At 72.8% G+C, this 46,630-nt stretch carries 39 protein-coding genes and 1 pseudogene; 24 read left to right on the top strand and 16 right to left on the bottom strand.

Annotation, left to right across the window (positions count from 1 at the left end; translation table 11 throughout):
- Both ACFVU9_RS34025 and ACFVU9_RS34030 read left to right on the top strand, forming a co-directional pair.
- Positions 1-704: IucA/IucC family C-terminal-domain containing protein (locus ACFVU9_RS34025; RefSeq protein WP_387600072.1), on the top strand; the 704-nt coding region annotated here is incomplete at its 5' end.
- A 153-nt stretch (positions 705-857) separates the two neighbouring features.
- Positions 858-1,295 (top strand): ArsR/SmtB family transcription factor, encoded by a 438-nt coding sequence (locus tag ACFVU9_RS34030; protein WP_380507244.1) that lies wholly within the window; start codon positions 858-860, stop codon positions 1,293-1,295.
- Here the strand turns inward: ACFVU9_RS34030 and ACFVU9_RS34035 are convergent.
- Genes ACFVU9_RS34035 through ACFVU9_RS34045 form a run of 3 tightly spaced genes read right to left on the bottom strand, consistent with a single transcriptional unit; the run spans position 1,256 to position 4,819 of the window.
- Positions 1,256-2,389 (bottom strand): bifunctional 2-methylcitrate synthase/citrate synthase, encoded by a 1,134-nt coding sequence (locus ACFVU9_RS34035; RefSeq protein WP_387600075.1) that lies wholly within the window; start codon positions 2,387-2,389, stop codon positions 1,256-1,258. The two genes, ACFVU9_RS34030 and ACFVU9_RS34035, sit on opposite strands and share 40 nt — an antisense overlap.
- Positions 2,390-2,408: 19 nt before the next feature.
- A complete protein-coding gene (prpB, locus tag ACFVU9_RS34040) occupies positions 2,409-3,314 on the bottom strand; it encodes a methylisocitrate lyase (RefSeq protein WP_387600078.1) in 906 nt (301 codons plus the stop codon).
- Positions 3,314-4,819, bottom strand: coding sequence for an MmgE/PrpD family protein (locus ACFVU9_RS34045; protein ID WP_387600081.1), 1,506 nt, complete (start codon positions 4,817-4,819; stop codon positions 3,314-3,316). Before ACFVU9_RS34045 ends, prpB begins: the two co-directional genes overlap by 1 nt.
- Before the next feature lie 208 nt (positions 4,820-5,027).
- Here ACFVU9_RS34045 and ACFVU9_RS34050 point away from each other — a divergent pair, with 208 nt between their 5' ends.
- A complete protein-coding gene (locus tag ACFVU9_RS34050) occupies positions 5,028-6,458 on the top strand; it encodes a short-chain fatty acyl-CoA regulator family protein (RefSeq protein WP_387600084.1) in 1,431 nt (476 codons plus the stop codon).
- 239 nt (positions 6,459-6,697) lie between these two features.
- On the opposite strand, the gene ACFVU9_RS34055 is transcribed toward ACFVU9_RS34050, so the two are convergent.
- Positions 6,698-7,096 (bottom strand): hypothetical protein, encoded by a 399-nt coding sequence (locus ACFVU9_RS34055; RefSeq protein ID WP_387600087.1) that lies wholly within the window; start codon positions 7,094-7,096, stop codon positions 6,698-6,700.
- Positions 7,097-7,191: 95 nt separating this feature from the next.
- Here ACFVU9_RS34055 and rpmB point away from each other — a divergent pair, with 95 nt between their 5' ends.
- The 5 genes from rpmB (at position 7,192) to ACFVU9_RS34080 (ending at position 9,860) form a co-directional block, all read left to right on the top strand.
- On the top strand, positions 7,192-7,428 hold the full coding sequence (gene rpmB, locus ACFVU9_RS34060; protein ID WP_380440794.1) for a 50S ribosomal protein L28: 237 nt from the start codon (positions 7,192-7,194) through the stop codon (positions 7,426-7,428).
- Positions 7,428-7,733 (top strand): 30S ribosomal protein S14, encoded by a 306-nt coding sequence (gene rpsN, locus ACFVU9_RS34065; RefSeq protein ID WP_380440792.1) that lies wholly within the window; start codon positions 7,428-7,430, stop codon positions 7,731-7,733. The genes rpmB and rpsN overlap by 1 nt, the downstream gene beginning before the upstream one ends.
- Before the next feature lie 146 nt (positions 7,734-7,879).
- Complete coding sequence (gene rpsR, locus ACFVU9_RS34070; protein WP_380440906.1) at positions 7,880-8,113, top strand: 30S ribosomal protein S18; 234 nt, start codon at positions 7,880-7,882, stop codon at positions 8,111-8,113.
- Positions 8,110-9,348, top strand: coding sequence for a GTP-binding protein (locus ACFVU9_RS34075; protein WP_387600091.1), 1,239 nt, complete (start codon positions 8,110-8,112; stop codon positions 9,346-9,348). Before rpsR ends, ACFVU9_RS34075 begins: the two co-directional genes overlap by 4 nt.
- Before the next feature lie 152 nt (positions 9,349-9,500).
- Positions 9,501-9,860 carry a hypothetical protein gene (locus ACFVU9_RS34080; protein WP_380440788.1) on the top strand — a complete coding sequence of 120 codons (360 nt, stop codon included), beginning with the start codon at positions 9,501-9,503 and terminating at the stop codon, positions 9,858-9,860.
- Positions 9,861-10,030: 170 nt separating this feature from the next.
- On the opposite strand, the gene ACFVU9_RS34085 is transcribed toward ACFVU9_RS34080, so the two are convergent.
- On the bottom strand, positions 10,031-14,125 hold the full coding sequence (locus ACFVU9_RS34085; protein ID WP_387600094.1) for an AAA family ATPase: 4,095 nt from the start codon (positions 14,123-14,125) through the stop codon (positions 10,031-10,033).
- A gap of 274 nt (positions 14,126-14,399) precedes the next feature.
- Positions 14,400-14,588 carry a hypothetical protein gene (locus ACFVU9_RS34090; RefSeq protein ID WP_380440784.1) on the bottom strand — a complete coding sequence of 63 codons (189 nt, stop codon included), beginning with the start codon at positions 14,586-14,588 and terminating at the stop codon, positions 14,400-14,402.
- A 50-nt stretch (positions 14,589-14,638) separates the two neighbouring features.
- On the opposite strand from ACFVU9_RS34090, the gene ACFVU9_RS34095 reads away from it, so the two are divergent.
- Complete coding sequence (locus ACFVU9_RS34095; RefSeq protein WP_387600097.1) at positions 14,639-15,016, top strand: winged helix-turn-helix transcriptional regulator; 378 nt, start codon at positions 14,639-14,641, stop codon at positions 15,014-15,016.
- Positions 15,017-15,048: 32 nt separating this feature from the next.
- Here the strand turns inward: ACFVU9_RS34095 and ACFVU9_RS34100 are convergent, their stop codons facing one another.
- The gene (locus ACFVU9_RS34100) at positions 15,049-16,113 is read right to left on the bottom strand and encodes an aldo/keto reductase (RefSeq protein ID WP_387600100.1); all 1,065 of its coding nucleotides are present in this window, start codon (positions 16,111-16,113) and stop codon (positions 15,049-15,051) included.
- Positions 16,114-16,230: 117 nt separating this feature from the next.
- On the opposite strand from ACFVU9_RS34100, the gene ACFVU9_RS34105 reads away from it, so the two are divergent.
- From ACFVU9_RS34105 to ACFVU9_RS34130, 6 genes are all read left to right on the top strand, one after another.
- Positions 16,231-17,064 (top strand): helix-turn-helix transcriptional regulator, encoded by an 834-nt coding sequence (locus ACFVU9_RS34105; protein ID WP_387600103.1) that lies wholly within the window; start codon positions 16,231-16,233, stop codon positions 17,062-17,064.
- Positions 17,065-17,490: 426 nt separating this feature from the next.
- Entirely contained in the window at positions 17,491-18,861 is a 1,371-nt protein-coding gene (locus ACFVU9_RS34110) for an MFS transporter (protein WP_387600106.1), read from the top strand.
- A 45-nt stretch (positions 18,862-18,906) separates the two neighbouring features.
- A complete protein-coding gene (gene asnB / locus ACFVU9_RS34115) occupies positions 18,907-20,739 on the top strand; it encodes an asparagine synthase (glutamine-hydrolyzing) (protein ID WP_387600109.1) in 1,833 nt (610 codons plus the stop codon).
- A 74-nt stretch (positions 20,740-20,813) separates the two neighbouring features.
- Complete coding sequence (locus tag ACFVU9_RS34120; RefSeq protein ID WP_387600112.1) at positions 20,814-22,085, top strand: cytochrome P450; 1,272 nt, start codon at positions 20,814-20,816, stop codon at positions 22,083-22,085.
- Between the two features lie 115 nt (positions 22,086-22,200).
- A complete protein-coding gene (locus tag ACFVU9_RS34125) occupies positions 22,201-23,157 on the top strand; it encodes an L-tyrosine/L-tryptophan isonitrile synthase family protein (protein WP_387600115.1) in 957 nt (318 codons plus the stop codon).
- A 382-nt stretch (positions 23,158-23,539) separates the two neighbouring features.
- Positions 23,540-24,472 carry a hypothetical protein gene (locus tag ACFVU9_RS34130; RefSeq protein WP_387600118.1) on the top strand — a complete coding sequence of 311 codons (933 nt, stop codon included), beginning with the start codon at positions 23,540-23,542 and terminating at the stop codon, positions 24,470-24,472.
- 66 nt (positions 24,473-24,538) lie between these two features.
- Here ACFVU9_RS34130 and ACFVU9_RS34135 read toward each other — a convergent pair whose 3' ends face one another.
- The gene (locus tag ACFVU9_RS34135) at positions 24,539-25,693 is read right to left on the bottom strand and encodes an MFS transporter (protein WP_387600121.1); all 1,155 of its coding nucleotides are present in this window, start codon (positions 25,691-25,693) and stop codon (positions 24,539-24,541) included.
- A gap of 136 nt (positions 25,694-25,829) precedes the next feature.
- Between ACFVU9_RS34135 and ACFVU9_RS34140 the strand changes: the two genes are divergently transcribed.
- The 3 genes from ACFVU9_RS34140 to ACFVU9_RS34150 all read left to right on the top strand — a co-directional run bounded on the left by ACFVU9_RS34140 (position 25,830) and on the right by ACFVU9_RS34150 (position 29,594).
- A complete protein-coding gene (locus ACFVU9_RS34140; RefSeq protein ID WP_387600124.1) occupies positions 25,830-26,627 on the top strand; it encodes an AraC family transcriptional regulator in 798 nt (265 codons plus the stop codon).
- Positions 26,628-26,781: 154 nt separating this feature from the next.
- Positions 26,782-27,390, top strand: coding sequence for a TetR family transcriptional regulator (locus ACFVU9_RS34145; protein ID WP_387600127.1), 609 nt, complete (start codon positions 26,782-26,784; stop codon positions 27,388-27,390).
- A gap of 104 nt (positions 27,391-27,494) precedes the next feature.
- Complete coding sequence (locus ACFVU9_RS34150) at positions 27,495-29,594, top strand: SpoIIE family protein phosphatase (RefSeq protein WP_387600130.1); 2,100 nt, start codon at positions 27,495-27,497, stop codon at positions 29,592-29,594.
- 56 nt (positions 29,595-29,650) lie between these two features.
- Here the strand turns inward: ACFVU9_RS34150 and ACFVU9_RS34155 are convergent, their stop codons facing one another.
- The 6 genes from ACFVU9_RS34155 to ACFVU9_RS34180 all read right to left on the bottom strand — a co-directional run bounded on the left by ACFVU9_RS34155 (position 29,651) and on the right by ACFVU9_RS34180 (position 37,035).
- Entirely contained in the window at positions 29,651-30,910 is a 1,260-nt protein-coding gene (locus tag ACFVU9_RS34155; protein WP_387600133.1) for a family 1 glycosylhydrolase, read from the bottom strand.
- A 235-nt stretch (positions 30,911-31,145) separates the two neighbouring features.
- Positions 31,146-32,006: a ketose-bisphosphate aldolase gene (locus ACFVU9_RS34160; RefSeq protein WP_387600136.1), complete on the bottom strand. Its 861-nt coding sequence runs from the start codon at positions 32,004-32,006 to the stop codon at positions 31,146-31,148.
- Positions 31,997-33,001, bottom strand: coding sequence for a 1-phosphofructokinase family hexose kinase (locus ACFVU9_RS34165; protein ID WP_387600139.1), 1,005 nt, complete (start codon positions 32,999-33,001; stop codon positions 31,997-31,999). The genes ACFVU9_RS34160 and ACFVU9_RS34165 overlap by 10 nt, the downstream gene beginning before the upstream one ends.
- Positions 32,998-33,927 carry an ROK family protein gene (locus ACFVU9_RS34170; RefSeq protein ID WP_380448837.1) on the bottom strand — a complete coding sequence of 310 codons (930 nt, stop codon included), beginning with the start codon at positions 33,925-33,927 and terminating at the stop codon, positions 32,998-33,000. The genes ACFVU9_RS34165 and ACFVU9_RS34170 overlap by 4 nt, the downstream gene beginning before the upstream one ends.
- Positions 33,924-34,838: an SIS domain-containing protein gene (locus tag ACFVU9_RS34175; protein WP_387600142.1), complete on the bottom strand. Its 915-nt coding sequence runs from the start codon at positions 34,836-34,838 to the stop codon at positions 33,924-33,926. The genes ACFVU9_RS34170 and ACFVU9_RS34175 overlap by 4 nt, the downstream gene beginning before the upstream one ends.
- Positions 34,839-35,043: 205 nt before the next feature.
- The gene (locus ACFVU9_RS34180) at positions 35,044-37,035 is read right to left on the bottom strand and encodes a ricin-type beta-trefoil lectin domain protein (RefSeq protein WP_387600145.1); all 1,992 of its coding nucleotides are present in this window, start codon (positions 37,033-37,035) and stop codon (positions 35,044-35,046) included.
- A 317-nt stretch (positions 37,036-37,352) separates the two neighbouring features.
- Here ACFVU9_RS34180 and ACFVU9_RS34185 point away from each other — a divergent pair, with 317 nt between their 5' ends.
- The 4 genes from ACFVU9_RS34185 to ACFVU9_RS34200 all read left to right on the top strand — a co-directional run bounded on the left by ACFVU9_RS34185 (position 37,353) and on the right by ACFVU9_RS34200 (position 41,311).
- Entirely contained in the window at positions 37,353-38,612 is a 1,260-nt protein-coding gene (locus ACFVU9_RS34185; RefSeq protein ID WP_387600148.1) for an extracellular solute-binding protein, read from the top strand.
- 44 nt (positions 38,613-38,656) lie between these two features.
- Positions 38,657-39,595, top strand: coding sequence for a carbohydrate ABC transporter permease (locus ACFVU9_RS34190; protein WP_387600151.1), 939 nt, complete (start codon positions 38,657-38,659; stop codon positions 39,593-39,595).
- Entirely contained in the window at positions 39,592-40,437 is an 846-nt protein-coding gene (locus ACFVU9_RS34195; RefSeq protein ID WP_380448867.1) for a carbohydrate ABC transporter permease, read from the top strand. Before ACFVU9_RS34190 ends, ACFVU9_RS34195 begins: the two co-directional genes overlap by 4 nt.
- Before the next feature lie 94 nt (positions 40,438-40,531).
- Positions 40,532-41,311: a DeoR/GlpR family DNA-binding transcription regulator gene (locus ACFVU9_RS34200; protein WP_380448870.1), complete on the top strand. Its 780-nt coding sequence runs from the start codon at positions 40,532-40,534 to the stop codon at positions 41,309-41,311.
- A gap of 72 nt (positions 41,312-41,383) precedes the next feature.
- Here ACFVU9_RS34200 and ACFVU9_RS34205 read toward each other — a convergent pair whose 3' ends face one another.
- Positions 41,384-43,060, bottom strand: a complete 1,677-nt coding sequence (locus ACFVU9_RS34205; protein ID WP_387600155.1) for a beta-1,3-glucanase family protein — start codon at positions 43,058-43,060, stop codon at positions 41,384-41,386.
- Between the two features lie 273 nt (positions 43,061-43,333).
- On the opposite strand from ACFVU9_RS34205, the gene ACFVU9_RS34210 reads away from it, so the two are divergent.
- Positions 43,334-44,155 (top strand): helix-turn-helix domain-containing protein, encoded by an 822-nt coding sequence (locus tag ACFVU9_RS34210; RefSeq protein ID WP_387600158.1) that lies wholly within the window; start codon positions 43,334-43,336, stop codon positions 44,153-44,155.
- Positions 44,156-44,323: 168 nt separating this feature from the next.
- Positions 44,324-45,691: a hypothetical protein gene (locus tag ACFVU9_RS34215; RefSeq protein WP_387600161.1), complete on the top strand. Its 1,368-nt coding sequence runs from the start codon at positions 44,324-44,326 to the stop codon at positions 45,689-45,691.
- 128 nt (positions 45,692-45,819) lie between these two features.
- On the opposite strand, the pseudogene ACFVU9_RS34220 reads toward ACFVU9_RS34215, so the two are convergent.
- Positions 45,820-46,630 (bottom strand): annotated as a pseudogene (locus ACFVU9_RS34220) (hypothetical protein); the annotation flags it as partial.

Raw genomic sequence — 46,630 nt, forward strand, 5'->3', positions numbered from 1 at the left:
ACCCCCACCCGGCCGGCCCGCCCGGCCAGCCGTGGCGTCCGATGGACGAACTCCTCGACCAACCGGGCGTGTTGGGGGAGCGGGTGACCTCCGTCCGCGGTTACCTCGCGGCGGCGGGCGGGCAGTCGCCCGACGCGGTCGAGGAGCGGGTGGCCGCCTCGGTGACCCATCTCGGCCTCGTCGCCCGCTTCGTCTCACCGGCATTCGGCGTCGCCGTCCTCGACGGGGCGCTGCTCGCGTACGGTCTGCGGGAGACGGGCTGGCAGCCCGCGCTCGGCGGCCTGTTCCCGCTGTCGCTGCCGTGCCGCGAGCCGGAGCACGTGACCGGTCCGGCCGAGCTCGCCGTCCGGCTGGCCGCAGAGGTGCTCGACGGTCCGGTCCGTGAGCTGGTCCAGGCGGTCGCCGCGTTCTCGGTGTCGCCGCGGATCCTGTGGGGCAACGTCGCGTCGGCGGTCAACGGTGCCGCCGCGGCCATCGCCCGGTCCACCCCGGAACTGGCCGGGCAGGCACGAGAATTCGCCGCTCGTCTGCTGGAACAGCCGCCCCTGCGTGGGGCCGGCACACTGGCCCCGGACGGCACCGGCTTCCGCCGCCGCAGCTGCTGCCTCATCTACCGCGCCGCGCCGGACCACGCCGGCGCACTGTGCGGCGACTGCGTCCTCACCGTGCCGCCCGGTACCAGGCCGTCCACGACGTCCTCCTGAGTCGAGCGCTCTCCGTCGGCCCGCCGGTACGAACCGTCCCGGCGGGCCGATTTCGGCGGTCCGGTATGTCATGAGCCCCTCCAGTGGGGCAGCCTCGTCCTGGACATCTGCAGAACTAGGCAGATGCAGGCATGAAGGGTGGTGAGCGGGGCCATGTGCCCACGTGCAGTCGACGGTGCACCGCGACCCGCGATCGACGAACTCGCCGTGCACCGCGCGGTGCTGGGGATCGGGGACCGCGAGCGGGTGGCGGCCGCGGCGGCCCGCTTCGCGTTGCTGGGCGATCCGGGCAGACTCTCGCTGCTCCTCGCCATGCACCGGGCCGGCCCGATCCCGGTCTCCGACCTCGCACGCGCGGCCGGTATGAGCGCCACCGCGGTCTCCCAGGCACTCCGCCTGCTGCGCGATTCCGGCGTGGTGGCCGCGGCCCGGGAGGGCCGGTTGGTGCGCTACCGCCTGTGTGACGACGCCGTAGGGAGGATGCTCGACCTCCTCGACGTGGCCCCGGAGGCGGCACCGCCGGATGCCGTGCCCGTACCGGTGGCGGTGTGTCAGGAGGCCGGTACCGGTCGCTGTCCCGGTCCGTCGTAGGACGCGAGCGGGCGGATCAGGGCGTTGTGGGCGAGCTGTTCGGTGATGTGGGCGGTCCAGCCGGTGATGCGGCTCATGACGAAGATGGGTGTGAAGGCGGGGGTGTCGAAGCCCATCAGGTGGTAGGCGAGGCCGGCCGGGTAATCGAGGTTGGGGTGGATGCCCTTGCGTTCCAGCACCGCCTCGCGCAGGGCGGTGTGGAGGTCGGCGAGGCGGTGGGCGGCCGGGTCGGTGGAGCCGGCCACCAGGTCGTCGAGCGCGGCCTGCATGATCGGGACGCGGGAGTCGCCGTGCTTGTAGACGCGGTGGCCGAAACCCATGATCTTCCGCTTCTCCGCCAGCGCGCCGTCGAGCCAGCGTGCGGCGAGGGCCGGGTCGCCGATCTCCTCCAGCATGCGCATCACCGCCTCGTTGGCGCCGCCGTGCAGCGGGCCCTTGAGCGCGCCGATCGCGGCGGTGACGGCACTGTAGAGATCGGAGAGGGTGGACGTGACGACCCGGGCGGTGAACGTGGAGGCGTTGAAGCTGTGCTCGGCGTAGAGCACCAGGGAGATCTCGAAGCAGCGGACCACCTCCGGCGCGGGGACGCTGCCGAAGCACATGTGGAAGAAGTTCTCCGCATAGCCGAGGTCCGGGTCCGGCGCGATCGGCGCCAGACCGCGGCGCCGGCGCTGGTCCGCGGCGACGACGGTGGGCAGTCTCGCCAGCAGCGTCAGGGACTTGGTGAGGGTGGAGGCCGGACGCCCGTCCTCCTCGGTGGGGTCCTCGGCTCCGAAGAAGCTCACGGCGGTGCGCAGCACATCCATGGGGTGGCAGGTCTCGGGCAGCTTGGCGAGCAGTTCGGACGTGGTGCGGTCGAGCGGGCGCAGGGCGCGTTCGCGGGCCCGGAACTCGCCCAGCTGCGCCTCGTCGGGCAGGTCGCCGTGCCACAGAAGGTAGGCGACCTCCTCGAAGGTGCGGCGGGCGGCGAGGTCCTGGACGGGGTAGCCGCGGTAGGTGAGGGAGTTGGTCTCCTGGATGACGGTGGAGATCTCCGTGGTGTCGACGACGACACCGGCGAGGCCCCGGTGGATAGCGGGCGCGGTGGCGGGCATGGCTGCTCTCCGATACGGGTCAGATGCCGGGCGGGAGGGTGAAGTCGAAGACGGCGGAGTCGAAGGCTGCGTAGTCGGCGTACCCGAGGAGCTCGTAGAGCCGGGAGCGGGTCTGCATGCGTGGGAGGAGGGAGGCCTGGGTGCCCTCGGTGGCGAGCGTCCGCAGCCCGTCCTCCATCGCGCCCATGGCGAGGCGCAGCAGGGTGACGGGGTAGAGCGCGATGTCGTAGCCGAGGTCCTGGAGGGTGCGGGCGTCGAGGAGCGGGCCCTTGCCGAACTCGGTCATGTTGGCGAGGAGGGGGACGTCGACGGCCTTGCGGAAGGCCTCGAACTCGGCCTCGCCGGCGAGGGCTTCGGGGAAGATCGCGTCGGCTCCGGCGTCGACGTAGGCCTTGGCGCGGTCGATGGCGGCGGGCAGTCCTTCGACGGCGCGGGCGTCGGTGCGGGCCATGAGGAGGAAGTCGGGGTCGCGGCGGGCGTCGACGGCGGCGCGCAGGCGGCGGACCATGTCCTCGCGCGGCACGACGGACTTGCCGTCGAGGTGGCCGCAGCGTTTGGGGTTGACCTGGTCCTCCAGGTGCAGGCCGGCGAGGCCGGCGTCCTCCATGAGCTGGACGGTGCGGGCGGCGTTCATCGGCTCGCCGAAGCCGGTGTCGGCGTCGACGAGGACGGGGAGGTCGGTGGCTCGGGTGGTCTGCTGGGCGCGGGCCGCGACCTCGGTGGCGGTGGTGAGGCCGATGTCGGGCAGGCCGAGGTCGGCGGCGAGGACGGCGCCGGAGAGGTACGCGGCCTCGAAGCCGAGGTCCTGGATGAGTCGGGCGGAGAGCGGGTTGAGCGCGCCGGGCATCGTCAACAGCCGTCCGGTGGCGAGGCGTTCGCGCAGGGCGCGGCGGCGCTGGGCGGGGGTGGTGCGGGTGTGGAACATCAGAACAGGCCCTTCGGCAGGGTCGCGTCGAACTCGCGGACGGTGCCGGTGTCGACGGCGGGGAACAGCTCGTCCAGGTCGGAGGCCTTGAGCTCGGGGAGGTCGACGGCGGCGTTCAGGAAGCGGTCCTGGCCGGCGGGGGTGACGACGCCCTCGGTGAGCGTGCGGAACTTGCGTTCGTAGGCGGGACGGTCGAAGGGGCGGGCGCCGGCCGGGTGGGCGTCGGCGACGGCGAGTTCGTCCTCGATGACGGTGCCGTCGTCCAGGGTGATGACCACCCGCCCGCCGAAGGCCCGCCGCTGCGGGTCGGGGTCGTGGTAGCGGCGGGTCCACTCCGGCGCCTCCACCGTCGTGATCTTCCGCCACAGTGCGACGGTCTCCGGGCGGCGGGCCCGCTCGGGGGCGTAGGAGCGCTCGTGGTGCCAGGCGCCGTCCTCCAGGGCGACGGCGAGGATGTACGGGACGGAGTGGTCGAGGGTCTCGCGGCTGGCGCGTGGGTCGTACTTCTGCGGGTCGCCCGCGCCGGAGCCGATGACGTGGTGGGTGTGGTGGCTGGTGTGCAGGACGACCGAGCGGACGCGGTCGAGCGGCCCGGTCCGCTCGCGGACGCGTCGGGCCAGGTCGATGACCGCCTGCGCCTGGTACTCGGCCGAGTGCTCCTTGGTGTAGGTGTCCAGGATCGCCCGGCGCGGCTCGCCGGCCTCTGGGAGCAGCACGGTGTAGTCGGACTGCGGGCCGTCGAGCATCCAGGCGAGGAAGCCGTCCTCGCCCTCGTAGATCGGGGAGGGGGAGGTCTCGCCGTGCATCGCCCGGTCCACGGCCTCGATGGCGGCCTTGCCAGCGAAGGCGGGGGCGAAGGCCTTCCAGGTAGAGATCTCGCCCTTGCGGGACTGCCGGGTGGCGGTTGTGGTGTGCACGGCCTGCTGGACGGCCTGGTAGACGGTCTCCGTGGGCAGCCGAAGCAGGGTGCCGATTCCGCACGCGGTGGCCGCGCCGAGGTGGGCGACGTGGTCGATGCGGTGGGCGTGCAGGCAGACGCCGCGCACCAGGGCGACGTGCACCTCGTACGCGGCGACGATCCCGCGCAGGAGGTCGGCGCCGGTGCGGCCGGTGTGCTGGGCGACGGCCAGCAGCGGCGGGATGTTGTCGCCGGGGTGGGAGTAGTCGGCGGCGAGGTACGTGTCGTGGAAGTCCAGCTCGCGCACCGCCGTCCCGTTCGCCCAGGCCGCCCACTCCGGGGAGACCCGGGTCAGGCTGCCGAACACCCGGGCGCCGGGGGACGCGTGGTGGTCGAGCGCCTGGGCGCGGGCCACCGCCACGGGCCGGCGCAGCAGGGAGGCGACGGCGACCGACGCGTTGTCGATCACCCGGTTGACCGCCATCGCTGCGCTCCCGGGGTCGAGCTCCTCGGTGCCGGTGGCGACCGCGGCGAGCCTCCAGGCGAGCTGCTCCTCGCGCGGCAGCCGGTCGGCACTGGGGTGGACACGGACGTGATGCTCGATCACGGGACTCCTCTTCGGCGTCGGGGCGGCCCTGACGGGCTGGTGCGTTCCAGGCTGCCGCGCCGGCAGGGAAGGGTCCAGCAGGCCAATCTGCGGATTTCGGCCATGTGGTCCCTGTGAATCTGCGAATCGTGCGAACCGGCTCAAGTGCTACCTTCGCAACTGCTGCCCGCGAGGCAGATTCACCACAGAGAAGGATTCCGCGCGCCCCATGCCACGCCCGCCCGGACGCAAGGTCTACGCCCACGCGAAGCTGCGCCGGCTGCGCCGCGAGCACGGCATGAACCAGGTCGAGCTCGCCCGCGAGCTCGGCATCTCCACCAGCTACCTCAACCAGATCGAGCACAGCCAGCGCCCGCTGACCGCCCCGGTGCTCCTGCGGATCGCCGAAGTGTTCGGCGTGGAGCCCGAGTTCTTCTCCGAGGCGGACGAGGAGCGGCTGGCCACGGACCTGCGCACCGCGCTCGCCGACGAGGTCTGCGGCGGTGCGGTGGCACCGGAGGAGATCGCCGATGCGAGCCGTGACCACCCGGAGGTCGCCCGCGCGCTGGTGGCCCTGCACCGCCGCTACCGCGAGGCGGTCGAACGGGTCGCCGGCCTCACCGCGCCCGGCGACACCACTGCCGTGCCCGGGGGTGAACCGCACGACGAGGTACGGGACTTCTTCTACGCCCACCACAACCACATCGCCGCCCTCGACAACGCGGCCGAGGAATTGGCCGACTCGCTCGGCACGCCGCCCGGCAGCCGCTCGGCCGCCGCGCTGGCCGAGCGGCTGACCGTTCGCCACGGCGTGCGGGTGGCCGACACCGGGCGCGGTCCCGGTGCGGACCTACGGCGCTTCGACCCGGCCACCGGCCTGCTCGTGCTCTCGCCGTGGCTCACCGAAGGACAGCGAGCCTTTCAACTCGCCACCCAGCTTGCGCTGTTGGAACAGCGTGACCTGCTCGACGCCCTGGTCGCCGGGGCAGGCCTCGCCTCGCCGCAGGCCGATCGGCTGGTCCGGATCGGGCTGGCCAACTACTTCGCGGGCGCCGTGCTGATGCCGTACTCCGCCGTCCACGCCGCCGCCGAGGAACTGCGCTACGACCTGGACCTGCTGGGCGCCCGCTTCGGCGTCGGCTTCGAGACGGTCTGCCACCGGCTGAGCACGCTCCAGCGCACCGGCCGGCGCGGCGTGCCGTTCTCCTTCCTGCGCGCCGACCGCGCGGGCAACATCTCCAAGCGGCAGTCCGCCACCGACTTCCACTTCTCCCGCCTGGGCGGCACGTGCCCGCTCTGGACGGTCTACGAGGCCTTCTCCGCCCCCGGTCGGATCCTGACCCAGGTCGCCGAGATGCCGGACGGGAAGCGGTACTTCTGGATCGCCCGGACGGTCTCCCACGGCGGGCACGGCCACCGCGCGCCCCGCGCCGAGTTCGCGGTCGCCCTCGGCTGCGAGCTGCGCCACGCCCACCGCCTCGTCTACGCGGACGGCATCGTGCTCGACGACCCCCGCGCCGCGACCCCGATCGGCTTGGGCTGCCGGATCTGCGAGCGGACGGACTGCGTCCAGCGGGCTCGCCCACCGGCAGGCGAGCGACTGGCCGTGGACCCGGACCGGCGCACCCGGGTGCCGTACCCGGTCGAGGGGAGCAGGTGACCGGGAGGAACCCGCGGCCGTGAGTGGTCGACCTCGACCTCGACCTCGACCTCGGCCTCGACCTCGGCTGCGGTTCCGGTTCGCTTGCCGTCCGGCTCCCCGGCCGCCTGCCGGGGCGCGGGTGGTCGCCGCCGACACCGACCCGTTCCTGGTCGGGTCGGGCGGGCACGGCATGACTCCAGAGGCCGACAGCCAGCGTTGTCGGACGTGATCCGGCCGGGAGTCGTGATCGTCGGAGGTCAGGGCGATGGCGGGTCGGTGTCGAGGGCCGCGGCGAAGGGGTCGTCGGACAGCTGCCAGTGCTCCATGCCGAGGACGAGTTCGGCGTCGGTGAGCAGGCAGTCGTTCAGCCGCTCGTGGAGCGAAGGGACGTCGAGGTCGATGCCGGTGAAGGTCAGTTCGCAGCGGCGCTCGCCGTAGTAGGGGTGCCAGAACAGCGCGGCGAACGTGCGCCGCTCGGCCGAGGCCGTCCGCCATGCCGTGTCGTCCTGCTCGGGCAGCCAGGTGCCGGGCTTGGGGCCGGTGAGGCCGTATCGGCGCTGGAAGGTGTGTCGGGCCGGGTGTGGGCCCCGGGCGTGGGCCCCGGGCGTGGGCCCCGGGCGTGGGCCCCACCATAACGTAATGGTTTTCGTTTTCATCTAGTGCTAGTGTCGGCTCACCATTCGCGGCAGCGGCGGCATTCCCACGGGTCGGCCCCGCCTGCCGCCGCTGTCCTCACCGGCACGGAGTCGCCATGTCCGCCCACTGCCAACTCACGGGCCGCAAGCCCGGGTTCGGCAACGCCATCTCCCACTCGCACCGCCGCACCCGGCGCCGCTTCGACCCCAACATCCAGACCAAGCGCTACTGGCTGCCGAGCGAGGGCCGGTTCGTCCGCCTGACGCTCAGCGCCAAGGGCATCAAGACCGTCGACAAGCTCGGCATCGAGAAGGCCGTCGCCGTCGTGCGCGCCCGGGGAGGGAAGGTCTGATGGCCAAGCGCAGCAAGATCGCCAAGAACGAGCAGCGCCGCGTGATCGTCGCCCGGTACGCCGAGCGCCGCGCCGAGCTCAAGCGACTGATCGCCTCCCCGGCGACCTCGCCCGAGGACCGCCTCGCCGCGCAGGCCGAGTTGCAGCGCCAGCCGCGCGACGCCAGCGCCACCCGGGTCCGCAACCGCGACGCGGTCGACGGCCGCCCGCGCGGCTACCTGCGGGCCTTCGGGCTCTCCCGCATCGGGGTGCGCCGGCAGGCCCACGCCGGGTTCCTGCCCGGTGTGCGCAAGGCCAGTTGGTAGCACACCTCGTGAACCGGTCGCACCCCGTGCCACGCGGACTCTCCCGGCCTGCGCGGCATGGGGTGCGACCCCGAGGAGAACCCTCGATCCCGTTGTCGCCTCACGCGTACGCAACTCTCACCAGAACCAGGGAAGCCGTGATCAAGATCGCCCCCGCCCGCCGGGACCGCAGGACGGGCCCCAATCCTCCCCTCACGTACATCGACGACAAGGACACGAACCTGCTTCGGAAGTTCATCTCCGACCGCGTCCGCGTCCGCGCCCGCCGCATCGCCGGGACGACCGCTCGGCAGCAGCGCGCGACGGCTCGCGCGATCAGGAACGCTCGCGAGATGGCCCTGCTGCCCCACGGCACCGGCGCAGTGCGAGTCGGCCGGTGAACGGGCGCCTCCCGGTCACCGTGCTGTCCGGGTTCCTCGGCGCGGGAAAGACCACGCTGCTCAACCACCTGCTGAACAACCGGGACGGCCTGCGGGTCGCGGTCATCGTCAACGACATGAGCGAGATCAACATCGACGCCGCGCTGGTCCGCGAGGGCGGCGGCGCGCTCTTCCGGACCGAGGAACGCCTGGTCGAGATGACCAACGGCTGCATCTGCTGCACCCTGCGCGACGACCTGCTGGAGGAGGTCGACCGCCTCGCCCGGGCGGGGCGCTTCGACTACCTGCTGATCGAGTCCAGCGGCATCTCCGAGCCGATGCCGGTCGCGGCCACCTTCGCCTTCGCCCGCGACGACGGCGCCACCCTCGGGGAGGTCGCCCGTCTGGACACCATGGTCACCGTGGTCGACGCCGCGAACTTCCTGCCCGAACTGCGCGGCGGCGACGAGCTGACGGCCCGCGGCCTCGATCAGTACGAGGACGACGAACGCACCGTCAGCGACCTGCTGATGGACCAGGTCGAATTCGCCGACGTGTTGGTCCTGAACAAGACCGACCTCGTCACGGCCGAGGAGGCCGACCGGCTCGCCGCCGCGCTCAGCCGCCTCAACCCCGCGGCCCGGATCGTCCGCGCGACCGGCGGTCGGGTCCCGCCCGCCGAACTCCTGGGCGCCGGGCTCTTCGACCTGACCAAGGCCCAGGAAGCCCCGGGCTGGGTGGCCGAACTCAACGGTGACCACGTCCCGGAGACCGAGGAGTACGGCATCACCAGCCTGGTCTTCCGCGCCGAGCGCCCCTTCCATCCCGGCCGGCTCTGGGAGTTGGTGAGCCGACGGCTCGACGCGGGGGAGTTCGGCACCGTCCTGCGCTCGAAGGGCTTCTTCTGGCTCGCCTCCCGGCCAGCCGTCACCGGCCTGTGGTCCCAGGCGGGCTCGGTCGCCCGCTTCGAACCCTCCGGCATGCGCCCGTCCATGAGCCTGACGACGAACCTGGCCACTCTGACCGATGCCACGGCGCTGACCGGCCTCGGCGACGAGCAGGTGCACAGCGGCCAGGAGCTGGTCTTCATCGGCACCGGTCTGCGCAAGGACGAGCTGCGCGCCGCACTCGCCCACTGCCTGCTGGACGACGCCGAGCACGCGCCCGGGCCGCACGTCTGGACGTCGTTCGATGACCCGTTCCCGGTGTGGGACGAATACGAGCTCCAGCAGGACCACGACCACTCCCACACCTAGGACAAAGCGCCGGAGTCGCTGCACCGCCCTGATCGGCGACTCCGAGGGGTGTGCGGATTTGTACGGGAGACGTGCCTTCGGGGGGGGTCGATGGCAGCATGGGTCGTCGCAGTAACCAGCCGTCAACTCCACAGGGGGAAAAGATGATTGGGTTGCGCACCGCTGCTGTCCGCCTCGCCGCCGTGACTGCCGTCGCAGCAGGCAGCCTGGGCCTGAGCACTGGGGTGGCGTCGGCCGACGCCACCTTCACCGCCAACGTCCCCGGCTGTGCCGGGGGCATGATCGATCAGTACTACAACGGGCACGACTGGGTGCAGGGCTACGTGATCTCCACCATGGGCAACTACTGCACGGTGAACCTCCAGCAGTCGAACGGCAACTGGTCCAGCGCCTACAGCAACGTCCGGGGCGATGAGCACTACACCTACCAACTCCAGGACTCCGGAATCACCTCGTACGTCATCGTGTGCAACACCGACCTCGGCCGGTGCGCCACCAGCGCTTCGTACTGACGGGCAACCGTCGTCCGGGCCACCGTTGCGTACAACAGCAACACCGCGTTCGCCAAGTGACCCTGGTGCTGTAGCGGGCACATGAACGTGTGCCCCCGGTTCGCGCAACTCGGTGCCCCGGACGTGTGCCCGACGGTGGAACCCCGCCGTCGGGCACACGTGTCGGACGGTCAGCGGCCCCGTTGTTCGGTGCCGGTCGCGGAGGAGCTTCCCGGGCCCTGCCAGCCGGTGGCCGAGGGCCAGAGGACGGAGACGTCGAGGACCCGCTCCACGAGGTCGGGGATCCACGGCTCGTCGGGCGGCGACGTGAGGACGACGTGCAGCCGCTCGGGGGTCTCGTCGGTCACCTGCCCGATCTCGCGGACCCGGACGGCGCCGGCCCGCACGGCGTGGTACGAGGTGTGGCCGGCGGGAAGGACCTCGCAGACGATCGGACCCCGCTCTCCGGGCCGGACGACGTCGACGATCGACGAGTCCCGCGGCTTGTGGCCCGCCGCGAAGAGGTCGGCCATGAGCCGGTGGCGCACCGCCTCGTGCTGGTGGCACGTCCGGTCGGCCTCGGCCGCGGCCGCGAGCTCGGCCGTCAGGACGCCGGCCGGCGCGGCCACGGCGGACACCTCTGCGGCCACCTCGGCGGACTCCTCAGCAGACTTCTCGCCTGTGAGCTTCGCCAGGGCTGCGACCGTCCGGTCCCGCCAGCCGCTGCTCCGCAGGACCTCGCCGAGCCGCGCCAACTCGGTTGCGTCCGCGGACCGCACGGCCTCCGGAAGGCCGCGGGAGAGGTCCCGCAGCACCGTCAGGTCGGCGGAGGACGGCGATCCCAGGAGCCGCCAGACGGAGAGCCAGTCGGCCTGGTCGCGGCGGAGGCAGCCGCCGACCAGAGCGTCGAGTCCCAGCAGGCCGGTCTGGGGGAGTTCGGCCGGGAGGTTGTCCTCACCGATGGCGGTGAGGACCGCCAGCGCGCTCCTGTACCGCTCGGTCGCGCGCCCGGAGATCTCGTGGCGCCCGAAGTCGTTCGCCGACACGACGTACACGCCGGAGCGGCGTTGCACGACCCAGACGTCCAGCTCCTGCCCGGCCTCGGGCGCCCGCTCGGTGGGCCTCAGCTTCAGGATGTACCGCCGCTTCCGGTCCTCCGGCACCGGGGTGACCCTCCAGTGGAGCTGGTCACCGTGGGCGAGGGCGCGTACCCGCAGTTCGGTACCGGGTGTGAGTTCGTCCGCCGCTTCCAGGCCGGTGGCCGCCAGGATCTCCGCGTCCAACGGGGTGGGCCTGCGGACGAAGAGCACCGAACTGCCGTCCGGCGCGAGGTTCCAGGTGCGCGACGAACCGAGGACGAGGTGATTGCCCCGCGGCTGGGTCTCGACGTGGCCGCCGGACAGGTCCGCCGCCAGCGCACCGCGGAGCCGGCCCAGGAAGGCGTCCGACTGATCCGACCGGTCCGAGGCGAGGTCGGCGTACGCGGCCCGAGCCTCGGCACTCACCTGGATCTGCTCGACCGTCAGGGCGCGCACCGCGGCCGTGTCCTGGAGCGCCGGGCCGCGGTCGGCGACGGCGGGCCCGGAGACCCGGTACCGGGACGGGACCCCGGCCAGGTACTGCGCGGGGCTCCGCTCGCCGTGCACGCTCCGGTAACCGGTCAGGGCCGTCCCGTCGTGGCTCAGGACGAACCGGTAGCCATGGAGGTCGACGAGGCGGTAGCCGTCCGTCTGCTGCGCCTGGCGCCCGTCGGTCAGGAACGTGGCGATCACGCCACGGATCTCGGCTTCGGCCTCCTGGTCACTGCCGCCGTGCGCGGTCACGAAGGCCCGGACGGCGGCCCTGGTCACCCGGAGCCTGCCGAGGAAGGCCTCCGACGCCTCCAGCCCGGTCCCGAGGTCGGCGTCGGCGGGCACCCTGGGCAGGTTGCGAGGTGTCGGGCGCTCCGGCACCGAGCTCGTCCGGAAGCCGCCGCACGAGCTGTCACGGCACCAGCCGTCGGCGTTCTGCGTGGGCAGCTCGCAGCGTTCCCCGTCCAGGTGGAAGCGTGAGCAGACGCGACCCTGCGCCGGGCCGGACGGCGGCTGCGGTGCGGGGCCGTCCGGTGCGGGATCGTCCGGTCCGGCGGAGGGCGACGGGCCGACGGCGGGAAGCATGACCGCCGGCAAGGGCGAGGTGTGCAGCACCGTCAGCGTCTGTGTGCTCCGGGTCAGGGCCACGTACAGCTGCCGCGGGCCCTCGGCCCCGCGGGCGGTGATGGTCGCCGGCTCCAGGACGAGGACGTGGTCGAACTCCATGCCCTTCGCCTCGCCGGCGGTCAGGACGGTCACCGCCTCCCGCACCTCGTCGGTCATCGCCTCCGTCGAGTCGACCAGGAGCCGGACCTGCTGGAGCCAGTCCGAGTCGTCGGGGACGACCAGGGCGATCGAGCGCTGGGTGTGACCGTCCGATCCGGCCAGCCGTGCCGCGTGCCCGACCGCCTCGGCGAGGAGCTGCCAAGGCGTCGTCTCGACGATCCGCACCGGCTCGCCGTCCGCCTCCTTCACCGCGGCCGGGAAGGGAACGGACGGGGCCACCGCCCGGGCGAGCGGCGCGACGAACTCCATGATCTGGGCCGGCACCCGGTAGCTGGTGGTGAGCTCTTCGAGCTGCCAGCCGCCCTCACCCGCCAGGACCCGGCCGATCCGCTCCCAACTCGGGTAGTCGTGCGGTCCGGTGGCCTGCGCGAGGTCGCCGAGCACCGTCATCGACCCCTTCGGATTGCGGCGGCGCAGCGACCTGGCCTGCATGGGAGTCAGGTCCTGGGCCTCGTCCACGACGATGTGCGGGTAACGCTGGGGCGTCTCACCCGAGATGAGGGTCCGTAGCTCTTCGAGGCACACCAGGTCGTCCACGGTCCACGGCTCGTCCTCGGCACGTTCGGCGGCCGGGCGCGACAGCAGCGCCTGCTCCGCCGCGTCGAACACCTCGGCGGCGCACTCGGCGAGCCTGCCGGGCGAGTTCAGCAGGCTCCGCAGGGCCTCCTCCGGGCTGAGGGGAGGCCACGCGCGTTCGACGAGCGCGGCCACCTGGCGATGGCGCTCGATGCTCTGCCGAACGGTCCGGTCACGAGCACGCTGGGGGAAACCCTGCCGCAGCGCGGCCAGCAGGAGGTCGACGAGCACGTCGCGGAAGCGGTCCCGACGGGCCCGGTAGTGGCCCGGTCCGGTGCGGGCGGCCTCGAAGACGCGGCGGACCTCGGACGCCGGAACCCTCAGGGGTGCGCTGCCCAGGACGATGGTGAACATCGGCTCGCCGTGCTCGTCCGCGGCGGGGGTGACGGCGGCGTCGACGGCGGCCGGCCGGCAGTTGCCCTCGACCCGGCGCCGCAGCACTTCGGCCATGCGCTCGTCCGACTTGATGCGGCGCACGGACGGGGTGTCCTCGGCTCGCACGCTCCCCGTCCAGAGGAAGGAGAGCTCGACGGCGGTGACGTTGCGCGTGCCCAGGGTGGGCAGGACCCGGCCGACGTACTCCAGGAACCTCCGGTGCGGGCCGACCACCAGGATGTCCTGCGCCTGGAAGCGCTTGTTGTCGACGAGCCAGGTGACCCGGTGGAGGCCGACGGCCGACTTCCCGGTGCCCGGACCGCCCTGGACGACCAGGACACCCGTGGACGGGCCGGCCACCAGCGCCATCTGGTCGGGCTGGATGGTTTCGACGATGTCGCGCATGCGGCTGCGGCGGGCGCGGTCGAGGTCCCGGAGGAGCAGGTCGTCCACCACCGTTTGCCGGGCCCGGGAGACGGGGCCGAAAACGTCTCCGGGGGACGGCACATCCGTGCCCAGGCCGACGGAGGCCGGGACCGGCGGAGCAATCTCGTCGCGGTAGTCCCGGACCGTCCGCTGGTCGCAGTCCAGGCGCCGCCGCAAGCGGACCTCTCCGGGAGCGTCCGGCGTGGCCAGTCGCCACGCGGTGGCGAGCGCGTTGGTCCAGGAGATGACGACGGTGTCGCGGGTCTCGACGTCGTGCACCGTCCGCCGCCCGACGTAGAAGACCTCCGGCTCGCCCGTCTCGTCCGCCCGGGTGTCCACCCGCATCGTGACGAGGTTCTCGCCCTCCAGACGGAACACCTCCGCCCTGGCCGAGGACTCCGCCCGGGCCGCGATACCGTCCTTCCCGCTGGCTGCCGCCTGGGCCGTCGCGTCGCCGGACAGTTCGGCGAGCTTGGCTTCGTAACAGGCGTACGCGCGGTCGACCGCCCGCTGTTCGGTGGCGATGACGGCCGACCTCGATGACGTGCTCATGTGCTTCCCCTCCCGCGGGCGTCGCACTGCGCGGCCGCCCGCCTGCAGCCGCCACTTGCCTACCAGAGCGTGCACGCACGTCGGGTGCGGAATGCCACATTCGTTGTGGAAGCGTAGGGTTCCGGAGCCTGCGCGCCGCAGGGGCTCCGGAACCCCGAGTCCCCGCTCGCGCGGGGGTTGCCTTGGACGGGACGTCGGCGTGCTCTGCAGGACGGTCACCGCCGACCACCTGTGCTTCGCGCCGTACGCGGCGTGGGCACCGAGAAGTGCGTTGTTACCGCAGCGGTGAGGCAGGTGTGGGGGTCACACGGGTGACGACGGACTTCTCGGGGATCAGCAGGCCGTAGACCACGGGGCCGATCTCGTTCTTCCAGCGGTCGTGGCCGTAGACCGCCGCGTGGAGGGCTGTTGACGGGCCCTCCTCCGACGTCGACGACGCTATCCCCGCGGGTATGGTTACCATCAAGGTCTAATACTTCCCATTGGGAAGTGACCTGATGAGGAAGAGTGAGCATGGCGACCACCTGCCCCAGCGGCCAGCACGTGCACCACGACGTCTACGCCGCCCAGTGTCCCTGCCGCGCCCTGCTCGACCTGCTCGCCAACAAGTGGTCGGCGCTCGCCATCGGTGCCCTCGAAGACGGTCCCCAGCGCTTCGGCGAACTCCAGCGGAAGCTCCAGGGCGTCAGCCCCAAGGTCCTCACCCAGACACTGCGTAGGCTGGAGGACTTCGGCATCCTCGACCGGACCGTCTACCCCGCCGTCCCGCTGCACGTCGAGTACTCCCTCACCCCGCTCGGCCGCAGCGCCGCGATCCCGCTCAACGCGCTGCGCTCCTGGGTCGAGGACAACATCGACCACGCCTACCGCGCCGGGCCGGTCACGTCATAGGCCCGTGTCAGGACCCGGGGCTCGATCGGGTATCAGCGGCGGGTTTCGACCAACAGGTCGCCGTGGGTCGCCGCGCGCATCCTGTCGCCGGCGAGCAGGTCGTGCGGGAAGCCGAGTTCGATCGCGCTGGCCTCGTCGAGGCGGGCCAGCTGGGAGGCCGTGAAGTCGACCTCCAGGGCACCCAGATTGTCCTCAAGCTGCGCGAGAGTGCGGGCGCCGATGAGCGATGCCGTCACATCCGGGTTCTGCAGGGTCCAGGCCAGCCCGACCTGGGCGGTTGTGCGGCCCAGCTCCGCGGCGACCTCCTTCACGACATCAGCGATGTCCAAGTCGTGTTCGGTGAGCCCGCCGTTGGCGATATTGAAATTCTTACGGGTGCCGTCGTCGACCGCGGTGTTCGTCGTGGTCAGGTCGTCGCGGCTGTACTTGCCGGTGAGCACCCCGCCGGCCAGTGGCGAGTACGGCACCACGCCCAACCCCATCTCGCGTGCCATCGGGACCAGGTCACGTTCCCCGGTACGCTCGATCAGGTTGTATTCGATCTGCAGGGCGACCAGCGGCGACCAGCCGCGCAGGTCGGCGATCGCCTGCATGCGCGACACCTGCCAGGCCGGGGCGTTGGAGATCGCCACGTACAAGACCTTGCCCTGCCGGACCAGATCGTCCATGCCACGCAGGATCTCCTCGACCGGTGTCGTGAAATCCCACACGTGCAGGTAGAGCAGATCGATGTAATCCGTATTCAGCTGTCGCAGACTGGCTTCCACCGACGCGAACAGGCTCTTGCGGTGAGGGCCCCCGGAATTCGGGTCGCCGGGCCGGCGCAGCGTGGTGTATTTCGTTGCCAGCACCAGGCTTTCGCGGTTGTCGCGGGTGAATTCACCCAGCAGGCGCTCGGAGCTGCCATTGGTGTAGGTGCTGGCGGTGTCGACGAAGTTGCCGCCGCGCTCGACGTAGAGGTCGAACAGCTTTCGGGCCTCGTCCTGCTCGGCGCCCCAGCCCCACTCGGTGCCGAAGGTCGCTGCGCCCAGCGCCAGCGGTGAGACCCGCAGCCCGGAGCGGCCCAGCAGCCGGTAGGTGTCGAGGGTGAGCGACATCGTGTCCTCCTGTGCTTGTCATCCGTTACCGGGAACAAGTCTGTGACCGTCGCGAGCCGGGGATAAGGGAGAGAAGTTCCTGGGAACACCAGTCCTACCCTGGCTGTTGGAGTGGACATGACGACCCGCACCGTGGACACGACCAAGGAGCTGGCCGCGTTCCTGCGGACCCGGCGCGAGCGCCTGGATCCGAAGGACTTCGGCCTGCCGTCGCGTCAGCAGGCCCGGCGGACCCCGGGACTGCGTCGTGAAGAGGTCGCCGAACTGGCCGGGGTCAGCATCGACTACATCGCGCGGCTGGAACAGGCCCGGGGACTGCGGCCCTCGGCGAACGTGGTGGAGGCGTTGGCCCGGGCGCTGCGCCTGGCCCCCGACGAACGCACCTACCTCTTCAACCTGGCCCAGCAGCGCCCCCGCAACGCCGACAAGCCCGCCACCACTGCAGCGCCCCCGCTGGCCCGGCTGGTCGCCGACCTGTCGCCGTTGCCGGCCATGCTGATGAACCACCGCTACGACATCCTGGCCTGGAACGGCGAAATGGCGAGGCTGCTGCTGGATTTCGACACCCTGCCGCCGTCGCAACGCAATGCCATGTGGCTGTGCCTGGTGCACCCGGAAATACGCGAGCTCTATGTCGACCGCGAGCGCGTCGTGCGGGAGGGAATCGCCCACCTGCGCGCAGCGTGGGCCGCGCACCCGGAGGACCAGGCGTTGACCGACCTCATCACCGAATGCACCACAAGTAACCAGGAATTCGCGCGGTTGTGGGCCGAGCGGGACGTGAACGTCAACGGCCGCGGACTCAAGGTGATGCGACATCCGGACGCAGGTGTGATCGCCGTGAACTTCGAAGTGCTGATGCCACTCCAAGATCCGGACCAGCGGTTGATGATCTGCCGCGCCGTGGACGATGAGAGCCGGTCGGCATTGAACCGGTTGTGCTCACGGTGACGTCGAACCCTCATTCCGGTGCGCCTCGGAGTCCATCGGTGAGATCCGGGCCGAGAGCATGTCGGGATGACGGACCGGCCGAGCCGGGCATCGCACACCATGTCACCGAGGACCGTGGTCGGCGCAGGGTCGTGCGTCGGGCGATCCGGCTCGCGCCCGCCGAGGGCATCACGTTTCCTGGTGCGACGCAAGTGTTCCGGATCCGCCGGGACAGCTGAACTATTCAGAACATAGGACCGGCAGCTCAGGGGCGGCTCGCCGGTCCGGCGAAGAATCATGCAGGTGTTCGGAACTTCTCGGGGTTCCGGTCCGACTCATGGGCCGGGTGTCGTCGCCGACGGCGCCCGGCACAGGAGGAGGACGGAGCATGCGGCCCATGAGGCGCTGGTCGGATCGGCCGGGATCCGCCGGCAAGGGGTGTACGGCGTGAGCGCGACGACGGGCCAGGCGGCGGCGCCGCCCGCCGGCACGGACCGCTGGAGCCTGGTCGCGGTCGCCGGGATGCTGTCGTTCGTGGCGATGCTCGACATGAACATCGTCAACATCGCGCTCGCGGACATCGGCAAGGGCTTCCACATATCCGCGCAGACCGCCCAGTGGGCCGTCCTGGGGTACCAACTCCCCTTGGTGGCACTGCTCCTGCCGGCCGGACGCTGGCTGGACGCGGTCGGCACCCGCCCCGCGCTGCTCACCGCCGTCACCGGGTTCGCCCTGGGGAGCGCCGCTGCCGCCGCGGCGCCCTGGGCCGGGGCGCTGATCGCGGCCCGGGTCGTCCAAGGATCCTTCGGCGCGGTGCTGTTCGTGCTGATGCCGGTGCTGGCGATGCGGTCGGTGCGGCCCGAACTGCGCGGCCGGGCGATGAGCGTGCCGGCGACGCTGGGGCCGCTCGGCGCGGTCACGGGCCCGGCCCTGGGCGGGCTGCTGCTCGACCACCTCGGCTGGCGGGCGATCTTCCTCGTCAAGCTGCCCGTCTGCTTGGGAGCCTGGCTCCTCGCCCGCCGCCACCTGCCCCGGAGCGGCGCCCTGGTCAAGCCCGGCCGGACGGAGCTCACCGACGCGGCGCTCATCGGGGGCGCCGTCTGCGTGGTCCTGCTCGGGCTCACCTTCACGGCGGACGCCCCGGCCTGGCTGCTGCTCGCGGCCCCGGCCGTACCGCTGACCGCGCTGTGGCTGCGGCGCGCGGGCGGACAGCCCGTCAGGTCCGTGCTGCGGGCGAACCGGACGGCGGGCCTGAACACCGCGGTGCTGGCCATCGCCCTGGCCTTCGCCGTCATGCACTACCTGCTCGCCCTGCACCTGCAACGGGACGAGGCCGCCAGCGCCACCGCCACCGGCCTGACCATCCTGTGCTTCCCGCTCGCCATGGGGATCGGCGGGCCCTTCGGCGGACGGCTGGCGGACCGCTTCGGCGCCCGGCCGACCGCGACCGCCGGGGCCACGCTCACCGCGCTCGGCTTCCTGCTGCTCGTTCCGCTGGGCGACACCTGGAGCCTGCCGGACATCGCCTGGCGCCTCGCCCTCGCCGGAGCCGGCATGGGCCTGTACGGCGGCCCGACCCAGGCGATGGTCATGACCTCGGCCACCCCGGCGACGACGGCCACCGCCGCCTCCACCGTCCAACTCGCCCGCAGCCTCGGCTTCACCCTCGGTCCGGCCCTCGCCACCGCCACGTGGAGCCTCGGCGGCTCCGGGACGGGCGGCCTGCACCTCGGCCTCGGTCTCGCCGCGGCCTGCGCGTGCCTCGCCGTCCCGCTGCTGGCACGGCACGGCCGCGCGACCGCCGCGCGAGCGGTCTGAGCCCTCGTCACCTCCCCGTCACGTTTCCACCCCTGGAGCACACGCATGTGCGGAATCACCGGCTGGGCGTCCTTCCACCAGGACCTCCGGCGCAGCACCCCCGTCATCGAGGCGATGACCGCGACCATGGCCCTGCGCGGGCCCGACGCCGGGGGCGTCTGGACCGGCGCCCACGCCGCGCTCGGCCACCGCCGGCTCGCCGTGATCGACATCGAGGGCGGCGCCCAGCCCATGGCCGACCGCCCCGAGCAGCCGCACGTGGTGCTCACCTACAGCGGCGAGGTCTACAACCACCACGAGCTGCGCGAGCGGCTCAGAAGCAGCGGCCACCGGTTCGAGACGCGCAGCGACACCGAAGTGGTGCTGCGCGCCTACCTGGAGTGGGGCGACGCCCTGGTCGACCACCTGGAGGGCATGTACGCCTTCGCGATCTGGGACGAGCGGCGTGAGCGCCTGCTGCTCGTCCGCGACCGGCTCGGCGTCAAGCCGCTCTTCTGGGCGGCGGTCGACGGCGGCCTGGCCTTCGGCTCCGAGCCCAAGGCCCTGTTCGCCCACCCCGAGCTCACCCCCACCGTCGACGCCGACGGCCTGCGCGAGGCCTACAGCCTGCTGTTCAACACCGGCCCCACCGTCTGGGCCGGCGTCCGCGAGGTCCACCCGGGCGGGCTGCTCGTCCTCGACCGCGACGGCATCCGCGAGCGCCGCTACTGGGACCTGGCCGCACACCCGCACACCGACGACCCGGAGACCACCAAGGAGCGGGTCCGCGAGCTCGTCGACCGCGCCGCCAGGTCGCAGCTGGAGGCCGACGTGCCGCTGTGCAGCCTGCTCTCCGGCGGCCTGGACTCCACCGTCGTCACCGCCCTCGTCGCCGACGAACTCCGGCTCAGGGAAGGCCCGCAGGCCAGGCTCCGCTCCTACGCCGTCGACTACAGCGACCAGGCCGAGCAGTTCACCGGCGACGTCCTGCGCACCGGCCACGACACGCCCTTCGCCACCGAGGCCGGCGCCTTCATCGGCACCGACCACTCCACCGTGATCCTCGACCCGCGCGCCCTGCTCGACCCCGACCAGCGCCGGGCCGTCGTCGTCGCCCGCGACTCGCCGATCGGCGTCGGCGACATGGACACCTCGCTCTACCTGCTGTTCGGCGAGATCCGCCGGCACTCCACGGTCGCCCTGTCCGGCGAGGCCGCCGACGAGGTCTTCGGCGGCTACCCGTGGTTCCACAACCCCAAGGCGCTCGCCGCGCAGGCTTTCCCCTGGCTGCTCGTCACCGGCGACGCCGCCGCCATGCCGCTCAACCCCGAGCTCGCCGCCCGGCTGCGCATCCCCGAGTTCCGCGCCGACACCTACCGCAGCGCGCTCACCGCGGTCCCGCACCTCGACGACGAGACGCCCGCAGAGCACCGGCAGCGCGAACTCCAGCACCTCTCGCTGACCCGCTGGCTGCGCCAGCTGCTGCACCGCAAGGACCGCCTCTCGATGGCCCAGGGCCTGGAGGTCCGGGTGCCCTACTGCGACCACCGGCTCGTCGAGTACGCCTTCAACGCCCCCTGGGCGATGAAGAACCACGACGGCCGCGAGAAGAGCCTGCTGCGCGACGTCGGCCGGGGCATCGCCCCCGACTCGGTCCTCTGGCGTCCGAAGAACCACTACCCGGCGACCCACCACGCCGACTACAACCGCGGCCTCCAACACCTGGCCCGCGAGGCGCTGGACGCGCCGCACGTACGGGACATCGCCGACGAGACGGTCGTCAAGACCGCCCTCGACACCCCCGCCGAGGAACTCCAGTGGGGCCACCGGCTCCGCCTGGAACGCGTCGTCGACCTCGCCCTGTGGCTCGACCACCACCGCCCCGCCCTGGCCCTGTGACCCTGCTACCGCCCCGCCCTGGCCCTGTGACCCCGCCACCGCACGACCTCCGCACAACCCCGAAGGAACCCGGCATGACCACCCCCGACCGCCCCGAGGGCCGCTGCCCCGTCACCGGCGCCGCCGCCGGCGAACCGATCCCGCTGTACGGCTCCGCCTATAAGACCGACCCCTACGACCTCTACCGCCGGATGCGCGACGCCGGGCCCGTCCACCGGGTCCGCTTCCCCTCCGGCATCGCCGCCTGGCTGGTCACCGGCTACGACGCCGCCCACCAGGCGCTCAACGACCCCCGCCTCGGCAAGAACCACGACCTCGGCAACGACAACTGGCGCGCCCTCGCCTCGATCATGCCGGAGCCCCAGCACTCCCAGCTCCAGGCACACCTGCTCCACCAGGACCCGCCGGAGCACACCCGGATGCGCCGCCTCGTCCTGGACGCCTTCGCGCCACGACGGGTGGAGTCGCTGCGCCCGCGCTTCCAGGAGCTCGCCGACGCCCTCGTGGACGAACTGCCCGCCGAGGGCGGCGCCGACCTGGTGCAGGGCTTCGCCGCGCACTACCCGTTCCGGGTCCTGGCGGAGGTCATCGGCCTCCCGGCCGAGCTGGCCGCCCGCTTCGACCGGGACTGGGGCAAGGTCGTCCAGCCGGTCGGCCCGCAGGACCCGGGCCGGCCCGCCTACGAGGCCCGGCTGCTCGGCCTGCAGACGTACATCGCCGAGGTCGTCGCCCACAAGCGCGAGCACTGGGACGACGACCTGCTCTCGCGGCTCGTCATCGCCAAGGACCGCAGGGAACTCACCCGGGAGGAACTCGACTCGATGATCTTCCAGCTCCTGGTCGCCGGCCAGGAGCCCGTCACCAACCAGATCACCACCATGCTGATCACCCTGCTGCGCCACCCCGACCAGCTGGACCGGCTGCGTGACGACCCCGCCCTGATGCCCCGGGCGATCGAGGAACTCCTGCGCCACGACAGCGCGTTCGAGCTCACCACCTGGCGGTTCTTCGCCGAGGACAGCGACCTGCACGGCACCCGCATCCCGGCGGGCGACTCCGTCATCGTCTCGCTGTGCGCGGCCAACCGGGACGGGGCGCAGTTCCCGGACGCCGACGTGCTCGACCTGGAACGCACCCCGAACGCACACCTGGCCTTCGGCCACGGCATCCACTTCTGCCCGGGGGCCGCCCTCGCCCGCGCCGAACTCCAGGTGGCCATCGGCACCTTGCTCGCCCGCCTACCCGGCCTTCGGCCCGCCGGTTCCCTCGACGACCTCACCTGGATCCCGGCCGTGCTCGCCCGTGGGGTCAACGACCTTCCGGTCGCCTACGACAAGCGCATCTGACCTGACCCATCCCGCCTGACCCATCCCGCCCGACCAGGGCGGCCCGGCACCGCCTCCTGCCGAGACAAGCGGCGCCGGGGCCGCCATCCCGCCATGCCCTCATGGAGGAGCCGCAATGCCCACCGAGTCCATCACGAGCACGTCCAGACCCGTCCGGCAGACCTGCGCCGCCGTTCTGGAACTGCTGCTGCCCCACCGCCGCGCCACCGACACCGCGACCCCGGCCGCCGTCGAAGACTTCCCCGAACAGTTGCGGCAGCTGGCCGAGTTCGTCGAGGCGGGGGAGCGGATCGTCTTCACCCTGCCGGGCTTCCCCTGCAAGTCGCCCAGCCCCGCGAAGGTCCTCGGCCATCTCCCCGACGAGGGCGAACGCCTCTCGCTCACCTTCCTCGACGACCTCTGCCGGGCGGTCGGCGAGGTGTACGAGCCGGGCGCCCGGATGGAGATCTGCTCCGACGGGCACATCTTCGGCGACCTGATCCGGGTGCCGGACCCGCACATCGATGCCTACTCCGACGAACTCGCCGCCCTGATCCGCCGCGAGGGCCTGACCCGGCTGTCCGTCTTCGACCTGCGCGACGTGCTCGGCGACCTGCCGTACGACGAGAAGCGCGCCCGGGTGCACGCCGCGTACGCGCCCACCGTCGAGGAACTGCGCGCCGAAGTGCGGCGCGACGAGCACACCCTCGCGCTCTACCGGGGCATCACCCGTTTCCTCACCGAGGACACCGTGGACTTCGCCGGCACCAGGTCCGCCCTCCAGCGCGAGTGCCGGCAGCGCGCCTACGGCGTCATCCAGCGCAGCCGCGCGTGGGGAGACCTCATCGCCGAGCACCACCCCCGCACCGTCCGCCTGTCCATCCACCCCCAGCCGCGCGGCGCCGCCAAGTTCGGCATCCGCCTGCTCGACGCCCCCGACGCCTGGACCACCCCCTGGCACTCCACCGTCCTGCACCGCGCCGACGGCACCTGGCAGTTGATGCGCCGCGCCGACGCCGAGCAGCAGGGCACCCTGGTGCTGCGCGACGGCAGGCCGAGCCACTTCGAGGAGTCCCGCCCGCTTGCCGACTGAGACACGACCGCCCTCTCGCTCCTACGGGGAGCGAGGGGGCGGTTCGGCACTCCTGCGCGCGGACGAGTGCCGCGGAGGGCGTGGCCGTCTTCCTCCTGTGACCGGCGCACCGGTACCCGATTCCCCACATCGTGCAGTAGAGATCTCGTAGTCCGGGTAGAAGTTCGGCATGGCCGGGTGAGGGACAGGCCCACCCAAGCGGGCAGTGACTGACGGTCGACCCGGCTACGAGGTCCTCCCCACCGATGGGAGACGAGGTGATCTCATGGCGTCAGCGGGCCCGGGCGACTTCGCCGTGCCGGAACTGGCGGTCCCGTTCCCCCTGAGAGTGCATCCGCACGCCGATCAGGCCCAGGCTTCGACCCTTGCGTGGGCCAGGCGGATGGGACTGCTCTCCTCGGATGCGGCGTCGGCCCGGTTCGACCGGCTTCGGTCGGGGCGGCTCGCGGCCTACGTCTACGCCCGGGTCGGTGTGGAGGAGCTCCTGCTCGGTGCCGACTGGAAGACCTGGATGTTCATGATCGACGACCAGGGAGACGAAGGCCCTCTCGGTCGTCTCCCGAGTCGGTGGCGTGAGGCGATGCGTCCCTTCGACGACGTCCTCGGCGGAAACGTCGCCGAGCCCGGGCACCTGCCGCCTGTCGCGCGTGCGCTGGCGGACCTGTTGGAGCGGACCTGCGTCGGCATGCCGGCGGCGTGGTCGGAGCGCCTGTACAAGCACACCCGTGACTTCCTCGACTCCTACCAGGGGGAGGCCGAGCGCAGGGCCCGGCACGAGGTCCCGACCATCTTCGAGTACCTGGTCCACCGCCGTGACTCCGGGGCGATGCACATCGTCTACGACCTCGCCGAAGCCCTCGTCCACCACGCGGTGCCACCGGATCTCTACCACTCGCGCGAGTTCCAGGACCTGGAGCTGGCGGCGTGCGACATCATCTGCTGGCAGAACGATCTGCGCTCGCTGCCCAAGGAACTCGCCCGCCGCGACGTGCACAACGTGGTGCTGGTGATCCAGGCCGGCGTGGGCTGCAGCCTGCCCGAGGCCGCCGCCCGGGCGCGGGACATGACCGACGCGCGCACGGCCTGGTACGTCCAGGGGCGCCGCCAGATGGAACACATCCTGGAAGCCTCCCGCCTCCCCGCCGATCATCAGGACCGCATCCGCCGCGTCCTGGGCGTCTACGAGGACTGGATGAGCGGTCACTACCAGTGGGGGAAGGAGACCGGACGCTATACCGACATCGTCCACACCGACCCCGGCGTGACGCCGAACTACGTGGAACCGCTCCTGAACCCCGGTCGTCCACAGCACTGACGACGGTGTCTGCGGGTGGTGGGCCCGGTGCGGGCCGGGCTCGCACGGAGGACACGAGGGCCTCGATCATGAAGCTGCTGGGCTGTGGTTCGTGAGGGGTCGGGGCGGTCGGCCGGCGGTCAGCAGCAGGGCTGAAGCGCAGGCGGCGGCGCCGACGGCGGCCACCGCGCCCCACCCGCCGTACCGCCACGCCAGGGTGCCGGCGAAGGAGCCGACGGCGATGCCGAGGAACCGGAGGGTGAAGTAGCACGCGTTCAGTCGGCTGCGCATGGCGGGCCGCAGCGCGAACAGGATCCGCTGGCAGCCCACCTGGTTGCTCCACGTCCCGATGTCGAGCAGCGTCACGCCGGCGATCAGCCGGCCGAGGTTCGTCCCGCCGGGCAGGAGGACGGCCCAACCGGCCAGGACCGTCCCGATCACGACCGTCTGGGCGCGCCGTGGGCCCAGGCGGTCGGCCAGACGCCCGGCGAGGGGGGACACCAGGGCGCTCGCGGCGGCCACCAGGCCGAACAGGCCCACCGCGGCGGAACCGTAGTGGTAGCGCTCCTCCAGGAGGAACGTCAGCGGAGTCCAGAACGCGCCGAAGGAGATCCCGACCAGCGCGCCTGAGAGCGTGACCCGGCGGATGAGCGGGTCGGCGGCAAACACCTTCGGAACGGACGACAGCGCGCTCCGGTAGGTCACGGGTCCGGCGGGCGGCAGAGCGGGCAGGGCCCGCCGGAGGGCGAGCGACAGCAGCGCGGTCGCCCCGCACGAACACCAGAAGACCGCGCGCCACCCGGCCGCCGAGGCGAGGACGCCCGAATAGGCGCGGGACGCCAGCACTCCGACGAGCAGTCCGCCCTGGACGACTCCCAGGGTCCGGCCGATCCGGTCGGCGCCGGCCAGCGCGACGGCCACCGGCGCCACGAGTTGGGGGACCGGGGACAGCACGCCGAGGACCAGGCCGCAGGCCACCAGCGAGAAGGCCGTCGGTGCGACGGCGCAGGCGGCGAGAACGAGCGAGGAGGCCGCGCACAGACCGAGTATCAGCCGGCGCCGGTCGACACCGTCACCGGCCGGGACGATCAGCGCGATCCCCGCGGCGAACCCCGCCTGTGTGACGGTGGGCAGTGCGCCGAGCGCCCCGGCGGAGACGTGCAGCGATCCGGCCGCGTCCCCTAGCAGCGGCTGGCAGAGGTAGACGTTCGCCCCCGTCACCGCGCTGGTGGTGGCCAGCAAGGCAGTCAGCCGCCGCTGAGCGGGACGCTTGCCACGGTGCTGTCGATAGTCGGATTCGATCACGTGAGGACACGCTAGGGAGGGCGGGACATGGCAAGCTGTCGCCGATGTGCCGTCTACTGTCGAGAGTGTGCCAATGCACGGCAAGAGCGAGGACCGCGACGACTACCAGCTCGTCCCCAGGCCCGTGGCGGCCATGGCCCGCGACCTCCCGGACGGGCACCACATCCCCCCGCACAGCCACCGCCGGGCACAGCTGATCTACGGCACCAGCGGGGCCGTCACCGTCACCACCGACCAAGGGATCTGGGTGGTTCCCGCGACGCGTGCGGTCTGGGTCCCGGCCGGCGTGACCCACGCGATGACCTGCACGGGTGCCGTGCGCATGCGGACCCTCTACATCGAGCCGTCGGCGGCGCCGAGCCTGCTCACCGGCCCGCTGGTCGTCTCGGTGTCCCCCCTCCTGCGCGAGCTCGTCGAAGAGGCGACCCGGCTGCCGATCGACTACGAGCTCGACGGGCGCGAAGGCAAGCTGATGGACCTGCTGCTGCTCGAACTCGAGCCGGAACCCGTCCCGGCCCTGCACCTCCCCGCCCCGGCCGACCCCGCACTCGTCCGCCTGTGCTCCGCGATCCGAGAAAACCCGGGCGCCCGCTGGACGGCCGAATCGGCGGCGGCCTGCGCCCACCTCAGCACGCGGAGCCTGCATCGCCGGTTCTCCGCCGCGACAGGGATGACCCTCGCCCACTGGGTCCGTCAGGCGAAACTCGTCCACGCCCTGACCCTGCTGGCGCGGGACGCTCCGGTCACGAGCGTTTCCGCCGAGCTCGGGTACGCGACACCGAGTGCGTTCACCGCGATGTTCCGCCGCGCCGTCGGCCGGGCTCCGAGTGCGTTCTACCGTGGCGCGGGCGAATCGGGTGTTCGCGCGTGAGGCGGCGAGGCCCCCGATGTCCGGCACTGGCGACGCACGGGAGTGCGCCAAGGGCGACCACGGCCGTGACCACGGCCCGTGCCCTGGCGCCACGACAAGCGTGAAAAGTCAGTAGCGCGAGGTTTTCGTCGCAGGCCGGGGCTAGAGTGCTGCGGTGAGTACGCGCAAACCCCGCGGCCCCTACGCCAAGACCGCCGCCAAGCGGAAGATGATCCTCGACGCCGCGCTGGCCGCCTACGCCGAGGCCGGCAGTCGGGGGGTGTCGGTCCGGGACATCGCCGAGCGGGTCGGGCTGACGGACGCGGGCGTCCTGCACCACTTCGGCGGCCGGGAGGCCCTCCTCACCGCCGTGCTCGAAGCCCGCGACGCCGCCGCGGCCGAGGAGTTCGGGCACGAGGACGCGCTCTGGCGGGCCGACATGGTGGCGGACGCGGCGCGGACGCCCGGACTGGTCAAGCTGTTCGTCGACCTGGCGGCGGCCGCCGCCGAACCGGAGCACCCCGCCCACGCGTTCTTCACCGAGCGCTACCGCGTGCTCAACGAGCGCATCGTCCGCGCCCTCGGCGCGGGCCGTCCGGCCACCGCGCCCCCCAGTCTGGCCGGTACGGCGGACGCCGACTGGGCGGCCCGGATCCTGCTGGCCGCGACCGACGGGCTCCAGATCCAGTGGCTGCTGGATCCGTCGATCGACATGGCCGACGACATCGCCCGGCTGCGCGACGTCCTGCTCGACTCGCTGGGAGCGGGCAAGCCCGACGCCTGACAGCGCGGGCGGCGGGAGGCCGCCGCCGTACGGCCGGTCCGGGCCCGGGCGCCGATAATGGGATGGTCCTCCTGGGACGGGTGATTCCACCGACGAGGAGCGAGATGGACGTTCCCAGCGGTTCCGCCGACGACCGGCCCTCCACCTTCGATGCCCTCGCCGCCGCGGTCCTCGACGACCGGGGCACCGTGACGCGGTGGTCCGCGGCAGCGGCGGAACTGGTGGGGCGCGAGGCCGACGAGGTCTGCGGCTATCCCGTCCGGGACCTGCTCGCGCGTAATCCGGAAAAGCCGTCCCGTGCCGCATCCGGCGCGGTCCCGACGGCCGGCCGGGCGCTCCTGCGGCACCGTTCCGGGCACACGGTCGACGTCGCCTTCCGGACGATGCCCCTGGAGGGCTCGTCCGACGTCCTCGTCCTGGCACACCCCGCGCGGCCGGGCGCCCAACGCGCGGAGGCCGACGCACGCACGGCCGCCACGGAGGCCGACGCGGCCGTCGAACAGCAGCGGACCCTCCGGCACCTCGACGTGCTCCACCAGGCCGCCCTGCGCGTCGGAGGATCGCTCGACGTGGAGCGCACCGCCCAGGAACTGGCCGACGTCGTGGTCCCCGCCCTCGGCCAGCTCGCCTCGGTCGACCTGGCCGACGCCGTGCTGGCCGGCGACGAGCCGCCGCGCTGGATCGGCGGCGGCGACCCCCACATGCGCAAGGTCGCCGTCGCGTCGGCCGACGGGACCTGGCCGGCCGGGCACGTCCAGCTGGGCGACGCGATCCCCGCCCTCCCGTACGTCGACCGCGACGTCGTCACCAGGGTGCGCCGCGACGGGGCGGTGATCCTCGGCCGGGACGAGGCCGCCGCCCTGCTCGGCGGCGACGAGCGGCTGACCGGACTGCTCCTCCCCGAGGGCGGGAGCTCGACGGTCGTGGCCCCGCTGCTCGCCCGCGGCCTGATGCTCGGCAGCCTGTCCGTCTGGCGGGTGGACGACCCCGAGGCGTTCACCGCACGGGAGGCCGGCGTGCTGCGGGAGATCGCCTCACGGGGTGCGCTCGCCATCGACAACGCCCGCCGCTACACCCGCGAGCACCGCGCGGCCGTCGCGCTCCAGCGGCGACTGCTCCCGCCGGAGACCACCGACACCGCGGCGACCGAGACCACCGGGATCTACCGTCCGGCCGGCGGCGGGGCCGAGATCGGCGGCGACTGGTACGACGTGATCCCGCTGCCGTCGCTCCGCGTCGCCCTGGTCGTCGGCGACGTGATCGGCCACGGCCTGCACGCCGCCGCCACCATGGGCCGGCTGCGCACCGCGATCCGCACCCTCGCCGACCTGGAACTGGACCCCGAGGACCTCTTCACCCACGTCGAGGACCTGGTCCAGCGCCTCGCCGAGGAGGCGCCGCCCGGGACCCAGGACGCCGTCGGCGCCACCTGCCTGTACGCCGTCTACGACCCGGTCGCCTGCCGGTGCACGTTCGTCAGCGCGGGGCACCCGCCGCCCGTCGTGGTGCGCCCCGACGGCACCGCGCACGTGGTGGCGGTCGTCCCCGGCCCGCCGCTGGCGGTGGGCGGCGCGCCCTACGAGGCCACCACGATCGACCTGGCGCCCGGGAGCGTCCTCGTCCTGTGCACGGACGGCCTGCTCGAAGGCGACGACCACGACGCCGACGCCGGACTGCGGCGGCTGGCGGACCTCCTCCCCGGACTCTGCGGACCGGGGCGGAGCCTCACCGAGACCGGGCACGCCCTGCTCGCGGAACTCGGCACCCACCCGCGCCGCGACGACATCGCGCTGCTGCTGGCCCGCACCCGGGCCGTCCCGGAGGGGGCCACCGCGCACTGGGAGTTCCCGGCGGATCCGGCCGCGGTCGGCGCCGCCCGCGAGGCCGTCGCCCGGCGACTCGCGGCCTGGGGGCTGGAGGACCTGGCCTTCACCACCGAGCTCATCGTCAGCGAGCTGGTCACCAACGCCGTCCGGTACGGCGGCGCCCCGATCGGGCTGCGCCTGATCCGCGACCGGGTGCTGCTCTGCGAGGTCACCGACCCGAGCAACACCCAGCCCAGGCTGCGCAGAGCCCGCAACACCGACGAGGGCGGCCGGGGGCTGTTCCTGATCGCCCAGCTCAGCACCCGCTGGGGCTGCCGCTACGGCCGGCGCGGCAAGACGATCTGGGCCGAACAGCCGATCGCGGGCGGGGCCGGCTGACCCCGGCCCGTCGCGGCCGGCCGGCCGGCCGTTCGTCCGTCGGCGCGGCCGGCCGTTCACTCGGCGGAGCGCTCGGTCGGGGACCCGGCGGGCCAGGGCAGGATGCCGGTGCGGGCGATCCGGCCGAGCCAGCGGGCGGAGGGCTTCGGGACGCGCAGGAAGGTGTGCGGGTCGACGGCGATCAGGCCGGACGTCGGCCGGCAGGAACCCCACTCGTAGCCGTCGAGGGCGCTCCCGTGCAGGTAGCCGCGGATGTCGAGGCCGTCGGAGAGGGCCAGGGCCAGGTCCTCCAGGGCTCGGCGGGTGTAGGTGATGCGGCGGCCGTCGTCGTTGGTGGCGATGCCGTTCCCGGTGACGATGATGGGCACGTCGCCGACCACGGACGCGGTGTGGCGCAGCGCCTCGCCGAGTGCGGCGGGGTCGTACTCCGAGCCCCCGAGGGTGACCTCGGCGCCTTCGGGCACGGGAAGCGGGCCCTGGCGGCCGATTCGAGTGCGGGTGCTGGCCTGCACGCCGATCCAGTCGTCGCCGCGGGCGGCCTCCAGGAAGACGTCCTCGCGGGCGTGGCGGTAGGCGGCCATGGCCTCCTCGGCACCGGGGACGGCCTGGCAGGCCCGGCTGGCGACGGACCACCCGGTGCGGACGGCGGGCGAGGCCTCCTTGACGGCGGCGGTCGCGGCCGCGTGGGCCCGGACAAGGACCTCGGTGAGCGCCGGATCGGCCAGTGCCGGCCCGGTCAGCGTCGGATCGGTCGGCGCCTGATCGGGGAGCGGCGGGCGGGGGGAGGGAACGGCGGCGGCGGTCGGAAGCGCGGCGACCAGGTTCGGTTCGCTCAGGGTGCAGACGTGCCGGACGTCGTCCCCGATGATCGGCGCGGTGGCCGCGGCGTACCGGGCGAAGCGGTCGACGGCGTCCGGGGCTCGCCAGCCGCCGCGGTCGGCGAACCAGCGCGGCAGGGTGAAGTGGTGCAGCGTGACCATGGGGCGCAGGCCGCGGTCGAGGGCTCCGTCGACGATGCGCCGGTAGTGGGCGACGGCCGCGCGGGAGATGTGGCCGGGGGCGGGTTCGATGCGCGCCCACTCGATGCCGAACCGGTAGTCGGTGAAGCCCAGTTCGGCGAGCAGGTCGAGGTCGGCGGGCCAGCGGTGGTAGCTGTCGGCGGCGTCGCCGCTGGGTTCGGGGACCGGGGCGGCATCGCCGTGTTCCAGGTGCCACCAGTCGCTGGCGGTGTTGCCGCCTTCGGTCGGGTGGGCCGAGGTGGAGGCGCCGAAGAGGAAGTCGGACGGGAGGGGCAGACCGGAGCCGCAGGCGAACATGGCGGGACGTCCTTCACGGGGGCAGGGGTCCGTCGGCCGGCGCGGCGGGCTGGAGTCGTACACGGTGCGTCGGCGGCGGCGGGGCGAGCGGGTGGGGGAGCCGCTGCGTCCCTGCCACGGTAAAACTAAAAACCTAGCGAGGCAATGTTTTCGATCGCTCGGCCGGGGAGCGCGCTCCGGGCCGTGTCACGGCCGGAGCGGGCTCGGGTGGATCTCCTCGCTCGGGTGGACCTCCTCAGAGCGAGCTCACGGACAGGCCGCGGGGCGCCGTGTTCAGGACCCCCAGCAGGCGGGTGACCTCCTCGGCCATCGCGGAGCGGCCGGCTCCGAGGTAGCGCCGGGTGTCGACCAGCCGCTCGTCGGCGGCGAGCACCTCGCGGACGGCGGTGGTGAACACCTGGTTGAGGTGGGTGGCGATATTGATCTTGGTCATGCCGTGCCGCACGGCGGTGGCGAGGTGGTCGTCGGCCACGCCGGAGGAACCGTGCAGGACCAGGGGGACGGGCACGGCCTCCCGGAGTGCGGAGATCAGTTCGAAGTCCAGCGCCGCGTCGCGGGTGAGCATGGCGTGCGAGGTGCCGACCGCGACGGCCAGGGCGTCCACACCGGTGGCGGTGACGAACGCGGCGGCCTCGGCGGGGTCGGTCCGCGCGCCGGGGGCGTGCACGCCGTCCTTGCCGCCGACCTCGCCGAGCTCCGCCTCGACCCAGACCCCCGCCGCGTGGCAGTGGGCGACCACCTCGGCGGTGGCCCGCACGTTGTCGGCGTAGTCCAGGACGGAGGCGTCGAACATGACCGAGGAGAAGCCCAACTCGACTGCCTCTCGCACGAGTTCGGCGGAGGTCGCGTGGTCGAGGTGGACCGCCGTCGGCACGGCGGCCGCCGCGGCGACGGCCAGGACGGCCCGGCCGACCGGGGCCAGGCCGCCGTGGTAGCGGACGGCGTTCTCGCTGATCTGCAGGACGACCGGCGACCCGGCGGCCTCGGCGCCGGCGACGATGGCCTGGGCGTGTTCGAGCTGGATGACGTTGAACGCCCCGACACCGCGACCGGTGCCGGCGGCGGTGACGATCTCTCCGGTACCCGTCAGTGGCATCGGGACTCTCCTTCGCGAGCGGTGGGTGCTTGAGCGGAATCTGGTTGAACGGCCTCTGGAGGAGCAGCAGTTGACGCTTCGGTGAGCGGCTCGGCGGTCACCTCCTGAAGTAGGCGGCGGTGGACCGCGGGGTCGAAGTCCCCGGCCAGCGGCGCGGCGACGGCGGCCGCGGACAGGGCCACCGCGCGGGTGAGCCGCAGCGGCCACGGCGTGTGCGAGACCAGCCCGAGCGCCAGCGCGGCCACGGCCGCGTCGCCCGCACCGGTGGGGTTGCCGGCGAGTGCGCGCGGCGGCCTGGCCCGCCAACTCCCTTGTGGGGTCACGGCGATCAGGCCGTCGGGACCGAGCGAGGCCACCACCGCCCGGGCACCGGCGGCCCGTAGCGCCGCGGCGCCGGCGCGCGGGTCGGCGGTGCCGCTGGCGGCCCGGAGTTCGGCGGCGTTCGGTTTGACGATCGCGGGTGCGGCCTCGACGCCGGCGTGCAGGGCGTCGCCGCTCGCGTCGAGGACGGCGGGCACGCCGTGGCCGTGGGCGAGGCGGATCAGCACGGCGTAGGCGTCGTCGGGCAGGCCGCCGGGGAGACTGCCGGAGAGGACGACCGCACGGGCGCGGGGGAGCAGGCGGTCGTACCGGCCGAGGAAGGCGCTCCACTCGGCGCCGGTGACCACCGGGCCCGGCTCCAGCAGGATGGTGGAGTCGCCGAGGTGGTCCTCGACGACCGCGACGGTGCGGCGGGTCTCGCCCGCGATCGGGACGAGTGCGTCGGTGAGCCCGGCCGCCGCGAGATCGGCGCGGACGGCGTCGCCGCTCGGCCCGCCGGCCAGGCCGGTGACGACCGTCTCGTGGCCGAGGGCGTGCAGGACGCGGGAGACGTTGACGCCCTTGCCGCCGGCGCGGGCGGCCGCCTCGCGGACCCGGTTGTCGGCCTGGGGCCGCAGCCGGTCGAGGCGGTAGGTGAGGTCGAGGGCGGTGTTGAGCGTGACGGTCAGGATCACCGGTCGGCCCTCCGGAGCGGGGCCGGCACCCGGACGCCCGGGAGGTCCCGGGCGAGCAGGGCGGCGCCCAGGCACCCGGCCTGGTGGCCGAGCCGCGCGGGGACGATCCGCGGCATGCCCTGGAAGGTCAGCCGGTCGGCGAGCGCGCTGCGCAGCGGGTCGAAGTACGAGGCCCCGGCCTGGGCCAGACCACCGCCGATGACGATCCGTTCGGGGTCGAGCAGGGTGACGGCGGCGGCGAGGCCGTCGGCGAGCGCCTCGACGGCGTCCTGCCAGATCCCGGCCGCGACGTCGTCACCGTCGGCGGCCCGTTGCTGGACCTCCTTGGCGCCGAGGCCGGTCTCCCCGGTGGCCCGGCCGTAGCGGCGGGCGATGGCGGCGGCCGAGGCGACGGTCTCCAGGCAGCCGCGGCCGCCGCAGGGACAGGGCTCCCCGTCGGGCCGCACGCGCAGGTGGCCGAGTTCGCCGGCGCCGCTGTGCCGGCCGGCCAGGGCCCGGCCGTCGAGCATGACGGCGGCGGCGACGCCGGTGCCGACCGGGACGAACAGGAAGGAGCGGCAGCCGCGGCCGGCGCCGAGCCTGGCCTCGGCGAGCCCGCCGGCGCGGACGTCGTGCCCGAAGGCCACCGGAAGGCCGAGTTCCTCCGTGAGCCAGCTCCGGACGGGGACGTGCTGCCAGCCGAGGTTGCCCGCGAACACCGCCGTGCCCGTCGTCTCGTCGACGATGCCCGGGACCGCGATGCCGACGGCGGACGGCGTGAACGTGCGGGCGAGGTCGGCGGCGAACCCGAGGACGGTGTCGACGACGGCGTCCGGGCCGCGTTCGGCGAGGGTGGGACGGCGTTCGGTGTGGACGAGGGTGCCGTCGTCGGCCATGGCGCCGGCCTTGATCTGGGTGCCGCCGACGTCGAGGGCGATGACCGTCATGCCGTGCCCTCCGGCCCGGAGGAACCCGGCCCGGCCGGGGCGGTCAGGACGACGGAGCGGGTGAGGTTGCGCGGCTGGTCGGGGTCGAGGCCGCGGCCGTGCGCCAGCTCGACGGCGAGGCGCTGGGCGCGGATCAGGTCGGCGAGCGGGTCGAGGTCGGAGACGGAGGCGAGCGCGCCGATGGCCCGCACCTCGTCGAGCAGTCCGGCCGGCGGCGGGCCGAAGAACCACACCACGCTGCCGGGTTCGGTGACGCTGACCGGGCCGTGCCGGTACTCCATCGCCGGGTAGGACTCCGTCCACGACCCGGAGGCCTCGCGCAGCTTGAGCGCCGCCTCGTTGGCCAGGCCGACCGTCCAGCCGGCGCCGAGGAAGGTGAACTGGCGCGCCGCCACGGCCCCTTGGGGCAGCGGGGTGAGGAGGGCGCGCTCGGCCTGCTCGGGCAGGTCGCTGGGGACGAGGCCGAGGTGGGCGCGCAGCAGGACGAGCGCCGTGGTGGCGAACCGGGTCTGCACGACCGACTTCTCGTCGGCGAAGCCCAGGTCGATCACGGTGCCGGCGGCCGCGCTGATCGCGGTCGCGGTGTCGCCGGTGATCGCGACCGTGGGCGTGCCGACGTCGGCGGCCTGCCGCAGGGCGGCGAGGACCTCGGTCGTGGTGCCGGAGCGGCTGATGGCGAGCACCCGGTCGTAGCGGCGGCCGGCCGGGAACTCGGAGGCGGCGAAGGCGTCGGTCTCGCCCTGACCGGCGGCTTCGCGCAGTGCGGCGTAGGCCTGCGCGATGTACAGCGAGGTGCCGCAGCCGAGGACGGCGACCCGTTCGCCGGGCTCGGGCAGCCCGCCGGGGGTGAGGTCCAGGGCGCGGCGCCAGGTGCTCGGCTGGCTGGCTATCTCGTCGGAGACGTGGGTCATGGAGGGCTCCTGCATAGGGGAAGAGGCGCGGCGGAGCGGCGACGCCTGCGCGGTGATGCTCTGAAGATAGTGAAAATGAGCAGAAGTGCGCAACAGTGCGCAGAACATTGCAGCAGAGGAAGTGGCCCGGGGCGGATGGATACGGGGGTGGACGGGTTGCCGATGTCGAGGCCGCGCCACCCGCCCCGGGCCGCTCAGCCCGACGTCAGGCGCCGGGCGGGGTGTCGAAGGGCGCGGCCCAGGTCTGGTTGGTCTGGATCGCGCCGGGTGCGGCGCCGCAGGTGTAGACGTCGACCGGGGTTCCCGCCGTGGTGGTGGTGCCGCGGTAGACGTCCAGGCACAGGTTCGTGCCGGCGAGCTTCAGGTTCCCGTCGCGGTCGTACGTCCAGCTCTGGTAGCCCGGGGCGGAGCCGCAGGGGGCGACGCCGACCCACTGGCCCTGCTGTCCGTTGACCACCCCGGCGCCGGTCGAACTCTGCGCGGTGAGGCACAGGTCGGCGCCGCCGCCCTGGAGCAGCCGGACGGAGCCGTCGGTGTCGCGCTGCCACTGCTGGTTGGACGTGCCGGAGCACGGGTACACGTCGACGGCGGTGTCGGCGGTCCGGGACTGGTAGTTGTCCAGGCAGAGCGAGGCCTTGCCCCAGCTGTCGCGGGAGGCGGTGATCTGGCCGCGCGGTGTGGCGCCGCTGCCGCTCGGCGGGGTGATCCTCAGCATGGCGCTGTCGTGCGGGGCCACGGTGAGGCCGACGGTGCCTGCCGACGTCGCGGTGGTGTGCGCCCACAGGTCCCGGACGGTGTAGCCGCCGGTGGCGTCGAAGCCGATCGCGTGCAGGTCGAGGGTGTAATTCGCGGCGGAAGCACCCTTGTTGAGCACCACTACGGCGCGGCTGCCGTCGGCGAGCGGCTTCACCACGACGTCGATGCCGCTGCTCGCGGCGGGGGTGCCGTCCGCGTTGGCAGCGCCGCCGACCACCCGCTGGCCGCCGGCGCCCAGCGGGTCCTGGTCGACGGCGATGACCTCGGAGTTGCCCAGGATGCCGACCGACGCGTTGAGGTGCGCCGCCTCCGCCGGGTGCGCGGAGATGTACGACGGGGAGAACTTGCGGGCGTCGGTGGAGATGACGAGCGGCGCGGCGAGCGCGGAGAACAGCGACATCTGGCTGCGCTCCTCGGCCGTGGTCATGCCGTTGTCGCCGATGAGCAGCATGTCGGCGTCGTTCCAGTCGCCGGGCCCCTGGTAGCGGCTGAGCTCCAGGGAGTTGTCGAAGCTCTGGTAGGCGCCGAAGTTGTACGAGGACTGCACGCCGAGCGGCTGGTTCCACGGGTCGGTGGCGCCGTTGTCGTAGTCGTTGAAGATGTCCGGGCCGACCCGCCAGAGCTGGCCGAGGCCGCGCACCCAGGTCATGGCGTCGGACTTGGTGGGTCCGTTGCCGTAGGCGGCGGGGGCCGAGATGTTGAACGTGACGTTCGGCGTGGGGGTGCCGGCGTTGTTGGCGGCGGTGACGGCGGTGGCGAGGTCGCCCGCCATGCGGCTGTCGAGCGTCCGCATCGGCTCCTGCTGCCCGCAGTTGTCGTACTTGAGCGTGTCGACTCCCCAGGAGACGAAGGAGCCGGCGTCGTTCTGCTCGTAGTGCTCGCTGCCGTTGGGCAGGTTGGGCGAGGTCGGTGCGACGGTCGAGCAGGTGTGGGTGCCGGAGGTCTCGTAGATGCCGAACCTGGCTCCCAGGCCGTGCAGGTAGTCGCCGTAGGCGGTCAGCTCGTCGTCGAAGCCGGGCTGCTGGGTGGTGTCGCGAACGTCCGTGCGCGAGCCCCAGTTGGCCGCGCCGTGCAGGTAGCCGGAGCCGTTGCGGTACATCCAGCAGTCGTCGACCGTGACGGTCTTGTACCCGGCGGCGATCAGGCCGGCGTCGGACAGGCCCTTGGCGTTGTCCTCCATGTACTGCTGGAAGGAGTAGCCGAGCCGCGGCGAGCCGTCGAGCGGCGCCTGGGGAGTGCAGGTGGCGCGGGCCCAGTTGTTGAAGCCCATCGGCGGGGTGGCGGCGATCGGTTCTTGCGGGGTGGCCGCGGCCGAGTAGTTGGCGACCGGGGCGGTCACGCCGTCGTCGGCGGCGGCCGGGGTCACGGTGAGGGCGGAGCCGGTGACGATCAGCGTCGTGCACAGCAGGACGGACGCGGCCCGGAGGGGGCGTCTGGTCATGGGGAATCCTTCCACGGCGGGTTGGAGTCGAATGAGCAGAGTTGCTCTAAATCCACGTCGAGTGGGCATCTTCGAGCGTGTGCGCGACAGCTTCGAGGCTGCGGTGCGCATGAGTCAAGGCATCGGCGCGGAGTCCTGTCGACCGAATCTTCCGGCAACACTTCGGTAACGCCGACTGGCCTGCGGGGGTGTCGGCGTTGCACACTCTCCTCGCGAGAATGTTCAAGCGTGCGCATATCTGCCTGCTTCGCTCATCAATGAGCATGGCGGCGCATGGCCGGCTCGCGACCCCCTCCTCCCCGCAAAGGCGGTCCCCCATGAACCCGCGCGTCCTCGTCCTCCCCGCCGTCTGTCTGGCCGCCGCGCTCACGCTGTCGGCCTGCGGCTCCGGCTCCGACGGCTCCGGGCCCTCGGCCGACGGCACCACGACGATCAAGTTCGTCGCGGCGGACTACGGCTCCAACGGACAGAACCCCGGCCAGGCCTACTGGCAGGGCGTGATCTCGGCCTTCGAGCAGCAGAACCCGAAGATCAAGGTCGACCTGCAGGTGATCAACTGGAACGACCTGGACGCCCAGGTCAAGACGATGGTGCAGAACGGCAACCAGCCGGACCTCCTGCAGACCGGCGGCTACGCGGACTTCGCCAAGGACGGCCTGCTCTACCCGGCCCAGGAGGTGCTCTCCGGGAACACCGCGATCGACTTCGTCCCCGCGATGGCCCGGGCGGGCGAGCAGGACGGCACCCAGTACGGCATCCCGTTCGTCGCCAGTACCCGGCTGTTCCTGGTCAACAACGCCCTCTTCCGCAAGGCCGGCCTCGACCCGGCCAAGCCCCCGAGGACGTGGGCGGACGTCACCGCCGCCGCCACCGCGCTCAAGAAGGCGGGAGTCGAGATCCCGCTGGGCGTGCCCCTCGGCAAGGAGGAGGCGCAGGGCGAGTCGTTCATCTGGATGCTGGAGAACCACGGCGGCTACCAAGGGCAGGACGGGCACTACGCCATCGACTCGCCCGCCAACCTCGACACCTTCGCGCAGCTGAAGTCCTGGGTCGACGCGGGCCTGACCGAGCAGAGCCCGGCGGCCGTCAACCGCACCGACCTCACCAAGGACTTCGCCTCCGGCAAGGTCGGCATGCTCAACGGCTTCCCGGGGCAGCTCGCGGACCTGAAGGGCATGGACGTCGGCTGGACGGCGATGCCGAGCAAGGACGGCGCCACCAAGGCCACCCTCGGCGTCGGCGACTGGATGATGGCCTTCAAGAAGCGCGGCCACAAGGACCAGGTCAAGGCGTTCCTCGACTTCGCCTACGGCAAGGACAACGTGGTGAAGTTCGCCAAGGAGTACAACCTGCTGCCGGTCACCCAATCCGCGTCGGCGGCCCTGCAGGGCGACCCGGACGAGAAGGACCTGCTGCCGTTCCTGCAGGCCCTGCCCACCGCGAGCTTCTACCCGCTGAGCGACCCGACCTGGCCCGCGGTCTCCTCCCAGGTCAAGACCCAGATCGGCACCGCCGTCAGTGACCCGAAGAAGACGCTCGGCGCGTTGCAGCAGGCCGCCCAGCAGGCCGGCCAGTGAGCCGGTCAGTGAGCCGTCGGCCGAGCCACAGACAGGAATCCCCCGTGTCCCGCCCCGCCACCACCGCCGTCCCGGCGGGCCGCACGGCCCGCCGGGCCCACCGGCCCCTGCGCCTCCTGGACCGCCTCGGTCCACTGCCGTGGATCGCGCCCGCCGTCCTGCTGATCCTCGCCGTGGTCGTCTGGCCGGTGGTGGAGATGGTCCGCACCTCGCTGCGGCGCATCGACACCACCGGCACCGACCACGGCGCGGCCGGCCTGGTCAAGTACCGCAAGCTGTTCGCCGACCCGCGCCTGCCCGAGGTCCTCGGCTGGACGGTGCTGTGGACGGTCGCCGTCGTCGGCCTGACCATGCTGCTCTCGCTCGCCCTCGCCCAGCTGTTCAACCAGGAATTCCCCGGCCGACGGATCACCCGCTGGGCCCTCATCGCCCCCTGGGCCGCCTCCGTCCTCATGACCGCGATCGGCTTCCGCTGGATGCTCGACCAGGTCGCCGGCGTCCTCAACCGCCTCCTGCTCGACCTTGGCCTCATCGACCGCCCCCAAGCCTGGCTCGGCGACGCCACCCACGCCAAACCCTGGCTCATCGCCGTCGCGGTCTTCGTCTCCCTCCCCTTCACCACCTACACCCTCCTCGCCGGTCTCCAGACCATCCCCACCGAGGTCTACGAAGCCGCCCGCGTCGACGGCGCCACCCGCCGCCAGACCTACCGGCTCGTCACCCTGCCCCTGCTGCGCCCCGCCTTCCTCGTCGCCCTCGTCGTCAACCTCATCAACGTCTTCAACTCCTTCCCCGTCATCTGGGGCATGACCCAGGGCGGACCCAACGCCGACACCGCCACCACCACCGTGTTCATGTACATGCTGCGCGGCTACGACGTCGCCGAATCCGCCGCCATGTCCGTCGTCAACTTCGCCGCCGTCATCGTCATGGTGCTGCTCTTCCTCAAGGTCAGCCGCTGGAACGAGCAGGAGAACCGATGAACCGCCCGCCCCGGTCGCCCGCCCGCCGCCCGACCGCCCGGACCGCCCTCTACGCCGCCACCGCCTGGGCACTCGCGGCCCTCTTCCTCCTGCCCTACCTGGAGATGCTCGTCACGGCCACCCGGCCCGCGGGCCAACTGCGCGACAACGCCTACCTGCCGACCAGCTTCGACCTCTCCTCCTTCACGAGGGTCTGGACCGACACCACCCTCGGCGGCAACCTCCGCACCACCCTCCTCGTCGCCGGTGGCTCCACCCTGCTCGTGCTGCTGGTCGCCCTGCCCGCCGCGCACCACACCGCCCGGGTCCGCTTCCGCGGCCGCAAGGCGTTCCTGCTCCTCGTCCTGATCACCCAGATGTTCCAGCCCACCGCGCTCCAGGTCGGCCTCTACCGGGAGTTCCACACCCTCGGCCTCCTCGACAGCGTGGGGGTGCTGGTGCTCGCCAACGCCGCCTTCAACCTGGCGTTCGCGATCTGGATCCTCAGCGCGTACATCGCCTCCATCCCGGTGGAACTGGAGGAGGCCGCCCAGATCGACGGCAGCAGCCGGATCGGCGCGTTCTTCCGGGTCACCCTGCCGCTGGCCCTGCCCGGCGTCGTCACCGCCGTGATCTTCACGTTCATCTCGGCCTGGAACGAGTTCGTCATGGGGCTCACCCTCACCACCACGCCCGAGCGCCAGCCCCTCACCGTCGGGATCGACAACATGATCGGCGCCTACAGCGTGCAGTGGAACCAGGTGTTCGCCGCGTCACTCGTCGCGATCGTTCCCGTCGTCATCCTCTTCGCCTTCATCGAACGCCACGTCGTCGCGGGCCTCACCGCCGGCTCGGTCAAGTAGCGAAACGGACGGGGAGACCTCCTCGGCCGGTCCCGCATGATCCACGCGCGATATACGCTTGGTGACGGCGCAGACAGTGGAAAGTGGAGTGGGCATGCACGACCGGTGGACGCGACTGCTCGAAATCCTGGGCGACAAGGGCCGGATCGACGTCGTCGAGGCCGCCGAGCTCCTGGGGGTCTCCACGGCCACGGTCCGCCGTGACATGGAGGAGCTGGCCCGGCAGCAGCTGCTGACCCGCACGCGCGGCGGCGCGGTCCTGGGCGGGGTCGCCTACGACCTGCCGCTGCGCTACAAGACCGCGCGGCAGGCCGACGAGAAGCACCGCATCGCGCGGGCGGCCGCCGGGCTCGTGCCGCCCGGCGCGGTCGTCGGCCTCAACGGCGGGACGACGACCTCGGAGGTCGCCCGCGAGCTGGCCGTCCGGGCGGACCTCGCCGAGCACACCGAGGGGCCGGCGCTGACCGTCGTCACGAACGCCATCAACATCGCCAACGAGCTGGCGGTGCGCCCGTACGTGAAGACGGTCATCACCGGGGGCGTCATCCGGTCCAACTCCTACGAGGCGACCGGCCCCTTGGCCACCCTCGTGCTCCAGGGCCTCTCGATGGACTGCATGATCCTCGGCGTGGACGCGATCGACCCCGCCTTCGGCGCGGCCACCCACGACGAGGGGGAGGCCAGTACGAACCGCGCCATGACGGAGCGGGCCGCCAAGGTGATCGTCGTCGCCGACTCCACCAAGCTCGGCCGGCGCGCCTTCGCCAAGGTCTGCGCGATCGGCGACATCGCGGTACTGGTCACCGACGGCGACGCACCCGACGAGGTGGTCGAGCAGATCGCCGCCCAGGGCGTCGAGGTGCTCTGCGTCTGACGACCGCCGCGGGCGGCCGGGCTGCCCGTGCAGTCCGGATCCGTGCTGCACCTGGCGGTCACAGCGTGTCGGCTAGCCGAACGTGAACCAGTTGACGTTGACGAAGTCGGCGCCCTGGCCGCTGGCGAAGGTGAGGTAGACGGTGTGCGTGCCGGTGGTCCGGGTGATGTCGGCGGGCACCGTCCGCCAGGCCTGCCAGCCGCCGGTGTCGGCGATTGCGAAGCTGCCGACCGGTGCGGCGGTCGGGCTGTCCAGCCGGACCTGGACCAGCCCGCTGATGCCGGGGGCGGCGCCGGAGGCGACCCGGGCGAGGAAGCGGGTCGTGCCGGAGCCGCCGAAGTCGACGCCCGCGTAGGCGAGCCAGTCGCCGTTCGCGATCCAGCCGACGTCATGGCCGCCGCCGGTGTCGGCACAGGGCTCCAGCGCGGTGCCGGACTGCGCGCTGTAGGACTCGGCCCGGATGGTGCCGAACGCGCTGGTCCCGCCGCCGGGTTGGGGCGACGGCGACGGCGACGGCGACGGCCCTGGGCCGGGCGGGGTCCGGGTGCCGCCGACGGTGACGGACAGCAGGGTCGGGTTCGCCGACTGCACCTTGCCCTCGAAGTCCACGCCGCCCGGGTGGACGTCGTCGTAGGGGAACGCGTAGCCGAGGTGGTCCGGGTTGGTCGCGTGGAGGATACGGGCGTAGTGGTTGGTGCGCGCGGCGGAGTAGAAGGCGGCCGGGTTCTCGCCGTCGGGCTGATGCGGATCGTCCAGCAGGGTAGTGCGGTTGAGCGCGGCGGCGAGCCGTGCGCTCAGGTTGCCCATGAGGTCGTTGCCGGTGGTGAACGGCGCCGAGCTGCAGTTGAAGACGGCGGCGGTGGAGGGCCTGGTGAAGCCGCCGGCACCGGGGAAGGTGAGGACGCCGTCGCGGACCCGGCCGGTGACGGTGCCCCAGCCGGACTGGGTGTCGACCACGAGGTCGGTGCTCTGGTACTTCTGCCACACGGCGGAGAGGTAGTCGTCCAGGTAGCCGTTGAACAGTGACGGGTCGCTGCTGATCGCGGTGTTGGGGCTGAGGATGCGCAGGGTCCGGCCGGCGGGGTCCGGGACGATCAGCCGGGACCAGTCGCCGCCGTCGGCGGTGGCCTGCGTGCGCAGCGCGGCCGCGGCGGACTCCAGGCCGCCGACGGGCAGGCCGCTGACGCTCTGCCGTCCGTCGCCGGCGGTCAGGTCGAAGGCGATCGGGACGGCGGCGAAGTCGACGTAGCTGATGTTGGCGTACAACTGGTCGGGCCCGTAGGTGAATTCGGAGAAGCCGTAGGCGGTGGCGATGTTGGGATCGGTGGGGTTGCTCACCGAGGGCAGCGCGATGCCCGGGCCCGGGTTGATCAGGAAGGTGAGCTCGCGGCCGATGGAGAAGTAGATCCGCCCGCTGGAGAGGTACGGCAGGCTGATCCGCCGCGGAGTGCCACCGGATGCGCCCAGCGCGATGGCGCAGTCGGCCCCGAGCGGCGCGCCCGGGGCGGTGGGGGAGGGCGGGTGGTAGAGCGTGCTGCCGTCGGAGCGCAGGAAGGCCCAGCTGTTGCCCTGGGCGGGGTCGAGACCGAGGACGTAGGCGTAAACCGGCTGGGACGGCACGGTGTTGACCAGATCGACGTCGAGCCGCTGCGGGGTGGTGGTGCCGTCGGCGCGCTGCGACAGGGCGAACAGCGCGGGCGTGGCCAGGGCCGCGACGGAGGCGCCGAGCATGGTCCGACGAGTGATCACGGGGACTCCGGGGGGTGGGGGACGGGCGGCGACCCGGACGGCGCCGCCTGCCCGCCACCCTCCCGCCGGGGCGCGAACACGTCAATATCTGTCACCGTAAGCGGCTCTTAAGCCTGCTTCGGTTGATTTCCCGAAGGCAGCCGTCGGCAGCTCGGGTTCTCATGCCGCCTTCCCGTGACATGTGTGCGTGTCGCCATCCGATCGCGCCCATGCGGCAGGACGGGTCTTCCTGGGTGCGCCACTCCCAGGAAGGGTCGGCGTACGATCCCTGGCATGAGCCGCTCTGACCTGGGGGATTTCCTGCTGGCGCGCCGTTCGAGGGTCGGCCCGGCCGACGTGGGGCTGCCGAGTTCCGCGGGCCGTCGGGTGAGCGGGCTGCGGCGCGAGGAGGTCGCCGTCCTGGCGGGAGTCAGCGCCGACTACTACACGCGGCTGGAGCAGGGACGCGAGCGGCATCCCTCGGGGCAGGTCGTCGACGCCCTCGCGCGGGCCCTCAAGCTCGATGCCGATGCCTGGTGGCACGCCTACCGCCTGGCCGGGCTCGTGCCGGGCACCCAGGCCCACGCCCCGGACGAGGAGCTGGTCGCACCGGAGCTGCTGCGCCTGATGGACGCGTTCCCGTCGGCCGTGGCCTACGTGGTCGACCGCCGGCTGGACGTCCTCGCCGCGAACCCCCTCGCGGACGCGTTGCTCTCCCCGCTCGCGGACCGGCGCGGCATGGTCCGTTCCCTGTTCCGCGATCCGGCGGCCCGGGAGCTGTTCGTCGACTGGCCCACCGTGGCCCGCGACACCGTCGCCGCGCTGCGGCTGGCCTACGGGCACGACCGGCACGACCCGCGCACGGTCGCCCTGGTCGACGAACTCCGTGCGGAGAGCGAGGAGTTCGCGGCCCTGTGGAGCCGGCAGGACGTCGGCCGACTCGGGAGCAGGAGCAAGACCTTCCAGCATCCGCGCGTGGGACGGCTCACCCTCGCCTACCAGACGTTCGACGTGCAGGACGCGTCCGGACAGTACTTGCTGGTCGGCACCGCGGAGCCCGGCAGCCGTGACGCCGAGCGCCTGGCGCTGCTCGCCGCCACCGTCGACCGGGGGTAGCGGACGGCAGTACGGCTCAGCTCTGGACCGGTCTGGACTGGAATCGCCGCGAGCGCCGTGATGCCGCGCGGACGGCGGGATCCGGACATCGTCCCGGTCGTGGCAACCGGGTGGGACACCGGTCACGTCTTCGGTCGGACGGGGCGGACCGGGAGCCGGGAGGGGACGATGGGGCAGCGCGAGTTGGAGCCGGAGCTGGCCGCGCACGTGCGGGCGGCGTTCGCGGAGTTCGGGAACGAGGTCACCCTGCACGGGGAGGTGGCCCGGGACCTTCACGGGCGCGACTACGGGCTCGGCGGGCTGCTGGAGCTGGTGGAACGGCGGCCGGACGTTCCGCTGGCGGAACTGGTCCGGGCCCACGTCCTCGAACTTGTCGTCGCCGTCCAGGGGCCGATGGCGGGCGACGCGGGCTCCCCGGAGGAGACGGCCGCCCGGCTCTACCCGGTGCTCCTGGACGCCACCACGCTGGTCGATCCCGCGCGGCTCCCGCACGCGCTCGAAATCGCGCCCGGGGTACTGGAGTTACTCGCGCTGGAGTCGCCCGTCGGCTGGCAGGTGCTGACGTCGGAGGCCGTCGCCGAACTCGGGGACGCGTCGCGGTTGCGCGTGGACGCACGGGCGCGGCTCGCCCGGCTGCCCGTCGAGCGGCACGAGGTCCGGCCGACCGGGCAGGGCGGCAGCCTTCACGTCGTCACCGGGGGCTCGGCGCTGACGGGGAGCCGGGTGCTCGTCCTGGACGCGCTCTACCGTGCGGTCACCGGGCGGGACCTGCCGCCGGACGGCGCGGTGGTGGCGTTCCCGACGCCGTTCCGGTTGCTGTTCGCGCCGTTCGACGTCGAAGTACCGGATGTGCTGCAGGTCCTGATCGAGACGGCCGCCCGGGAGTGCGACGCGTCCGCCGCGCCGCTGTCCCGGCACACCTACTGGTGGCGCGGCGGAGAGCTGACGCCGCTCACCGAGGTGGGCGAGGGCGGTCTGCTGGACCTCGTGCACGTGGACGAGGTGATCGCCGCGGTCACCCGGCTGGCCGGCGGGGGAGGGGACCTGCCCGCGCCGCGTCCGCACCACTACCGCTTCGCGCACCGCCTGCTGCCCTCGCTCCCGGAGCTGGGCTCGGTACCGGGGGAGCGGCTCGACACCGAGCTGCGACGGCTCTGGGAGGAGTACGGCGCGAGCCTGCCCGTCGAGCACCGGCTGGAGCCCGACGGCCTCCGGGGCGGTTTCGTCCGGGGCGGGCGGCACCGCATGCTCCTCGTCGCCCTGCCGGTGCCGCGGGCGGCGACGGAAGCCTTCGCGGTGGTGCTGGCCTGGCCGAGCGACGGGTCCGCGTTGCGGACCTTCACCCTGGAGTACGCGGTCGACCCGATCACGGGCGAGCGCGGGGCGGTGCTGGGCGAGTGGGAGGGGGAAGGACGCCACCGTCTGCACCGGACCGGCATGACCGCCGAGGCCCGCCCCTTCCTCCACGCGGTCGAGGCCCTCCTCGACCCGCCACCGCCACCCCCGGCAAAGCGGCGCGGCCTGTTCCGCCGCTGACGGGTGATCTCCGCCGGAGTCGTCCACCCGCGGCTGGCACGGGCCCGGTGTCATCAACGCACACCGGGCCCGTGACCTGCAACTTCACGATGCACACCGCCCACTGGTGCCTGGGGTGGGCGATGCTTTCAGCAGCCGCTCGTGGTTCCGGGGCCGGCGGGCAGGGCGAGGGTGCAGGAGTTGGTTCCACCGTCGAGGTTGATGGAGCCGGTGTTGGCGTCGGAGCGCACCGGCAGGCCGAGGGCGAGGCGGGAGCCGCCGGTGGCGGTGAGGGTGTCGTTGCCGCTGCCGCCGGTGATGGTGCCGGAATTGCCGATGCCGCCGGTGGCGGTGAGCAGGCTTCCCGGGATGCTGATGGCGCCCGCGTCGCCGCCCTGAACGCTGAAGGTGGTGGCGTTGGCGGTACTGCCGGTGATGGTGCCGGCGTTGCCGGCCCCGCCGGTGCCCGAGGCCGCGCCCAGCAGGGTCAGGCAGGCGCCGCCGTTGCCGCCGTTTACCGTGATCGTGACTCCGGCCGGGGCCTGGCCGGCGGCGATGGTGCCCTTGCCGGTGCTGCCGGCTCCGCCGTCGCCGCCCTTGCCCAGGGTGATCAGGCTGCTGCAGCTCGCGCCGACCGCGCCGGTGGCGGTGATGGAGGTGGTGGCGGGGCCGCCGGTCACCCTCCCGGTGCCGCCCGTGGCGGCACCGCCGTCACCGATGCCTCCGACGCCGTTGCCCCCGTCACCGCTGACGGTGGTAGGGCCGGCGCCGGCGCCGGAGCCGGAACCGACACCGGCGCCGCCGGTGGTGGTGATGGAGGTGGTGGCGGCCCCGCCGGTCAGCGTGCCGCTGCCGCCGGTGGCGGATCCGGAGGTCCCCACGCCGGGGCCGCCGGTGCCGGTACAGCCGACGCCGCCGAGGCCGTGGCTCCCGACGGGGCTGCCTGCGCGGCCGCCGCGG

It is taken from the genome of Kitasatospora sp. NPDC057936 (genome assembly GCF_042887525.1).
In the GTDB taxonomy this organism is placed as follows: domain Bacteria; phylum Actinomycetota; class Actinomycetes; order Streptomycetales; family Streptomycetaceae; genus Kitasatospora.

What these genes read in the sequence shown, in the direction of transcription:
- ACFVU9_RS34030 (WP_380507244.1), top strand. Translation starts at nt 858, where the DNA reads ATGTGCCCACGTGCAGTCGACGGTGCACCGCGACCCGCGATCGACGAA.
- ACFVU9_RS34055 (WP_387600087.1), bottom strand. Translation starts at nt 7,096, where the DNA reads ATGAAAACGAAAACCATTACGTTATGGTGGGGCCCACGCCCGGGGCCC.
- ACFVU9_RS34180 (WP_387600145.1), bottom strand. Translation starts at nt 37,035, where the DNA reads ATGACCAGACGCCCCCTCCGGGCCGCGTCCGTCCTGCTGTGCACGACG.
- ACFVU9_RS34195 (WP_380448867.1), top strand. Translation starts at nt 39,592, where the DNA reads ATGAACCGCCCGCCCCGGTCGCCCGCCCGCCGCCCGACCGCCCGGACC.
- ACFVU9_RS34095 (WP_387600097.1), top strand. Translation starts at nt 14,639, where the DNA reads ATGGCGACCACCTGCCCCAGCGGCCAGCACGTGCACCACGACGTCTAC.
- ACFVU9_RS34175 (WP_387600142.1), bottom strand. Translation starts at nt 34,838, where the DNA reads ATGACCCACGTCTCCGACGAGATAGCCAGCCAGCCGAGCACCTGGCGC.
- ACFVU9_RS34200 (WP_380448870.1), top strand. Translation starts at nt 40,532, where the DNA reads ATGCACGACCGGTGGACGCGACTGCTCGAAATCCTGGGCGACAAGGGC.
- ACFVU9_RS34150 (WP_387600130.1), top strand. Translation starts at nt 27,495, where the DNA reads ATGGACGTTCCCAGCGGTTCCGCCGACGACCGGCCCTCCACCTTCGAT.
- ACFVU9_RS34120 (WP_387600112.1), top strand. Translation starts at nt 20,814, where the DNA reads ATGACCACCCCCGACCGCCCCGAGGGCCGCTGCCCCGTCACCGGCGCC.
- ACFVU9_RS34155 (WP_387600133.1), bottom strand. Translation starts at nt 30,910, where the DNA reads ATGTTCGCCTGCGGCTCCGGTCTGCCCCTCCCGTCCGACTTCCTCTTC.
- asnB (WP_387600109.1), top strand. Translation starts at nt 18,907, where the DNA reads ATGTGCGGAATCACCGGCTGGGCGTCCTTCCACCAGGACCTCCGGCGC.
- rpsN (WP_380440792.1), top strand. Translation starts at nt 7,428, where the DNA reads ATGGCCAAGCGCAGCAAGATCGCCAAGAACGAGCAGCGCCGCGTGATC.
- ACFVU9_RS34090 (WP_380440784.1), bottom strand. Translation starts at nt 14,588, where the DNA reads ATGGTAACCATACCCGCGGGGATAGCGTCGTCGACGTCGGAGGAGGGC.
- ACFVU9_RS34185 (WP_387600148.1), top strand. Translation starts at nt 37,353, where the DNA reads ATGAACCCGCGCGTCCTCGTCCTCCCCGCCGTCTGTCTGGCCGCCGCG.
- ACFVU9_RS34050 (WP_387600084.1), top strand. Translation starts at nt 5,028, where the DNA reads ATGCCACGCCCGCCCGGACGCAAGGTCTACGCCCACGCGAAGCTGCGC.
- ACFVU9_RS34130 (WP_387600118.1), top strand. Translation starts at nt 23,540, where the DNA reads ATGGGACTGCTCTCCTCGGATGCGGCGTCGGCCCGGTTCGACCGGCTT.
- ACFVU9_RS34140 (WP_387600124.1), top strand. Translation starts at nt 25,830, where the DNA reads ATGCACGGCAAGAGCGAGGACCGCGACGACTACCAGCTCGTCCCCAGG.
- prpB (WP_387600078.1), bottom strand. Translation starts at nt 3,314, where the DNA reads ATGTTCCACACCCGCACCACCCCCGCCCAGCGCCGCCGCGCCCTGCGC.
- ACFVU9_RS34210 (WP_387600158.1), top strand. Translation starts at nt 43,334, where the DNA reads ATGAGCCGCTCTGACCTGGGGGATTTCCTGCTGGCGCGCCGTTCGAGG.
- ACFVU9_RS34085 (WP_387600094.1), bottom strand. Translation starts at nt 14,125, where the DNA reads ATGAGCACGTCATCGAGGTCGGCCGTCATCGCCACCGAACAGCGGGCG.
- ACFVU9_RS34160 (WP_387600136.1), bottom strand. Translation starts at nt 32,006, where the DNA reads ATGCCACTGACGGGTACCGGAGAGATCGTCACCGCCGCCGGCACCGGT.
- ACFVU9_RS34105 (WP_387600103.1), top strand. Translation starts at nt 16,231, where the DNA reads ATGACGACCCGCACCGTGGACACGACCAAGGAGCTGGCCGCGTTCCTG.
- ACFVU9_RS34215 (WP_387600161.1), top strand. Translation starts at nt 44,324, where the DNA reads ATGGGGCAGCGCGAGTTGGAGCCGGAGCTGGCCGCGCACGTGCGGGCG.
- ACFVU9_RS34170 (WP_380448837.1), bottom strand. Translation starts at nt 33,927, where the DNA reads ATGACGGTCATCGCCCTCGACGTCGGCGGCACCCAGATCAAGGCCGGC.
- ACFVU9_RS34125 (WP_387600115.1), top strand. Translation starts at nt 22,201, where the DNA reads ATGCCCACCGAGTCCATCACGAGCACGTCCAGACCCGTCCGGCAGACC.
- ACFVU9_RS34100 (WP_387600100.1), bottom strand. Translation starts at nt 16,113, where the DNA reads ATGTCGCTCACCCTCGACACCTACCGGCTGCTGGGCCGCTCCGGGCTG.
- ACFVU9_RS34035 (WP_387600075.1), bottom strand. Translation starts at nt 2,389, where the DNA reads ATGCCCGCCACCGCGCCCGCTATCCACCGGGGCCTCGCCGGTGTCGTC.
- rpmB (WP_380440794.1), top strand. Translation starts at nt 7,192, where the DNA reads ATGTCCGCCCACTGCCAACTCACGGGCCGCAAGCCCGGGTTCGGCAAC.